This window comes from Mesorhizobium sp. P2_D6 (genome assembly GCF_056404315.1).
Genome location: NZ_JBFUEG010000009.1, coordinates 165,072 through 222,140 on the forward strand (window position 1 = coordinate 165,072; position 57,069 = coordinate 222,140).

At 63.7% G+C, this 57,069-nt stretch carries 49 protein-coding genes and 1 pseudogene (2 of these 50 running past the window's edge); 21 read left to right on the plus strand and 29 right to left on the minus strand.

Annotated features, from left to right (window positions below; all coding sequences use genetic code 11):
• Nucleotides 1-2,290 carry the 3' portion of an ATP-binding protein gene (locus AC1D1L_RS20600; RefSeq protein WP_477343288.1) on the plus strand. Its footprint begins 794 nt before the window's first position, so the window shows 2,290 of its 3,084 coding nt (coding positions 795-3,084); its start codon lies off the left edge, out of view; the stop codon is at nt 2,288-2,290.
• A 180-nt stretch (nt 2,291-2,470) separates the two neighbouring features.
• On the opposite strand, the pseudogene AC1D1L_RS20605 reads toward AC1D1L_RS20600, so the two are convergent.
• Nucleotides 2,471-2,780: pseudogene (locus AC1D1L_RS20605) on the minus strand (DUF2934 domain-containing protein).
• Between the two features lie 442 nt (nt 2,781-3,222).
• Here AC1D1L_RS20605 and AC1D1L_RS20610 point away from each other — a divergent pair.
• Nucleotides 3,223-3,753 (plus strand): FecR domain-containing protein, encoded by a 531-nt coding sequence (locus AC1D1L_RS20610; protein ID WP_477343380.1) that lies wholly within the window; start codon nt 3,223-3,225, stop codon nt 3,751-3,753.
• Nucleotides 3,754-3,786: 33 nt separating this feature from the next.
• Nucleotides 3,787-5,655, plus strand: coding sequence for a CHASE2 domain-containing protein (locus tag AC1D1L_RS20615; RefSeq protein WP_477343290.1), 1,869 nt, complete (start codon nt 3,787-3,789; stop codon nt 5,653-5,655).
• Nucleotides 5,656-5,802: 147 nt separating this feature from the next.
• Here the strand turns inward: AC1D1L_RS20615 and AC1D1L_RS20620 are convergent, their stop codons facing one another.
• From AC1D1L_RS20620 to AC1D1L_RS20650, 7 genes are all read right to left on the minus strand, one after another.
• Nucleotides 5,803-6,120: a DUF2934 domain-containing protein gene (locus tag AC1D1L_RS20620; protein WP_477343291.1), complete on the minus strand. Its 318-nt coding sequence runs from the start codon at nt 6,118-6,120 to the stop codon at nt 5,803-5,805.
• A gap of 333 nt (nt 6,121-6,453) precedes the next feature.
• Nucleotides 6,454-6,945 (minus strand): DoxX family protein, encoded by a 492-nt coding sequence (locus tag AC1D1L_RS20625; RefSeq protein WP_477343292.1) that lies wholly within the window; start codon nt 6,943-6,945, stop codon nt 6,454-6,456.
• Nucleotides 6,946-7,291: 346 nt separating this feature from the next.
• Nucleotides 7,292-7,771, minus strand: coding sequence for a tetratricopeptide repeat protein (locus AC1D1L_RS20630; RefSeq protein ID WP_477343293.1), 480 nt, complete (start codon nt 7,769-7,771; stop codon nt 7,292-7,294).
• Between the two features lie 31 nt (nt 7,772-7,802).
• Nucleotides 7,803-8,774 carry an MBL fold metallo-hydrolase gene (locus AC1D1L_RS20635; protein WP_477343294.1) on the minus strand — a complete coding sequence of 324 codons (972 nt, stop codon included), beginning with the start codon at nt 8,772-8,774 and terminating at the stop codon, nt 7,803-7,805.
• Nucleotides 8,775-8,891: 117 nt separating this feature from the next.
• Nucleotides 8,892-9,131, minus strand: coding sequence for a DUF680 domain-containing protein (locus AC1D1L_RS20640; RefSeq protein WP_477343295.1), 240 nt, complete (start codon nt 9,129-9,131; stop codon nt 8,892-8,894).
• A gap of 191 nt (nt 9,132-9,322) precedes the next feature.
• Nucleotides 9,323-13,132 (minus strand): methionine synthase, encoded by a 3,810-nt coding sequence (gene metH / locus AC1D1L_RS20645; protein WP_477343296.1) that lies wholly within the window; start codon nt 13,130-13,132, stop codon nt 9,323-9,325.
• 103 nt (nt 13,133-13,235) lie between these two features.
• Nucleotides 13,236-14,339 carry a KamA family radical SAM protein gene (locus AC1D1L_RS20650; protein ID WP_477343297.1) on the minus strand — a complete coding sequence of 368 codons (1,104 nt, stop codon included), beginning with the start codon at nt 14,337-14,339 and terminating at the stop codon, nt 13,236-13,238.
• A gap of 271 nt (nt 14,340-14,610) precedes the next feature.
• Here AC1D1L_RS20650 and AC1D1L_RS20655 point away from each other — a divergent pair, with 271 nt between their 5' ends.
• From AC1D1L_RS20655 to AC1D1L_RS20670, 4 genes are all read left to right on the plus strand, one after another.
• Nucleotides 14,611-16,257: an acyl-CoA synthetase gene (locus tag AC1D1L_RS20655; RefSeq protein WP_477343298.1), complete on the plus strand. Its 1,647-nt coding sequence runs from the start codon at nt 14,611-14,613 to the stop codon at nt 16,255-16,257.
• A 245-nt stretch (nt 16,258-16,502) separates the two neighbouring features.
• Nucleotides 16,503-17,396, plus strand: coding sequence for a hypothetical protein (locus tag AC1D1L_RS20660; protein ID WP_477343299.1), 894 nt, complete (start codon nt 16,503-16,505; stop codon nt 17,394-17,396).
• Nucleotides 17,397-17,698: 302 nt separating this feature from the next.
• Nucleotides 17,699-20,302, plus strand: coding sequence for a bifunctional diguanylate cyclase/phosphodiesterase (locus tag AC1D1L_RS20665; protein ID WP_477343300.1), 2,604 nt, complete (start codon nt 17,699-17,701; stop codon nt 20,300-20,302).
• A gap of 222 nt (nt 20,303-20,524) precedes the next feature.
• On the plus strand, nt 20,525-21,352 hold the full coding sequence (locus tag AC1D1L_RS20670; RefSeq protein WP_477343301.1) for a class II aldolase/adducin family protein: 828 nt from the start codon (nt 20,525-20,527) through the stop codon (nt 21,350-21,352).
• Between the two features lie 38 nt (nt 21,353-21,390).
• Here AC1D1L_RS20670 and AC1D1L_RS20675 read toward each other — a convergent pair whose 3' ends face one another.
• Nucleotides 21,391-22,035: a TetR/AcrR family transcriptional regulator gene (locus tag AC1D1L_RS20675; protein ID WP_477343303.1), complete on the minus strand. Its 645-nt coding sequence runs from the start codon at nt 22,033-22,035 to the stop codon at nt 21,391-21,393.
• Nucleotides 22,036-22,172: 137 nt separating this feature from the next.
• Between AC1D1L_RS20675 and AC1D1L_RS20680 the strand changes: the two genes are divergently transcribed.
• Nucleotides 22,173-23,306 (plus strand): alpha-hydroxy acid oxidase, encoded by a 1,134-nt coding sequence (locus AC1D1L_RS20680; protein WP_477343381.1) that lies wholly within the window; start codon nt 22,173-22,175, stop codon nt 23,304-23,306.
• A 22-nt stretch (nt 23,307-23,328) separates the two neighbouring features.
• Here AC1D1L_RS20680 and AC1D1L_RS20685 read toward each other — a convergent pair whose 3' ends face one another.
• Nucleotides 23,329-23,532 (minus strand): hypothetical protein, encoded by a 204-nt coding sequence (locus AC1D1L_RS20685; protein WP_477343304.1) that lies wholly within the window; start codon nt 23,530-23,532, stop codon nt 23,329-23,331.
• 113 nt (nt 23,533-23,645) lie between these two features.
• On the opposite strand from AC1D1L_RS20685, the gene AC1D1L_RS20690 reads away from it, so the two are divergent.
• Nucleotides 23,646-25,184 carry a winged helix-turn-helix domain-containing tetratricopeptide repeat protein gene (locus tag AC1D1L_RS20690; RefSeq protein WP_477343305.1) on the plus strand — a complete coding sequence of 513 codons (1,539 nt, stop codon included), beginning with the start codon at nt 23,646-23,648 and terminating at the stop codon, nt 25,182-25,184.
• Between the two features lie 117 nt (nt 25,185-25,301).
• Here the strand turns inward: AC1D1L_RS20690 and AC1D1L_RS20695 are convergent, their stop codons facing one another.
• On the minus strand, nt 25,302-25,667 hold the full coding sequence (locus AC1D1L_RS20695; protein ID WP_477343386.1) for a hypothetical protein: 366 nt from the start codon (nt 25,665-25,667) through the stop codon (nt 25,302-25,304).
• Here AC1D1L_RS20695 and AC1D1L_RS20700 point away from each other — a divergent pair.
• Nucleotides 25,637-27,160: a winged helix-turn-helix domain-containing tetratricopeptide repeat protein gene (locus AC1D1L_RS20700; protein ID WP_477343306.1), complete on the plus strand. Its 1,524-nt coding sequence runs from the start codon at nt 25,637-25,639 to the stop codon at nt 27,158-27,160. The genes AC1D1L_RS20695 and AC1D1L_RS20700 overlap by 31 nt on opposite strands.
• A gap of 54 nt (nt 27,161-27,214) precedes the next feature.
• Here AC1D1L_RS20700 and AC1D1L_RS20705 read toward each other — a convergent pair whose 3' ends face one another.
• From AC1D1L_RS20705 to AC1D1L_RS20720, 4 genes are all read right to left on the minus strand, one after another.
• Nucleotides 27,215-28,837: an ABC-F family ATP-binding cassette domain-containing protein gene (locus AC1D1L_RS20705; protein WP_477343307.1), complete on the minus strand. Its 1,623-nt coding sequence runs from the start codon at nt 28,835-28,837 to the stop codon at nt 27,215-27,217.
• A 339-nt stretch (nt 28,838-29,176) separates the two neighbouring features.
• Nucleotides 29,177-29,920, minus strand: a complete 744-nt coding sequence (locus tag AC1D1L_RS20710) for a 2OG-Fe(II) oxygenase (RefSeq protein ID WP_477343308.1) — start codon at nt 29,918-29,920, stop codon at nt 29,177-29,179.
• Between the two features lie 236 nt (nt 29,921-30,156).
• Nucleotides 30,157-30,690: a carboxymuconolactone decarboxylase family protein gene (locus AC1D1L_RS20715; RefSeq protein WP_477343309.1), complete on the minus strand. Its 534-nt coding sequence runs from the start codon at nt 30,688-30,690 to the stop codon at nt 30,157-30,159.
• Between the two features lie 13 nt (nt 30,691-30,703).
• A complete protein-coding gene (locus tag AC1D1L_RS20720; protein ID WP_352558103.1) occupies nt 30,704-31,129 on the minus strand; it encodes an OsmC family protein in 426 nt (141 codons plus the stop codon).
• Nucleotides 31,130-31,274: 145 nt separating this feature from the next.
• Between AC1D1L_RS20720 and AC1D1L_RS20725 the strand changes: the two genes are divergently transcribed.
• Nucleotides 31,275-31,937 (plus strand): phytochelatin synthase family protein, encoded by a 663-nt coding sequence (locus AC1D1L_RS20725; protein ID WP_477343310.1) that lies wholly within the window; start codon nt 31,275-31,277, stop codon nt 31,935-31,937.
• Between the two features lie 44 nt (nt 31,938-31,981).
• Here AC1D1L_RS20725 and AC1D1L_RS20730 read toward each other — a convergent pair whose 3' ends face one another.
• Nucleotides 31,982-33,484, minus strand: a complete 1,503-nt coding sequence (locus AC1D1L_RS20730; RefSeq protein WP_477343311.1) for an AMP-binding protein — start codon at nt 33,482-33,484, stop codon at nt 31,982-31,984.
• Nucleotides 33,485-33,511: 27 nt separating this feature from the next.
• Entirely contained in the window at nt 33,512-34,327 is an 816-nt protein-coding gene (locus AC1D1L_RS20735; protein WP_477343312.1) for a p-hydroxycinnamoyl CoA hydratase/lyase, read from the minus strand.
• A gap of 154 nt (nt 34,328-34,481) precedes the next feature.
• Between AC1D1L_RS20735 and AC1D1L_RS20740 the strand changes: the two genes are divergently transcribed.
• The 8 genes from AC1D1L_RS20740 (at nt 34,482) to AC1D1L_RS20775 (ending at nt 40,876) form a co-directional block, all read left to right on the plus strand.
• Nucleotides 34,482-34,955 (plus strand): MarR family winged helix-turn-helix transcriptional regulator, encoded by a 474-nt coding sequence (locus AC1D1L_RS20740; protein WP_352592170.1) that lies wholly within the window; start codon nt 34,482-34,484, stop codon nt 34,953-34,955.
• A 208-nt stretch (nt 34,956-35,163) separates the two neighbouring features.
• Nucleotides 35,164-35,895: a 3-keto-5-aminohexanoate cleavage protein gene (locus AC1D1L_RS20745; protein ID WP_477343313.1), complete on the plus strand. Its 732-nt coding sequence runs from the start codon at nt 35,164-35,166 to the stop codon at nt 35,893-35,895.
• Nucleotides 35,896-36,069: 174 nt separating this feature from the next.
• On the plus strand, nt 36,070-36,579 hold the full coding sequence (locus tag AC1D1L_RS20750; protein ID WP_477343314.1) for an Lrp/AsnC family transcriptional regulator: 510 nt from the start codon (nt 36,070-36,072) through the stop codon (nt 36,577-36,579).
• The gene (locus AC1D1L_RS20755; RefSeq protein ID WP_477343315.1) at nt 36,576-37,739 is read left to right on the plus strand and encodes a saccharopine dehydrogenase family protein; all 1,164 of its coding nucleotides are present in this window, start codon (nt 36,576-36,578) and stop codon (nt 37,737-37,739) included. The genes AC1D1L_RS20750 and AC1D1L_RS20755 overlap by 4 nt, the downstream gene beginning before the upstream one ends.
• Nucleotides 37,740-37,849: 110 nt before the next feature.
• On the plus strand, nt 37,850-38,638 hold the full coding sequence (locus AC1D1L_RS20760) for an ABC transporter substrate-binding protein (protein ID WP_477343316.1): 789 nt from the start codon (nt 37,850-37,852) through the stop codon (nt 38,636-38,638).
• A gap of 104 nt (nt 38,639-38,742) precedes the next feature.
• On the plus strand, nt 38,743-39,420 hold the full coding sequence (locus tag AC1D1L_RS20765; protein WP_477343317.1) for an amino acid ABC transporter permease: 678 nt from the start codon (nt 38,743-38,745) through the stop codon (nt 39,418-39,420).
• Complete coding sequence (locus AC1D1L_RS20770) at nt 39,417-40,091, plus strand: amino acid ABC transporter permease (RefSeq protein ID WP_477283209.1); 675 nt, start codon at nt 39,417-39,419, stop codon at nt 40,089-40,091. Before AC1D1L_RS20765 ends, AC1D1L_RS20770 begins: the two co-directional genes overlap by 4 nt.
• 56 nt (nt 40,092-40,147) lie before the next feature.
• On the plus strand, nt 40,148-40,876 hold the full coding sequence (locus tag AC1D1L_RS20775; protein WP_477343382.1) for an amino acid ABC transporter ATP-binding protein: 729 nt from the start codon (nt 40,148-40,150) through the stop codon (nt 40,874-40,876).
• Here AC1D1L_RS20775 and AC1D1L_RS20780 read toward each other — a convergent pair.
• Nucleotides 40,873-41,610 carry an alpha/beta fold hydrolase gene (locus AC1D1L_RS20780; protein WP_477343319.1) on the minus strand — a complete coding sequence of 246 codons (738 nt, stop codon included), beginning with the start codon at nt 41,608-41,610 and terminating at the stop codon, nt 40,873-40,875. The genes AC1D1L_RS20775 and AC1D1L_RS20780 overlap by 4 nt on opposite strands.
• 99 nt (nt 41,611-41,709) lie before the next feature.
• A complete protein-coding gene (locus AC1D1L_RS20785; RefSeq protein WP_477343321.1) occupies nt 41,710-43,254 on the minus strand; it encodes a bifunctional AfsR/SARP family transcriptional regulator/alpha/beta hydrolase in 1,545 nt (514 codons plus the stop codon).
• A gap of 293 nt (nt 43,255-43,547) precedes the next feature.
• Between AC1D1L_RS20785 and AC1D1L_RS20790 the strand changes: the two genes are divergently transcribed.
• Nucleotides 43,548-44,090: a class I SAM-dependent methyltransferase gene (locus AC1D1L_RS20790; RefSeq protein WP_477343322.1), complete on the plus strand. Its 543-nt coding sequence runs from the start codon at nt 43,548-43,550 to the stop codon at nt 44,088-44,090.
• 43 nt (nt 44,091-44,133) lie between these two features.
• Here AC1D1L_RS20790 and AC1D1L_RS20795 read toward each other — a convergent pair whose 3' ends face one another.
• The 7 genes from AC1D1L_RS20795 to AC1D1L_RS20825 all read right to left on the minus strand — a co-directional run bounded on the left by AC1D1L_RS20795 (nt 44,134) and on the right by AC1D1L_RS20825 (nt 52,033).
• Nucleotides 44,134-45,180, minus strand: a complete 1,047-nt coding sequence (locus tag AC1D1L_RS20795; protein WP_477343323.1) for a glutathione synthetase — start codon at nt 45,178-45,180, stop codon at nt 44,134-44,136.
• Nucleotides 45,181-45,191: 11 nt separating this feature from the next.
• Entirely contained in the window at nt 45,192-47,054 is a 1,863-nt protein-coding gene (locus AC1D1L_RS20800) for a flavohemoglobin expression-modulating QEGLA motif protein (protein WP_477343324.1), read from the minus strand.
• Entirely contained in the window at nt 47,051-47,866 is an 816-nt protein-coding gene (locus tag AC1D1L_RS20805) for an N-formylglutamate amidohydrolase (protein ID WP_477343325.1), read from the minus strand. The genes AC1D1L_RS20800 and AC1D1L_RS20805 overlap by 4 nt, the downstream gene beginning before the upstream one ends.
• Before the next feature lie 54 nt (nt 47,867-47,920).
• Nucleotides 47,921-48,322, minus strand: coding sequence for a GFA family protein (locus AC1D1L_RS20810; protein WP_477343326.1), 402 nt, complete (start codon nt 48,320-48,322; stop codon nt 47,921-47,923).
• Between the two features lie 21 nt (nt 48,323-48,343).
• Nucleotides 48,344-49,402: a Gfo/Idh/MocA family protein gene (locus AC1D1L_RS20815; RefSeq protein WP_477343327.1), complete on the minus strand. Its 1,059-nt coding sequence runs from the start codon at nt 49,400-49,402 to the stop codon at nt 48,344-48,346.
• Nucleotides 49,403-49,516: 114 nt separating this feature from the next.
• Nucleotides 49,517-50,302 carry a ThuA domain-containing protein gene (locus AC1D1L_RS20820; RefSeq protein WP_477343328.1) on the minus strand — a complete coding sequence of 262 codons (786 nt, stop codon included), beginning with the start codon at nt 50,300-50,302 and terminating at the stop codon, nt 49,517-49,519.
• A gap of 204 nt (nt 50,303-50,506) precedes the next feature.
• The gene (locus AC1D1L_RS20825) at nt 50,507-52,033 is read right to left on the minus strand and encodes a DUF2778 domain-containing protein (RefSeq protein WP_477343329.1); all 1,527 of its coding nucleotides are present in this window, start codon (nt 52,031-52,033) and stop codon (nt 50,507-50,509) included.
• A gap of 539 nt (nt 52,034-52,572) precedes the next feature.
• Between AC1D1L_RS20825 and AC1D1L_RS20830 the strand changes: the two genes are divergently transcribed.
• Nucleotides 52,573-53,112 (plus strand): cytochrome c, encoded by a 540-nt coding sequence (locus AC1D1L_RS20830; RefSeq protein ID WP_477343331.1) that lies wholly within the window; start codon nt 52,573-52,575, stop codon nt 53,110-53,112.
• Nucleotides 53,113-53,121: 9 nt separating this feature from the next.
• On the opposite strand, the gene AC1D1L_RS20835 is transcribed toward AC1D1L_RS20830, so the two are convergent.
• The 3 genes from AC1D1L_RS20835 to opp4C form a co-directional block, all read right to left on the minus strand.
• Nucleotides 53,122-54,018, minus strand: a complete 897-nt coding sequence (locus AC1D1L_RS20835) for a dihydrodipicolinate synthase family protein (RefSeq protein WP_477343332.1) — start codon at nt 54,016-54,018, stop codon at nt 53,122-53,124.
• Between the two features lie 131 nt (nt 54,019-54,149).
• Entirely contained in the window at nt 54,150-56,219 is a 2,070-nt protein-coding gene (locus tag AC1D1L_RS20840) for an ABC transporter ATP-binding protein (protein WP_477343334.1), read from the minus strand.
• A protein-coding gene (opp4C, locus tag AC1D1L_RS20845) for an oligopeptide ABC transporter permease (RefSeq protein ID WP_477343335.1) crosses the window boundary here: on the minus strand, nt 56,216-57,069 show its 3' portion. The gene runs 55 nt beyond the window's last position; 854 of the gene's 909 nt are visible here — the last part of the coding sequence; its start codon lies off the right edge, out of view — the gene reads right to left on this strand; it ends in the stop codon at nt 56,216-56,218. The genes AC1D1L_RS20840 and opp4C overlap by 4 nt, the downstream gene beginning before the upstream one ends.

Sequence of the window (57,069 nt, forward strand, 5' to 3'; positions counted from 1 at the left end):
CCTGCGCAGCTTTCCGCAACTGACCATGCAATGTTCTCCGACCTTTGAGAACAGCACCCTTTATCCATTCCTCGCGGAGTTGCAGAGGATTGCAACGATCGAGGACGGTGACTCGACGGAAGACAAGCTGCGAAAGCTCCGCAACGGATTGTCGATCGGCTCGGTGTCCAGCGATATCGCGCTGGCGATCTTCTCAGGCCTGCTCGGGATGCCGACGACAACGCCGGACCGGCTCGAAGGGATAAGCGCCGAACGACAGCGCAACATTGCCGAGCAAGCGTTCATCGATTTGGTCAGTTATTTGGCGCGCACTACCCCGATCCTGATCTTGTTCGAAGATGAGCAATGGGCCGATGCGACCTCGCGCGACCTTCTCGACAAAATCGTCGCCAGCCTGGCTTCGACACCTGCCCTACTGCTTGTGTCGAGCCGGAACAACGCAAGCGTTCCATGGATCGACGGTCCTGACGGGCACCACATCAGACTTGAGGCGCTCAGCCGAGACGACGCTGAAGCGATTGTCCATGACATTAGTCCGAATGCGCTCGCAGCTGACGTGGCAGTGGTGCTTGATCGCGGTGAAGGCGTCCCTCTCTATATTGAAGAGCTTACTCGCAGCGTCGTCGAAACAGGGTTGCGCCTGGACGTATCGCAGCCCAAGCGTCTGTCACTCACGAACAACATTCCAAACTCTCTGCAGTTCTCGCTGCTTGCCCGTCTCGACAGGCTGGGGCCCGCCAAGGAAGTCGCGCAGGTGGCGGCGGCGATCGGCCGCGAATTCGATTTCGACATACTGCGCGAGATTTGCGATTGGCCTGAAGCGGAGTTGCGGACTGCGGTTGGTGAGCTGATGCGCACGGGGCTGATCGTAGCCGAGCGAGGGACAGCCGGAGCGGGCTTTTCGTTCACCCACGTGCTGCTCCAGCAGGCGGCGAGAGGCACGATGCTGCACGAACGTGCGCAACAGATTCACAAATTGATTGCCGAATGCATCGAGTTGCGCGACCCCAACGCGGCTTTTGCCTATCCCGAAGTGCTCGCTGAGCATTTCGCCGATGCCGGTCTGTTCGATCGCGCAGCTGACTACTGGCTGCAGGCAGGGCTGAAGGCAGCTAAGACCTGGGCGAAAGCTGATGCAGTGCGTATCTTCAGGAAGGGGCTTGAAGCCGCTAAACTCTTGCCCGATTCCGACGATCGTAGCCGCAGGCTGCTTCGCTTCGAACTGGAACTGGGCGATGTGCTCTACACTGCGCTCGGTTATGTGACGGGCGAAGGCAGTGCAGCGTATCAGCGAGCCATAGTGCTGAGCGGGAAGCTTGGCGAACTGGAAGCGACGATCAGGGCGCTCGACGGGCTTTTCGGCACCCATTTCAACTCGGGCCAGTTTGGCAAGGCCCTCGCCGCCAGTGATGAGTTGATTCGGGTCGGCGAGGAGGATGGCTACCTGAACGCGCTCGTCATAGGCCTGCAGTTCAAGGGCATGAGCCTGTTCTGTCAGGGTGAGCTGGCGGCGGCCCGGCAATATCTTGAGCGCGCTCTCAGCCACAAGGACAGCGCAGACAAGGTCGGCAGCGACTTTCCGAGTATGGCCATGATCTACCTTTCGTGGACGTTGCATATTCTGGGATATCGCCGTCAAGCGCTGAAACTCTACCTTGAGGCGGAGGCGACCGTCCGGCAGCAGTCCGCCTATCGCCTGGCCGCCTGCCTGGGAAACGGGTGCGTGTTGTTCGCCTTCCGGGAGGAGAGCCGGGAGATCGCTCGACTGGCGGATGAACTTCTGCCATTAGCGCAGGAAAACGGCTTCAATCTCTGGACAAGGGTGGCGCGCTTTTTTGGCGGCCTGGCTGCGTCGAGCCTCGATGACAGTCTGGTGGGAAGCCATATGATGGCATTGACCGAGAGTGACCTTGAAGATCAGGAGGTCGACAAATCGTGTTATTTAGGCTTACTGGCCAAGGCATTCATTAACTCTGGACAATTCGATATAGCGGCAGAGACCGTCGAGAAAGGTCTGCGCGAGGCCGAAAAGATTGGCGAGCATTACTTTACAGCTGCCTTGCTTCGCATTCGTGGCGAGATCGAACTTGCAAATGGAGTAGGCGACAGAGCGGCCGAGGCTTCTTTTCGCGAGGCTATCGCCTTTGCGCGGCAGCAGAGCGCCAGGAGCTGGGAGTTGCAGGCGACCAATAGTCTGGCAAAGCTATTGCGGTCACAGGGTAGGTTCGAAGAGGCCCGTGCGGAATTGCGGGAGGTCAACGATTGGTTCATCGCAGCAGACGTTGAGTGACTCAAAGCGCATCACGTCTCTGCCGGCAATCTCGACGAGCACGGCTTCGACCAACGTCCGCTTTCGGGTAGCGATGGCATTGACGTGAATAGCCGGCATGGGGGGCATCGCTGTCATTCGCAGCTGCGAAGAACGGCCAATGTTGCGACTGCCAAATTAGGTAAATACCAACAAGGCTCTCTAAATGCCCCCTATTTCCCGGCCTCGGCTCCCTTTGATGCTCCGCGCAGCCAGCTCAACCGCCACCCCGGTCGGTGCCAAGCCTATCAAGCAACTCCTGCGCCTCGTCGCCGGATATGCCGGTGCGCACGGCCAGTTCCTCGACTGTCAGGACGTCGGTGCTGGCGATCTCACGGGTTTGCGGCAGGGCGTCGTCGGCCGTCAGCGGCAATGCGGCTTCCCTGTCTATCTCGGCCTCGGCCCGATGCCAGTGATGCTCGGGATCACCACCGCCTTCGCGCTGCCAGATCTGGTAAGCGCGGTCCCTGATTTTGTCGTTGCGTCATCGGTCATCGTCGTTCATCGGTTGGGTGTGAGGGAGGAACGCCGGGTTGGTGGGATTGATCCAAAAATTTCGCGTGATCGGGGATGGGGCGTGAGCGAGAAAGGTTGGCGCTCTACGGCGCCCCCCTCTGCCCTGCCGGGCATCTCTCCCCCTTGTGGGGAGATTGGCAGCTTCGGCGCCTCGCCAGTTCCACGATAGCGGCTGAGCAGACTCCAGAACCTGGCTCAAGGCCACCCTCACCTTGCCTGCCCGGCGACCCGCCATGCCGAACATGCTTAACGCCGGAGCAGCTTGTCGTGTTACGATTGCCGGTCGGCATCCCTCAAGCCAACGTGGCTGCAAGTGCCGGCTCGTGAACCAAACATGCGGGCAGGCTGACGGCAGAAGATTTTCCTGCCGCAGCGTTTCGCAAAGCGAGGAGACGTTGATGCGCGCAAGGGGCCGATTTTTCCGTAGCCTGGTGGCTGTCCTGTTTGCCGGTGTCTTCTGGGTGGATGCCGCCCATGCGCAGGATGCAGGGTGTACGTTCGAGCCGGTGGCCGGTTCGTCCCGACAGATTCTGAGATGTCGGGAAGGCCTTGCCGTCATCGTGGAAGGTGGCGCTCGTTTTACGCTGGAGGATCGCGATCGAAACGGCAGTCCCGACGCGGTCAGGTTGCGGCGCAAGGCGCTGCTGCTCGATGCTCCGGCCGGCGCGGTCCAGGGCGGCTTCGCGGTGATCACCCCGCAGGCGATCGCCGCCGTGCGAGGCACAAAATGGGCAGTCGACGTTGGCAATGGCAAGACGTCTGTTTTTGTCCTGAGAGGTCGCGTCGCCGTGCAAAGACCGGCATCCACCGCCGTCGTGGTCCTCGCACCGGGCGATGGCGTGGACGTCGAGGCCGGGACAGGTGAACTCATCGTCAAGCGCTGGCCCGCCAAGCGCGTTTCCGCCTTGCTGGCCCGTTTCGGCCAGTGAGCTTGCCCGGTGAGCTTGCCCAGTGAACTTGCAATGAGCGGACGAGGGCTTCCGACGCTGATCGCGCTCGTTCTGGCGGGTCTTTGGGGCGCCGGCCTGGGCTTTGCGCACTGGCACGGCAATTTCTGGTTTCTCGATCGCGTCGAGGCAACGATGACCGATCTTCGAACGCTTGTTCGAGGAACGACAAAGCCGCCGGAGCTGATCACCATTGTCGCAATAGACGATGAAACGGTGCGGCGCGAGCGCAGCTATCCCCTCAGCCGCGCAACGCTTGCCCGAATCATCGATACGATCGAGCCGCTCGGGCCGAAAGCCATTGCGCTGGACCTGCTGCTGGTCGACCCCGGAGCAAAGGACGCTGACGAGGCGCTCGCGCGTTCGCTGAGCAGGAGTAGAAGCGTAATCGCCGCGGCGGCGATCTACCCCGGAGGCAAACAATGGACGATGGCCGCGGGCGAAGGACCCCTTGCCCGCGTGCCGAATGCCGAGCGGTTCCTGTGGCCCCTGAAACCGTTTTCGGACGCCGCCGCTGTCGGCGTCGTGAACGTGGTCACCGACAGGACGGGAACGCCCCGGTTCGTGCCGTTGCTGTTTCGGGCCGGAGATCAGTTACAAGCGTCCTTCTCCTTGCGTGTCGCCGCCATGGCGGCGGGAGAGGACCCTGGAATTGCGCCCGATGATCTATCGCTGGACGGACGGTCGATCCGTACGGACATTGGTCACATCCTCCCTCTGACATTCTATGGCCCGCGCGGCACGATCCGCACGATCAGCGCCGCGACCGTGCTGGAGGGCCAATTCGATCCCGGCGCTATCCGGGGTCGAATTGTCCTGATAGGAGCGACCGCAACCGGCACCGGCGATGTCTTCCCGACACCGTTCGATCCCATACTGCCGGGCGTCGAGGTCATGTCGACGGCGATTGCCCATCTGATGACCGGCGACGGAATCGTGCGCGACCAGAACGTTCGCCTTGCAGACGCGGGCTTTGCAGTGGCGCTGCCCATGCTTCTTGTCGGCCTGTTGGCGTGGCGCCGAAACGCCATCGGCCTCGCGGCGGTCGCCGGCGTGGTCCTGATCTGGTTGGTGGTCAACATGACCGCTTTCCTGCACCATATCTGGCTGAGCGCCGCGCTGCCGATGACCGCTGCCATTCCGCCGGCAATCCTGTTTGGGGCAGCGCAGCTTTGGCTGGGCAGGAGCCGGGCCCAATATTTCGCCACGCAGAGCCAATTGCTTCAACGCGTTGAAGCCCCGGGACTGGGGGCATGGCTCGCCAAGCATGGCGACTTCCTCTCGGAACCCGTCCGGACAGAAGCCGCCATCCTGTTCATCGACCTGTCCGGCTTCACCGGACTGAGTGAAACATTGGGACCGAGCGCCACACGCGAACTCCTGAACAATTTTCACGCGTTGGTGGACGAAGAAGTGACAAGCTGCGGTGGCGTTGTCACGAGTTTCATGGGTGACGGCGCAATGATCCTGTTCGGCCTGCCGGAACCGGCGACAGACGACGCCTTCAATGCTGCCCGCTGTTGTGTCGGGCTCTCCAGCCGCACCAACGATTGGCTTGCCTCGTTGCCTGCGTCGACCGCATCCCGGATCGGCTTCAAGATTGGAGCGCATCACGGACCGATCGTGGCCTCTCGACTCGGCGGCGAAGGGCGTCAGCACATCGCGGCCATCGGCGACACCGTCAACGTTGCAAGTCGCTTGATGGAGATCGCTGCCGACCAGAATGCCGAAGTGGCGGTGAGTTACGAAATGCTTGAGGTCGCCGGTCGCGACTGCGCGTTGTTCAAATCCGGTGCTTTAAGAGGACCTGTGGAGACCCAGATCCGTGGGCGATCCAGCTCGCTCGCAATCTGGCTTTGGCAGAGTGCGCGGGCGCCGCAGTAGATCCGGCCCCGTGATCAATGGCGCGCCATCCATCCCTTCGCGCGGCGCGCACGCCAAAATGGTGCACCAAAGCAAGCCGTCCTCGATGTTCGACACCGCTGACGGAAGTAAGCCTGCAGCAGCTTTCGGCCTGCACGTAGCCCGCAATCAGGACTTCCGTCGCCCCTTCAGCCCCCGCGCAGCCTGTTCAATCGCTGCGCGGTCAGTGCCAAGCCTGTCTATCAACTCCTGCGCCTCGTCGCCCGATATGCCGGTGCGCACGGCCAGCTCCTCGACGGTCAGCACGTCGGTGCTGGCGATCTCCCGGGTTTGCGGCAGGGCGTCGTCTGCCGTCAGCGGCAAGGCGGCTTCACGGTCGATTTCGGCCTCGGCCCGGTGCCAGTGATGCTCGGGATCGCCACCGCCTTCGCGCTCCCAGATCTGGTAGGCGCGCTTCTGGATCTTCTCGTGCCGTTCGTCACCCATCGTCGTTCCTCCTTGGTGTCAGGGAAGAACGCCGCGATGATGAGATTGATCCAAAGAATTTGCGTGATCGGGGTGGGAGTGATCTGCAAGGTTGGCGCTCTACGGCGCCCCCCTCTGGCCTGCCGGCCATCTCCCCCACTTGTGGGGAGATTAGCGGCTTTGGCGCCCCGCCAGTTCTGCGAGGTTGAAGGTTGGCGACGGCCGAGGTGACGGCCAATCTCCCTCCTTGTGGGCGAGATGTCCGGCAGGACAGAGGGGGGCGCCGTGGAGCGCGACGGTGCAGGATGACTTCCCCCTCGCCTTGCCCTCAAACCGGCAGCGTCACCCTCATCGTCACGTCGTTCTCCGCCGCCAGAAGTCCACCATCTCCTTGTCGCGCTGGCGCTGCTGCAGATGGAGGGTCACCAGCCGGTCCAGCGAGAAGGCGCCGGCGCCTGCAATGGCCAGCACGAACATGCCGCCTGATATGGCCAGATCCTTTTCGAAATGCAGCAGCTCGTTCTGGCTGGCAAGATTGTTGTGGAACAGCGTGGCGGTTGCCAGACAAAAGAGGCCAAGGCCGACGGCGCCGAGGCGGGTGAGCAGGCCTGTTGCAACGGAGAGCCCTGCCCCGAGCTGCAGCGCGAGCGTGGCGACGAACAGTGGCAGGCCGATGCCTTGGGCGGCCATCGCCTTGGCGGCGCCGTCGAAATGGATGGCCAGTGTCACACCCTCATGCAGGAAGATGAAGGACATAAGCGGGCGGCCGGCAAGCAGGGTGACGTCCTTGAGGTGATATTTTGCGGCGAGCGTGTGCAGCTTCGCGGTGTGGTCGGTCAGTAGCATGGTCTGGCTCCGGAATTTAGCAATGGGCAGGCGCGGCGCACCGGTTGGGCGCGCGTGGGTGGCGCTGGTGGTTTGATGTCTGGGGGTCGGAGCCAGCCTGAGGGAAGCATGCCGGCTCCGGCTTTCTGGGCGCCGGCCACGGGCGCCCAACTGGGGTGGGTTGAGTTGAGGTCGGCGCCAAGGCCCCCTCATCCGGCCGCTTCGCGGCCACCTTCTCCCCGTTGGGGAGAAGAGGAAAGCGTCGGCGCAGGCCGCCTCCTCTCCCCTCGGGGAGAGGTCGGATTGCCCGAATTGCCCTTGCAATTCGGTTTGGCAATCCGGGTGAGGGGGAATTTGCGCTGCGGCCCTACTGCGTCACCTTGGTGTCAATCGCCTTTTGCAAATCGTCGAGTTCCTCGCAGCCGGCGGGGCACAGCTTCTGCAGCGAGGCCAGTTGTTCGTTGGCCTTGGCCATGTCGCCGGTCTCGACATAGAGCTCGCCCAGATATTCGCGGGCGGCCTTGTGGTCGGGCTTCAGCTCCAGCGCCTTGTTGTAGTAGGTCAGCGCGGTAGTGAAGTCGCCGGTCTTGCGCAGCGTGAAGCCGAGTAGATTGTAGACGTCGGCCTGCTGGTTGTCCTGTGCGAGGTCACGCAGGTCGGCCAGTGCGCCCTTGTAATCCTTGACGGCGATCTTGGCCTGGACGGCGGTTAGGTCGGGCGCGTCAGTGCCTTCGATGTCGTCGACGGCAAAAGCCGGCATGACGGTCGCTGCGGGAACCACGGTCAGCACCGCGATGGCGCCGAGCAGGCCGAAGAGGGCGTTTCTGCCCAGACAGTATTGTTTCATTGTCTTTCTCGCTTTGGTTGGGAGCTCGCGCTCAGATCTGGACTGGAGTGAAACCGTAGGCATTGCCGTCCTTGACGAAGACGCCGGTGCCCGGGAACGGGAAGTGCGAACCGGAAATGCGGATGTTGTCGGCGATCACCCGGTCGATGATCTTGTGGCGGGTCGTGATCGCCGTCGGCCCGTCCTGGTCGTAGCCGCCCTGCCACTCCGGATGCGGCGCCAGAAGGGCCGGCACATACATGGTGTCGGCCGAGATCATCAGCTGTTCCTTGCCGGAGTTGGCGAGGTAGACCGAATGGCCCGGCGTATGGCCGGGCGCTGCGATGATCTGGATGCCGGGCACGACTTCGGCGCCGTCCTCGACCAGCTTCCAGTTCTTCCATTTCGGAAAGTTTTCGGCGATGCGCTTGCCCGCCGGCTTGCGGCCTTCGGGCAGCTTGGCCAGCCGGCTGGGGTCGGTCCACCAGTTGTATTCGGTGGCGTTGACGATCAGCTCGGCATTGGGGAACACCGGCGCATTGGTGCCCTTTTCCATCAGGCCCCAGACATGGTCGGGGTGGAAATGCGAAATCATGATGGTGTCGATCGCCTTGTAGTCGATGCCGGCGGCAGCCATGTTGGCCGGCAAATGCGTGGCATTGGTCTGCCACTGGCCGACGCCGGAGCCGGCATCCATCATGATGAGCTTGCCGTTCATCTTGAGCACGACGACGGTGAGCGGGATCGGCATGAAGTCGGTGGTCAGGCCAGCCTTGGCGAGTGCTGCCTTGGTGTCGTCGACCGAGACATCCTTGATGAAGGCCGGATCGTGGGGCTTGCGCCAGATGCCGTCATAGATGGCGGTGACCTCGATGTCGCCGACCTTGTATTTGTAGAAGCCGACCGCCGGCTCGACCGGTGTTTCGGCGAAGGCGGGGCGAGTGAATTCCAGCTTTCCGGCAAGGCCGAAGGCGGCTGCCGCGAGCGTGGTTCCAAGCAATGTGCGACGTGTCATGCTGAACATGGTGATTTCCTCTTGTGAGTGGTGTCCGAAGTCGCGGAAGAGAGATGACGGAGAGCGCTGGCTCCCCGTCCTGATCGGTTGAGGCGGCGGCGCGGATCCGGCGCCGGCGCCCATGACTCAGCGGCCCCAGATGCTGTCGCGGTTGTGCCGGTCAATGATGTCCTGCACCGAGCCCTGGCTCGGCCCGGTCGTCACCTTGGTGTCGACGCTGTCCTGGTGTGCTGTGTAGGGAATTGACGCCGTGGCATTGGTGTCCACGGAAGGCTGGCCGGCCTTGTTGGTGAAGTGGTCGCTGCCGGCAAAGGCAGCGCTCGAGGCAAGCAGCATCGCAGCCACGCTGAAAGCGAGCTTGGTCATGTCCAAAATTCCTTGTTTCGTCTCTTTGGGTCGCGGGCTGGAATGGCCCCGCTGATAACAAGACCCGGAAGGGCCGTGCTTTATTCCCCGGTGCGGTGAGATTTTTTTGGAAGGGGAGAAATCAGGGCAGACGCTGGGCCGGATCAGGCGCGCTTGCGGCGCCTAGGCAGTTTCGCCGAACCGTCAGGGCGCTATTCCGCCGCCTCGGCATAGTGCTGCGGCACATAATTGAGGATCGGCCCGAGCCAGCGCTCGACCTCGGCCAGGGGCATGTCCTTGCGGCGGGCATAGTCCTCGACCTGGTCGCGCTCGACCTTGGCGACGCCGAAATAATAGCTTTCGGGGTGGGCGAAATAGAGGCCGGATACTGACGATCCCGGCCACATCGCATAGCTCTCAGTCAGGCTGACGCCGGCATTACGCTCGCCGTCGAGCAACCGGAATAGCGTTGCCTTTTCGGTATGGTCGGGCTGCGCGGGATAGCCGGGCGCCGGGCGGATGCCGCGATAGGGTTCGCCGATCAGATCGTCGGGCGCGAGCGCCTCGTCGGCCGCATAGCCCCAGAATTCCTTGCGCACCTTCTCGTGCATGCGCTCGGCAAACGCTTCGGCGAAACGGTCGGCCAGCGCCTTGACCATGATCGAGGAGTAATCGTCATTGGCGCGCTCGAAGCGCTCTGCGATCGCCACTTCCTCGATGCCTGCGGTGACGATGAAGCCACCGATGTAATCAGGCTTGCCGATCTCGGGCGGCGCGACGAAATCCGACAGCGCGACATTGGCCTTGCCGTCGCGCTTGGTCAGCTGCTGGCGCAGCGTGAAGAAGGTCGCCAGCTCCTGCGAGCGTGCCTCGTCCGTGAAAAGCCTTATGTCGTCGTCGACAGTGTTGGCCGGCCAGAAGCCGATGACGCCGCGCGGCGCGAACCACTTTTCGGCGATGATTTTCTCCAGCATCGCCTGCGCATCCTCGAACAGCTGGCGCGCGGCGGGGCCTTGCGCCTCGTCTTCGAGGATCTTGGGATAGCGCCCCTTCATCTCCCAGGTCTGGAAGAACGGCGTCCAGTCGATGTAGCGCGCAAGCTCCTTCAGGTCCCAGTTGTCGAACACCTTTATGCCCGTGAAGGACGGCTTCGGCGGCTGGTAGGCGGACCAGTCGACCTTGTGCGCATTGGCCCTCGCCTTGGCGAGCGGCAGCCGCTGCTTGTCGGCTTCCGAGCGGGCATGCGCGTCGGCGACCTTCTTGTACTCGGCCCGCACCGCGTCGACATAGCCGGCCTTGCCGTCGTTCGACAGCAGCGCCGATACCACGCCGACCGCGCGGCTGGCGTCGGCGACATAGACCGTCTGCCCCTTGGCGTAGCGCGGGTGGATCTTCACTGCGGTATGTACGCGGCTGGTCGTGGCGCCGCCGATCAGCAGCGGGATATCAAACCCCTCGCGCTCCATCTCGGCGGCCATGTGCGCCATCTCGTCCAGCGACGGCGTGATCAGGCCGGACAGGCCGATGATGTCGACGTTCTGCTCGCGCGCCGTCTGCAGGATCTTGGCCGCCGGCACCATGACGCCGAGATCGATGATCTCGTAATTGTTGCAGGCAAGTACGACACCGACGATGTTCTTGCCGATGTCATGGACATCGCCCTTCACCGTCGCCATCAGAATTTTGCCCGCCGTCTGGCGCTCGCCATTGTCGATGCCATTGGCGGCGTTGGCCAGTTTTTCCGCCTCCATGTGCGGCAGCAATCCGGCCACCGCCTGTTTCATCACCCGCGCTGATTTCACCACTTGCGGCAGGAACATTTTTCCCGCGCCAAACAGGTCGCCGACGACATTCATGCCGGCCATCAGCGGGCCTTCGATGACATGCAGCGGACGCTCGGCGGCAAGCCTCGCTTCCTCGGTGTCGGCGTCGATGAATTCGGTGATGCCGTTGACCAGCGCGTGCGAAATGCGCCCTTCGACCGGCAGCTCGCGCCAGGCGAGATCGCGCTCCTTGCCCTCCTTGCCGGCGGCGCCCTTGAAACGCTCGGCGATCTCCAGCATGCGCTCGGTGGCGGTGCCGCCGGCCCTGGGTGCGCGGTTGAGCACGACATCCTCGCAGGCCTCGCGCAGCTCCGGCTCGATCGTGTCGTAGACAGCGAGCTGGCCGGCATTGACGATGCCCATATCCATGCCGCGCTGGATGGCGTGGTAGAGGAAGACGGCGTGCATGGCCTCGCGCACCGGCTCGTTGCCGCGGAATGAGAAGGACAGGTTCGACACGCCGCCGGAGATATGGACATGCGGCAAGGTGTCGGTGATCTCGCCGGTGGCCTCGATGAAGTCGACGCCGTAATTGTCGTGCTCCTCGATGCCGGTGGCGACCGCGAAGACATTGGGGTCGAAGACGATGTCTTCGGGCGGGAAGCCGGCCTGCTCGGTGAGAAGTTTGTAGGCGCGGGTGCAGATTTCGACCTTGCGCGCCTTGGTGTCGGCCTGGCCGGCCTCGTCGAAGGCCATGACGACCACCGCCGCGCCATAGGCGCGCACCAGCCTGGCATGATGCAGGAACGCTTCTTCGCCTTCCTTCATCGAGATCGAATTGACCAGCGGCTTGCCCTGCACGCATTTCAGGCCGGCCTCGATGATTTCCCATTTCGAACTGTCGACCATGACAGGCACACGCGCGATGTCGGGCTCGGCGGCGATCAGGTTGAGATACTCGACCATCGCCTTCTTCGAATCGATCAGGCCTTCGTCCATGTTGATGTCGATGATCTGCGCGCCATTGGCGACCTGGTCGCGCGCCACGTCGAGCGCGGGAACATAGTCGCCCGCCGTGATCAGCTTTCTGAACCTGGCCGAGCCGGTGACGTTGGTGCGCTCGCCGACATTGACGAAGGGAATCTCGTCGGTCAGCGTGAACGGCTCCAGCCCGGACAGCCGCATCTTGCGCGCGATCTCGGGAATGGGGCGCGGCGGGTATTTCTTCACCGCCTCGGCGATGGCGCGGATGTGCTCCGGCGTCGAGCCGCAGCAGCCGCCGACGACATTGACCAGCCCTTCCCGCGCGAAATCCTCGATCTGCGCGGCCATGAATTCCGGGCTCTCGTCATAACGGCCGAATTCGTTGGGCAGGCCGGCATTCGGATAGGCGCAGACGAAGGTGTCGGCGACGCCGGATATTTCGGCCAGATGCGCGCGCATCGCGTTGGCGCCGAGCGCGCAGTTGAGGCCGATGGTGAAGGGACTCGCATGGCGCACCGAGTGCCAGAAGGCGGTCGGCGTCTGGCCCGACAGGGTTCGGCCGGAGAGATCGGTGATGGTGCCGGAAATCATCACCGGCAGGCGCACGCCCTTCTCGAGAAAAATCTCGTTGCAGGCGAAGATCGCCGCCTTGGCGTTCAGCGTGTCGAAGATGGTCTCGATCAGGATGATGTCGGCGCCGCCGTCGATGAGGCCGCGCAGCTGCTCGCCATAGGCCAGGCGCAGATCGTCGAAGGTCACGGCGCGATAACCGGGATTGTTGACGTCGGGCGACATCGAGGCGGTGCGGTTGGTCGGCCCGAGCGCGCCGGCGACGAAGCGGCGCTTGCCGTCTTCCTGCTCGGCCCGAATGGCGGCGCGCCGCACCAGCCGCGCGCCGTCGCGGTTCAGCGCGTAGACGGCATCCTCCATGCCGTAATCGGCCTGGGCGATGGACGTCGACGAAAACGTGTTGGTCTCGAGAATGTCGGCGCCGGCGATGGCGTACTGATAGTGGATCTCTTCGATCGCTGCGGGCTGGGTCAGGATCAAGAGGTCGTTGTTGCCCTGCTGATGGCAGGCGCAGCCGGCGAAAGCCTCGCCGCGAAAATGCTCCTCGTCGAAGCCGAGGCCCTGGATCTGCGTGCCCATGGCGCCGTCGAGGATGAGAATGCGTTCGCGCGCCGCCGCGGTGAGCGCCGCAAGCACTTCCGAACCGTCGGGCATTGCCGCGACGGGGCCGAACAAATCGTCCAGCGATGCAGAATTCTGCGACATTTTTTATCCTTGAGGCGACAACCATCACATAAGGATATCTTTATGTCAATATACGGGTTGTCACAGCCTGACGGCGTCGACAGCAAACTAGGGCTACGCCTTCCTATTCCCCCACCACGTCCCGATACACTCTCACCTCGCCATCCTGGCCGCGAATGCGCCAGTCCTGCCCGTCCCGCCCCTCAATATGGCATAGCCCGAGCGGCACCTTGCCGCCGCCTTCCGGGAGGTCCAGCACATAGACGGGATTGCAGATGCCCGACAGGCGGGCGCGCAGCGCGCCGGCCAGCACCTGTCCCTCGGCAATAGTGGTGCGCCGATGCGCCATGCCGCGCGCGAGGTCGCCGTGATGCAGGTAATAGGGCTTCACCCCCAGGCGATACATCAGTTCGCGACAGAGTTCTTCCAGCACCTCGACCGTGTCGTTGACGCCCTTGAGCAGGACGCTCTGGTTGAGCAGCACGAAGCCCGCCTGGCGCATGGTGCGACAGGCCTGTTCGGTGGCTGGCGTGATCTCCCGCGCGTGGTTGAAATGGGTGACGATGGTGACCATCAGCCGGCCCTGCAAGGCGCCAACCAGCCCCGGCGTGATCCGCGCCGGCAGCACAACGGGCACGCGGGTGTGCACGCGCAGCAGCCGCACATGCGCGATCGTCTCGATGCGGGCGCGGATTTCGGCCAGCGCCTTGTCCGGCAGCGACAGCGGATCGCCGCCGGTCAGGATCACCTCGCGGATTTCGGTGTGAGCTTCGATATAGGCAAAAGCATCTTCGAGCGCTTCGCGCGTGTAGCCACGACCGATCGACGTCAGAGACTCCTTGCGGAAGCAGAAGCGGCAATAGACCGCGCATTGGTAGGTCGGGAACAGCAGCACGCGGTCGGCGTGGCGGTGTGTCAGTCGCGGCACGGGGCTGAAGGCATGGTCGGCGATCGGATCGTCGAGCTCGCCCTCCGTGTCCACCAGCTCATCCGGCGACGGAATGACCTGCGCGCGGATGGGGTCAGCGGGATCGTTCCAGTCGATCAGGTCGAGATAGGTTTTGGGGGCACGCACCTTGTGCCGCACGGCCGCCTCCTGCGCCGCCGCCCGCTCAGCAGGCGACAGCGGCAGCGAAGCGAGATCGCGGACATGGCGGACGCCGGCGCGGACGTCGTCCTGCCAGGCGGTGTCGGCATCGGCGGTTTTGAGGTTGGCGTCTGTGGTCATCGGAGGTCTCGGAGCAGCAATTTGGGCGGAGCTATCGGCCGGTTGAGGGAGTTGGTCAACCATCTGTTGCCGCCGACGTTGATCCGCAGAGTTCCCGCCGACCTCAGAGGCTGACGCTGCCCCTCATTGCCCTGCCGGGCATTTCTCCCCGTAAAACGGGGAGAAAGTGGCTAATCCCGACTTTCGCCGCAATCGACCGGCGTAGCGATTTCGGGCAATCTGACGGATAAGGCGCTCCATGGGGAGATGGGCGCTGCCAGGGAGGACTGCCATGAGCAAAAGACCGCGCTATGAGGATGCCGTTCAGCGCTTTCGCATCGAGGACGAGATCGCCCGGTTGCATGGCAACCCTGCAACCGGCATCAATGCCTATGTCGAATGCTGCGGCCGCTACACCGGTGAAAACCGGCTGGCGCTGCGTGCGATCTCGGCCGGCGGCGAACTGCGAGAATTCAGCTTCGACGATCTCGCCGACATGTCGGGTCGCGCCGCCAGTGTGCTCAAGGCTGCCGGCGTCGGTCCTGGCGATGTCGTCGCCGGCATGCTGCCGCGCATCCCCGAACTGGTGGCGCTCATCCTCGGCACATGGCGCATTGGCGCGGTCTACCAGCCGCTGTTCACCGCCTTCGGCCCGAAGGCCATCGAACACCGTCTCGGCTATAGCGGTGCGAAGATCGTGGTGACCAATCCGGCCAATCGCGGCAAGCTCGACGAGGTCGAGACACCAGCGCAAATCGCGACCATTCTTGGCCCCGGCGAGGCGCTGCCGGAAGGCGACATCGATTTCCGCGCCGCCGTTGCGGCCGCCTCGCCCGACTGCCAGCCGGTGATGCGCAAGGGCGACGGCCTGTTCATGATGATGTCGACCTCCGGCACGACAGGCCTGCCCAAGGGCGTGCCGGTGCCGTTGCGGGCGCTGCTGGCCTTCGGCGCCTATATGCGCGATGCGATCGGCTCGCTGCCCGACGACATCTTCTGGAACATCGCCGATCCCGGCTGGGCCTCCGGCCTCTACTACGCCATCACCGGGCCTTTGCAGCTCGGCATCGCCACGACCTTCTATGAAGGCGCCTTCAACGCCAAAAGCACCTACGACATCATCGAGCGGCTCGGCGTCACCAGCCTCGCCGGCTCGCCGACCGCCTATCGCCTGCTTGTGGCGGAAGGGCCTGAGGCTGCCGCTCGTGTAAAAGGCAGGCTGCGCGTGGTGAGCAGCGCCGGCGAGCCGCTCAATCCGGAAGTGATCCGTTGGTTCGACGCCAATCTCGCCGCCCCCATCCATGACCATTACGGCCAGACCGAAAACGGCATGATGGTGAACAACCATCATGGGCTCTCGCATCTCGTGCGCGCGGGCTCGGCCGGTTTTGCCATGCCCGGCTACCGCATGGTGGTGCTCGACGAGGCCGGCAACGAGCTCGGCCCCAACCAGCCCGGTATCCTTGCCGTCGACATTGGCAGATCGCCGCTGCGCTGGTTCAAGGGTTATCATCAGGCCGAGACGCTGGCGATATCAGGCGGCTACTACCGCACCGGTGACACGGTGGAGTATGAGCCGGACGGTTCGGTGTCCTTCATCGGCCGGGCCGACGATGTCATCACCTCGGCCGGCTACCGCATCGGCCCGTTCGATGTCGAAAGCGCGCTGATCGAGCATCCGGCGGTCAACGAAGCGGCCGTCGTCGGCGTGCCCGATCCGCAGCGCACCGAGATCGTCAAGGCCTTCGTGGTGCTGGCACCGGCCTACAAGGGCAACCCGAAGCTCGCCGAAGAGCTTGCCCAACACGTCAAGAAGCGGCTCTCGGCGCATTCCTATCCGCGCGAGGTCGAGTTCGTCACCGAGCTGCCGAAGACGCCGAGCGGCAAGATCCAGCGGTTTTTGCTGAGGAAGGCGGAGGTGGAGAAGCGCAAAGTGTGATTGGGCGCCAATCTCCCCCCTTGAGGGGGAGATGTCGCCGAAGGCGACAGAGGGGGTCGCCGCGCGTGAAGCGCTAACGTCGTCTCGCGCTGCAAAAGGAGTCAGCGCTTCACGCGCGGCGACCCCCTCTGGCCTGCCGGCCATCTCCCCCTCAAGGGGGGGAGATCTGCAGCTCCGACGCGGTCTTTTTTCGGCCCAATGTTGTCATGTATCCTTGGAATCGAACGTAGAGCGGGTTTTAAATCATGCGGTTGATGTGGACGTTTCTGTTCGCGCTCGTCAGCAGCGTGGCTTTCGCGGCCTCGCCGGAGGATGACTATATCGCCGCGCGCGACAAGGCGATTGCGGCCATCGCGGCGCTGAACAACGCGAACACGGCAATCGAAACCATCGACGCCCAGAACGAGAAGGCGCTGGCCGACCTGCAACAGCGTCTTTCCGGCATTATCGGCCCCTTGGCTGTCAAGGATTTTCCGGCAACCGGCACGATCAATATCGAAAGCCTCAGCGACTCCGACATCGGCTACGGCATGCTCGATGGGCTGCGATACACCAAAGGCGACGACGGCCCCACCTTGGTGGCAACGACGCGAGGGCTGCTCGAGCGCTGGCTCCAGGCCAAAGCCGCCGAGACCGACGAGAGTTTCAAACTGCCTGCAAGCATCGATGAGGCGCTGAAGCTCGATGCTTTCTATACCCAGGCGATCAACAGCGACGCCGCCTTTGAAGGGACGCTCGACTTTCCGCTGAAGACACCTCAAGGCGCCGACATTGCCTTCGCACGGCTCGGCGGCTGGACGCAGGACGTCGGACCGATCTACGAGCAGGAAGTCATCGTTACGCTCGTCAAAGGCAAGAGCGTCATGATCGCAGCGGCGCCGGCGGCCCCTGCCGTCCCGAAGATCGCCGCCTGCGACGCCGTCTGGGCGGCTGCGGATGCCGCCGCGCAGAAATTCCAGGAGGCCTACCAGGCTTCGGACCTCAAGGACGAAAAAGCGTTCGATGCCTCCAACGCCGCCTGGGACAAGGGCGACAGCGACTATCGCGCCTGCATGGGCCAGCATCTGCCGGCAGACCCGGCCTTCCCGGCGCTGCTCGCCCAGGCGCAGGCGCTGGCCGATCAGATGGCGGGAAAATAGGCTCCCTGACCGGCCCTGCGCTGCAAGATCGGTCGGCTTTTTTCGATTTAGGATGCGAAGATTCCGTGCCGCCACCCGATGCCGCTTGCGCAATTCATTGTTCAGCGAACCGCTCTGGATCTTGTCTTGTCGCAGGGCACTCAGCTTTCGCACCCATGCTGACAACCAAGATCTCAACGTTTATTCTCAGGGTCGCCTTGAAGTTCAAATTTAAACTTTAGCTACTATGGTCGACGGACGGACTACTGTACTGGAAAGGTATCCAAATCGAATTGGCAGGAGCGAGGTTCAATCCCGGCCGGGTGAAACGGGCCATTTTTTCTTCCGCCAACTTGCCGGCGGCGATCGCCTTTGTTGTGCTTCTCGTCTGTGGCCTGGTTGCCGACCAGAGGAACAGAGAGGTCTCCGATCAGTTGGCGCGCGCTGACGTCCTGGCCAAGGTCAACATCATACGCGCCAAGCTCGAAGGCAACATTACCGGCAATCTCCAGCTGGTTCAGGGCCTCGTTTCGGCGATCGTTACCGAGCCCTATATGGGCCAGCAGAGATTTGCTGCGCTCGCCCGCAATTTGTTTGAGCAGAAATCGCAACTGCGCGATATTGCCGGCGCGCCCGATCTCGTCATCACGCTGATATACCCGCTGGAAGGCAATGAGAAAGCCATCGGGCTGGACTACCGCAAGACCGAGGCGCAACGGATGGCTGCGCTTCGGGCCCGCGACCATCGCGCGCTGGTGCTCGCCGGGCCGGTCAAATTGGCGCAAGGCGGACGTGGCTTCATCGGCCGTATCCCTGTCTTCGTGCCGACGGCGGGTGGCGGTGACCGTTTTTGGGGAATTGTCTCGGCCGTGATCGATATCGATCGGCTCTACAGCGCGAGCGGACTGACCGACCCTGACCTGGATATCGAAGTGGCGCTCATCGGCAAGGATGCGCTGGGGGGTGGTGGCGAACTCTTCTTCGGCGGCGACAATGTCGTGGCCGGCAATCCGGTGACGGCGGAGGTGCAACTGCCTTCAGGCTCCTGGCAGATTTCGGCCATACCGAGGGGCGGCTGGCCGACCGCTCCGAAAAATGAGTGGCTGCTGTGGACGCTCATGGGGCTCGCCGGCGCGCTGGTGGTGCTGCCGATCCTCGTGGCCGGACGTCTTTTCGGTGAACGACAGAAAAATGACGCCGAATTGAGGCGCCTGTCCAGGCGTCTGGAACTGGCATTGGAGGCCTCGGGGATAGGCGTGTGGGAGCACGACCTCGCCAGCAACGAGCTCGTATGGGACGACCGCATCAACGAAATCTATGGCAAGCCCGCCGACGGAAAGACCCGCGGCTATGACGACTGGGCGCTGGCGATCCATCCTGAAGACTTCGAGCGGGCGAAAGCGGACTTCGATTCGGCTGCCGCGACACACGGCCCCTACTCTTCGCAGTATCGGATACTGCGACCGGACGGCAGCATTCGCCATGTCCGCACGCGCGCCAGTTTCTTCCAGGACATCAACGGCGGATCAAAAATGATCGGCGCTGAGTGGGACGTGACCTGGGATGTGCTGCTCAACGAGAATCTCGTGCGCGAACGTGGCCTTTCAGAATCGAAGAATGCCGAACTGAGTATGGCCAAGGCCCGCATCGAGCATGTCGCGCTGCACGATTCGCTGACCGGCCTGCCCAACCGTCGGTATCTGGACGAGATGCTTGCCGAAAACCACGAGGCCGAGGGCCGCGCTGCATTGCTGCATCTCGACCTTGACCGCTTCAAACAGATCAACGACACGCTCGGCCACGCAGCGGGCGATGCATTGCTGGTGCATGCTTCGAAAGTCATCAAGGCCAGCGTCGGTGGTGCCGATTTCGTTGCGCGCATCGGCGGCGACGAGTTTGTCGTGCTGAGCCATGGACGCGACGACAAGGATCTCGCCGCGCTTGCCGACCACATCATCGACGCCATGCGCCAGCCGGTCGACTATCTGGGTCACCAGTGCCGGTTCGGCGTAAGCATCGGCATTGCAGCCAACAGCGGCGTCGATGCCAAACAGCTGCTCGTCAACACCGATCTCGCGCTGTACAGGGCGAAAGGCCGTGGCCGCAACCGCTACGAGTTTTTCAACGAAGAGCTGCAGAGCGAGATCGTTCGGACCAAGCAGACCGCCGACGAGATTCTGGGCGGACTCGAGCGGAACGAATTCGTCGTCTACTACCAGCCGCAGTTCGACGCCAGGACGCTGGAGATCGTCGGCGTCGAGGCGCTGTCGCGTTGGGACCATCCGCAACGCGGCATGCTGACCCCCGACGCCTACATCAAGGTGGCTGAAGAACTCAATGTCGTGGCGCTTATCGACCGCACTGTCCTGACGCAGGCGCTTGATGATTTCGAGCGCTGGTCGCGTAGCCACCTCAACATCCCGCGCGTGTCGGTCAACGTCTCCGCCAGGCGCCTGGAGGACAAGGACCTGATCAAGGGTTTGCGCAAGCTTGCCATCAAGAAAGGGACCGTGTCGTTCGAACTGGTGGAGTCCATTTTCCTCGACGAAAACGACGAACTGGTCACCTGGAACATCGAGCACATAAAGGGGCTCGGTATCGACATCGAGATCGACGATTTCGGCACCGGACATGCCTCGATCGTCTCGCTCCTGAAGTTGCGGCCGCGTCGGCTCAAGATCGATCGCCAGCTGGTCACACCCATCACCAGCTCAACCGCGCAGCGGCAGCTGGTGTCGTCCATCATCGACATCGGCAAGTCGCTCGGTATCGAAGTGATCGCCGAGGGCGTCGAGACGATGGAGCACGCCCAGATCCTGAAGGAGCTTGGCTGCGATATCCTGCAAGGCTTCCTGTTCGGCTACCCGATGGACGCAAAAGCCTTCAAGGCGTTCGCCCAGTCCCGCAAATGGCTGGCGGCGAGCTGACAAACCCTGCTTGACGCAATTGCGGACGAGACCCCGTCTTCCTGAAATGACTGAGCTGCGCAGCCCCGCCCCCTCGGCCCGATGCCGTCATCCCCGTGGAATTGTTTCGCACCTGTTCGGAAGAATTCGGAACAATTCGTACGGGTTTTGAGACGCTGGCTCGAAGCGCCCCCACTCTGTGGCCAGCCGTCATGCCGACGGTGCAGAAACAGGGAGAGCGCCATGGACGCCGTTACGTCGATTCGAGACACCGAAAAGGATCTGGCCATCAGCAAGCAGGCAGCCTACGAGCCGCTTTTCAAGCGGCGCGGGCCGCCGCGCTTTGAGAATTTCGGGCAGGAGCGGCAATATCGAAAGGAACGGCTTGCCGCGGGTTTCCGCATCTTCGCGGCGCTGGGGTTCAGTGAAGGCGTCGCCGGACATATTACGGCCCGCGATCCGGAATTCACCGACACGTTCTGGGTCAATCCGTTCGGCATGCATTTCGCGCATGTCACCGTCGCGGATCTTATCCGCGTCGACGGCGCCGGCGATGTGGTCGAGGGCACGATGCCGGTCAATGTCGCCGCGTTCGCCATCCATCATCAGATCCATGCCGCGCGGCCGGATGTGGTGGCGGCCGCGCACGCCCATTCGATCTATGGCAAGGCGTGGTCGGCGGTCGGCCGGTTGCTCGACCCGATCACGCAGGACGCCTGCGCCTTCTATGAGGATCACGTCTTCTTCGACGACACGCGGGTGCTGGTCACGGAGGCCAGCGAGGCAGCGCGGATCGCCGAGAGCCTCGGCGGCCACAAGGCGGCGATCCTGCGCAATCACGGTCTGCTCACGGTTGGCCAGACCGTCGACGAGGCGGTCTGGTGGTTCATCTCGATGGAACGCTGCTGCCAGGCGCAGTTCCTCGCCGAGAGCGTGGGCACGCCGCTCCAGGTAGACCCGGAAAACGCCCGCGCCACCCGCGCCGTGAACGGGACGGCGCAGGCCGGCTGGTTTCAATGCCAACCGCTGCATGACCGCATCCTCAGGCAACAGCCTGATCTACTTGGATAGGTTCGCGTGCCCGCACCTGGCCAACGAAGGCATGATCGTCAGCCCGCAACGTCGGGTCCATTCACGATCAGCCTTTTGGCTGCGGCGGCCGCAGCGGTGCAATAGTTTCGGTCGCCGTGGATCAGGATCATGACCATCGCACCCTCGACAAGCAGGAGCAATTCGCGTGCCCGCTCACCCGGCGATGCCACCTTCGCTTCGGCGAGAAGGGTTGCCAGATGCTGTTCCATCAAAGCTTTGTGCTGGCGCGCCATCGAGCGTGCGGGATGCCCCGAGAGATCGGCAAGCTCGATTGCCAGCCGGGTGAACCCCGACCCCGCCCAGCGTGGCTTGGCCGACCATGTTGCCAGTCCACCGAAGAGCTTGTCGACCAGTTTCTCCGGACCACCTGACAGGTCGATGCCGTAGGTCTGGAACTCGGCGAAAGCCCGTTCATGCTGTGAGGCAAGCACCGCGGTCAGCAACGCGTCCTTGCTGTCGAAGTGATAGTAGAGCGTCTTCTTGGTGACGCCGGCGGCGCTTGCGATCTCATCCATGCCGACGCGAAAGAATCCCCGGCGGCGAAAGAGCTTGTACGCCGCCTGCAATATCACTGGCCTGGTGTGGTCGGACGATCTGGGCACGGGGCTGAGGCCGATGAATGTATACTCGCTAGTGAGTTTACATCCGCGCGGTCGCGACATTCAATGGACCAGCAATTCCTAATATTCATTGGGAGGCGACGATGGACAGGGTGACCACCGCAATACATGATCTTGGACAAACCGATGAGGCCGCTGGGTTTCGCGACCGGGCCAAGGCGCAACCGGCCCCGTTGCCGCTGAAGACCATGACCTGCATCGAGGACCTGCGGCAGGCGGCTCGCCGCCGCGTTCCCCGAGCCTTTTTTGACTATGTCGAGGCCGGCGCCTATTCCGGACAGACGCTGCGCGCCAACAGTGCCGATCTGGAGCGCATAACGTTCCGCCAGCGCGTGCTGGTCGACGTATCACAACGCGACACGGCAACGAAGATCCTCGGCGAGAAGGCCGCGCTGCCGATCGCGCTGGCGCCGATCGGCATTGGCGGGATGCAGTGGGCCGATGGGGAGATTCTCGCTTGCCGCGCCGCACATGCCGCCGGTGTCCCCTACACGCTCGGCACGATGGCGATCTGCTCGATCGAGGACGTTGCCGAAGCGGTCGAGAAGCCGTTCTGGTTCCAACTCTATGTGATGAAGGACCGTGGGTTCGTGCGCTCGCTCATCGAGCGGGCGCTCGCTGCTCGCTGCAGCGCGCTGGTGCTGACCGTCGATCTGCAGGTGCTGGGACAGCGCCACGCCGACGTCAGGAATGGGCTGTCGGTTCCGCCGGCGTTGAAAGTGCGAAATCTTCTCGACATGGCGAGCAAGCCCGCCTGGGCCTGGCGGATGCTCAATGCCAAGCGCTGGACGTTCGGCAATCTCGCCGGCCATGTGAAAGGCGAGCAAGGCGTCAAGGAACTCGCGGACTGGGTGTCGCATCAGTTCGACCCCACGCTCAACTGGAATGACGTCGAGTGGATCAGGAGCATCTGGCCAGGCAAGCTGATCATCAAGGGTATTCTCGACGCGGACGATGCGCGCACCGCCAGCAAGGTCGGCGCAACCGCGATCGTAGTGTCCAATCATGGCGGCCGGCAGCTGGATGGTGCGCCATCAACGATCTCCAAGCTGCCGAAAATCGTTGAAGCGGTGGGCTCGCAAACCGAAGTGCTGTTCGACGGCGGCGTTCGGTCCGGCCAGGATGTGATGCGCGCGCTCGCCCTTGGCGCCAGAGGCTGCCTGGTCGGGCGAGCCTATATCTATGGCCTTGGTGCCGGTGGAGAGGCCGGTGTGGCGACTGCCATTGAGATCCTTCGCAAGGAACTGTCCGTCACAATGGCACTGACAGGCACAAGAAGCATCGACGAAGTCGACGAGCGGGTGCTGAACTAGCCCAGCCCGGTTGGATGGCGGCCTACGCCTCGTGCGTCTGCTTGCCAGCCATGCCGTGGGGCGCCTCTGTTGCCTGGGCACAGCGCGTCCGGCAGGCGATGTAATCGGACATGTAGCGGTCGAGAGCGGCGCGGAATTCTTCTTCGCGTGGGCGCGGTCTGCTCACCGGGGCCGGCTGGCTGGTCTGAGTCTCAAACCCGGTACGGTCGAAAGCAATTGCGGACATTTTCAGCTCTCCTGTCTCAAAACGTGGTGACAGGATGAGCCGGGCGCCCGGCTCGGTCGCGGGCACATGCCCGAATACTTCCGAAAAGCTCCGAAAAGATGCTAGTTTGCATCATGGTGGGGAAGCGTTTTGCCTTCGGCCAGTTCGAGCTCAACCCGGAGGCGGGAACGCTGCTCCGGCAGGGCCTGCCTGTTCCCGTCGGCTATCGCGGCGTGCTGCTGCTGGCAGCGCTGGTGGAGCGGCCGGGCGAGGTGCTCTCCAAGGCCGAGCTGATGGACGCGGCGTGGCCGCAAGCGGCGGTCGAGGAAAGCAACCTCTCGGTCCAGATCGCGTCACTGCGGAAGCTGCTTGGATCGGGGGCCGACGATGCCGAGTGGATCGCGACCATCCCCCGGATCGGCTACCGCTTCGGCGGCGCGGTGGATTGCCTCGACGCGGCCGCCGCCGCACCCGATACTGCCGAGGCCGGCCCGTCCATCGCCGTGCTGCCCTTCGCCAATCTCAGTGACGACGCTGAGCAGCAATATTTCGGCGACGGCCTCGCCGAGGATATCATCACCCGCCTGGCGCGGCTGCGCTGGCTGTTCGTCTCGGCCCGCAACTCATCGTTCACCTATGGCGGCAAGGCGGTCGACGTGAAGCAGATCGGGCGTGAGCTCGGCGTGCGCTATGTGCTCGACGGAAGCGTTCGCCGCTCAGGGCAGCGCCTGCGCATCAACGCCAGGCTGAGCGATGCCGACGCCGGGCGCCAGATCTGGGCCGAGCGTTATGATGCCGAGATCGCCGACTTCTTCGCGCTGCAGGATGAGATCGCCCAAAGCGTGATTGGCGCTATCGAGCCCAGGCTGTACGTCGCCGAGCAGGAGCGTTTCCAGAGCCGGTCGCCCGGCAACCTCGACGCCTGGGGGTTTGTGATGAAGGCGATGCCCTATGTCTGGACCTGGGCGTCGCTGCCGGATTTCGAGATCGCCGAGCGGCTGCTCAAAAAAGCCATCGACATCGACCCAGACTATCCGCGCGCCAACTGCCTGATTGCCTGGGGTCTCGCCGCAAAGTCGATGCTTGGACTGGCCGATTCGGAAGCCGCCCTGCCCGCTGCCCACGACATGGCGCAACGGGCTATCCGCAGCGACCCGGAAGATCCGTGGACGCACTTCGCCACCGGCTTCGTGCATATGGCCTCGCGCCGCTTCGACCCGGCCGTGAAGGCCTTGTCCGAGGCGATCACCCTCAATCCGAGCCTCGCCTATGCGCATATGATTCTTGGGTCGACCTATGCGTATGCCGGCATGCCCGAAGACGGCCTGCACCATGTCGCACTGGCCGATCGGCTGAGCCCGCGCGATTTCACGCAGGCCGGCAGCCTCTCCGTCGCCGGGCTCTGCCATTTCATGGCCGGGCGTTACGACGAGGCCGCCGAATTCGAGCGGCGGGCGGTGGATCTCCGGCAGAATTTCGGGACGGCTTGGCGCACATACGCCGCTTCGGCCGGCATGGCGGGCGACCGCGCCACCGCCGCCCATGCTCTGTCGCAGACGCGACGCCTGCATCCAACCGTGTCCGTGGACTGGGTCGAGAGATACCATCCCATCGTCCACGAAAAGGATCGGGCGCGCTATATCGAGGGGCTGCGCGTCGCCGGACTCGACTGATGGAGGCGGCGGCGCGGTCCGCACCAGTGGTGGCAGCGCATCTATTGCGACCGCAGCCTTAAATCCCAACCACGGCGCTTCCTGCCGGTCCGCATGGATCGACAGAAAGATAAAGATTCAGCAGAATTTCAGAAATCTTCCGGTACGCGCCCGTTCCTTGGCTTCATTGTTCTCCTGAACAAACTGGAGGAGGTCGAACATGTCCGTGAATGAGAGCACGCGCCAAGCCGCCCGGCAGGAACTGCTGGAATATGCATCCACCGTCATGGCTGCCTCCCCGTGCGCGCCCATGCCTGGAACAATGTTCGAAATGCTCGAGATCATCGCCATGGAGAGGCGGATGGCTTCCAGCCAAGGTGAAAGCGGATCAAATTCTCCTGATCCCTTGACGTCCGCGCCGATTGGGACCCCAATCAGGCAGCGTTTGGTCGAGCTGGTCAGATCGGCATTCAATGTCGCGAGAAAACCCAGGGAACGTACCACTGGCACTTGGCAGTTGCGAGCTTGATCTTGCCCGCGGGCTACTGTTGTGCGACGGGAAACCTGTCGCTCTGCGCTCCAAGGCGTTTGACCTGTTGACCTATCTCAGCAGGAATGTCGGGCGTGTCGCGACCAAGTCTGAACTGATGTCGGCGGTGTGGCCAGACGTTTTTGTGACCGAGGACTCACTGACGCAAGCGGTCAGGGAGTTGCGAAAGGCGCTGCAGGACGAAAGCCAAACCATCATCCGTACGGTCGCCAAACGCGGCTACGTGCTGTCTCTTCTCGAGGCGCCAAAGCAAGAGCGCTCCGGACACCCGAGCGTTGCGGTACTGCGTTTCAGCAACGAAGGTACGCCGGAAGACACCCCTTTGATCGACGGTTTCGCCGAGGACATTGTCAATGCGTTGGCTCGCTTCGGAAGGGTCGACGTGCTGGCACGCAATTCCGGATTTGCCTTTGCCTCGGATTCCGCTTCCGATTGGCGTGCGATTGGCGACAGCCTAGGCGCAACCTATCTGGTCCGCGGCAGGGCGACGACTCGTGCCGACGGCATGCGGGTCACCGTCAGTCTCATGACCGCTTCGACGGGTGGAGTTCTCTGGAGCGATACTTTTTCTGCGTCCGGCGGCCAGATCTTCGACATGCAGGAAGAAATCGCCTGCCGTGTGGTGAACCGGCTGGTCGCTCGGCTCGACGACGCAGGTATCAAGCAAGCAACCCCGAAGCCTCCCGACAGCCTGGCCGCATACGAGCTTCTCCTGCGTGGACTGGCCCGGCTGCGCGGTTATGGTGATGAAGACAACAAGGCTGCGCGCGATCTTTTCCAGGCTGCGGTCGAAAAGGACCCGACCTATGCCCTGGCGCATTCCTACATCGCGCTCGCCGATCTCATTATCGGTGGCTATGCCGAGGCGTCCCCGGCATTGCTTGGTTCACTGATCGAGCGCGCGGAGTGTGCGGTGACCCTGGCGCCGGAAGAGCCGCGCTGCCATCGCGTGCTCGCCCAGGCTTTAATCTCTGCCCGTCAGTTCGACGCGGCCGAACATCACCTTCAGCGCGCGCTCGACCTCAATCCCTATGACGCCGATACGATTGCGCAAATGGGGTTCTTGCTGTCGATGAGAGGCAGGCCTCTTGAAGCACTCGCGGCGCTTGACAGTGCGATACGGATCAACCCGATCCATCCTGATTGGTACCACTATGATCGCGCCATCGCGCTGTACTCGGCTGGAGACTACAAGGCCGCGCTTGTCAGCATGTCCAAGGTCCCATCGAAGTCGCCCTGGCGACTGACAAGGCTGGCGGGGTGCCACGCGCAACTCGGCGAACTGAAGGAAGCTCAGCGCATCATGGCAGAGGTCAAGCGGATGGCGCCTGACTTTTCGCCGATGCAGTTTGCGCAAACCGGGACTGCGTATGAACATGCAAGTGATGTTGAACATCTCGTTGCCGGCGTCGCCAAAGCACTTGCTGCGTATGAGGAGAAGCCCTAGGCGGTGCGGTCTTCGCTTTGGACGAGAGCCGAGGCGTCCGTCTGCCGGGCGGGGTTACCCCCGCAACCCCGGCGCTTCCTGCCCTGTCCGCTCGACATATTCGGTATAGCCGCCGCCATAGGTGTGGATGCCTTCTGGCGTCAGTTCCAGCACGCGGTTGGAGAGTGCGGCCAGGAAATGGCGGTCGTGCGAGACGAACAGCATGGTGCCTTCATACTGCGACAGCGCCGTGATCAGCATCTCTTTGGTGGCGATGTCGAGATGGTTGGTCGGCTCGTCCAGCACCAGAAGATTGGGCGGATCAAACAGCATCAGCGCCATCACCAGCCGTGCCTTCTCTCCGCCCGACAGCACGCGGCATTTCTTCTCGATCTCGTCGCCGGAAAAGCCGAAGCAGCCGGCGAGTGCCCGCAGCGGCGCCTGTCCGGCCTGCGGAAACGCGTCCTCCAGCGTCTGGAACACGGTGCGCTCGCCTTCCAGCACCTCCATGGCGTGCTGGGCGAAATAGCCCATTTTCACACTCGGCCCCCGCGCCACCGTGCCGGCATCGGGGTCGGAGGCGCCGGCGACCAGCTTCAGCAGTGTCGACTTGCCGGCGCCGTTGACGCCCATGATGCACCAGCGTTCGCGGCGGCGGACCTGAAAGTCGAGCCCCTCATAGATGGAGCGGCTGCCATAGCCTTTGTGGACGTTCTTCAGCGTTACGACGTCTTCGCCGCAGCGCGGCGCCGGCTGGAAGTCGAAATTGACGATCTGGCGGCGTTTGGGCGGCTCGACGCGGTCGATCTTGTCGAGCTTCTTCACCCGGCTCTGCACCTGGGCGGCATGGGACGCGCGCGCCTTGAAGCGTTCGATGAAGGCGATCTCCTTGGCCAGCATCGCCTGCTGGCGCTCGAACTGCGCCTGCTGCTGCTTGTCGGCGATCGCCCGCTGCTGCTGGTAGAATTCGTAATTGCCGGAATAGGCGGTGAGCGAACCGGCGTCGATCTCGACCACCTTGTTGACGATGCGGTTCATGAACTCGCGATCGTGCGAGGTCATCAGCAGCGCGCCCTCATAGCCCTTCAAAAACTGCTCCAGCCAGATCAGGCTTTCAAGATCGAGATGGTTCGACGGCTCGTCGAGCAGCATCACGTCGGGCCGCATCAGAAGGATGCGGGCGAGCGCCACGCGCATCTTCCAGCCGCCGGACAGTTTTCCGACATCGCCGTCCATCATCTCCTGCGAAAAGCCGAGGCCGTCGAGCACTTCCCGGGCGCGGCCATCGAGCGCATAGCCGTCGAGCTCCTCGAAGCGATGCTGCGCCTCGCCATATTGTTCGATGATCTCGTCCATCCGGTCGGCCTGGTCAGGGTCGGCCATGGCCGCCTCGAGTTCGGCCATTTCGGCCGCCACATCGCTGACCGGCCCGGCGCCGTTCATCACTTCGGCGACCGCGCTATGGCCGGCCATGTCGCCGACATCCTGGCTGAAATAGCCGATGGTGACGCCGCGATCGACCTGCACCTGGCCCTCGTCGGGCTGCTCCTGGCCGGTGATCATGCGGAACAAAGTCGTCTTGCCGGCGCCGTTCGGCCCGACGAGGCCGACCTTCTCGCCCTTCTGCAAGGCGGCGGAGGCCTCGATGAAGACGATCTGGCGGCCGTTCTGCTTGCCGATACTTTCGAGACGGATCATGGGGCGGTCCGGGAGGGTAAAGGGGATGTGCGGGATTGCCCGAGCGCTTACCCGAATGAAGGCGACGAGGGAAGAGCGCAAACGCCGCAGCGTCGACAGTGAAAATTGGCGATGGCGACGGTGACAGCCGATCTCCCCCCAAGTGGGGGAGATGGCCGGCAGGCCAGAGGGGGGCGCGAAGGAACGCGACGTTTGATTGCAACCGCATCGAGCGGCGGCTGACATTCGGACGCTTTTGACCACTTGGAGGCTAGAGAGGCTGGCGGGACAGCGCCCCCCTCTGCCCTGCCGGGCATCTCCCCCACTTGGGGGGAGATCGGCAGCCTCAGCGCCGCACTTTTACTTCGCGTCGTGGAAGATAATCCCCACAGTATGCCGCTGTCCGGAACGCAGGCGGCTGACACCGTGCCTCAGGTTGACCCGGTAGTGGCCCTTGGTGCCTTGCACCGGCCGGTTGTGCACGGCGAAGATCACCGCGTCGCCGCGCCTGAGCGGCACCACCTCGGCGCGGCTCTGCATGCGCGGGCGCTGTTCGGTGAGCACGAATTCGCCACCGGTGAAATCCTCGCCGGGTTGCGACAGCAGGATCGCCACCTGCAGCGGGAAAGCGAGGTCACCGTAGAGGTCCTGGTGCAGGCAGTTGAAGTCGCCGGGACCATATTGGAGGAGCAGCGGCGTCGGTCGCGTCTGGCCGTTTTCGTGGCAAAGCTGAAGGAAAGCGGCGTGGTCGGCGGGATAGCGCTGGCCAACACCCATGCGCTTGTTCCAGTCGTTGGCGACGCCGGCCAGCCTGGGGTAGAGCGCGGTGCGCAGGCCGCCGATGAGATCCGGCAACGGGTAGCGAAAATAGCGGTACTCGCCCTTGCCGAAGCCGTGACGCGCCATCACCACATGGCTGCGGAAATGCTCCTCATGCGGATAGAGCGCTGCGATGTCGGCGCATTCCTCGGGTGAGAGCAGAGCCGGCATGACGGCGCTGCCATAGCTGTTCAGCTCCGAGACAAGAGCGCCCCAGTCCTGCGCGGCGACACGCGCTTCGGCCGAACGGGTTGCGCGTTTGGCGGTTATCGAATGGATGGTCATGGATGCCTCCTTTGATACGATCAAAGTGGAGGTGCCAACCACCCGATTCCTGTGGAGGTGGCGAAGCTGCTGATCTCCCCCCTTGTGGGGGAGATGGCCGGCAGGCCAGAGGGGGGCGCGAAGGATCGCCACCCTCGCCTGTTCCAGGCCTGACGGGCACACTGTGATGGATTGATAGGCCGGCGGGACAGCGCCCCCCTCTGTCCTGCCGGACATCTCCCCCACGAGGGGGGAGATTAGTGGTTTCCCCGCTTGCGATACCTCTCCAACTCCGGATCAAGATCGACCCGCACCGCGTTGGTGAACACGCAGGTCGCCACCATGATGCCGGCGAAGGCGACAAGATTGACCAGCAGCGTGTCGGCGTAGCGGGCCTTGAGTGCCGCCCAGATGTCGTCCGGGACCGCATTGGCGTTGGCGGCGACCGCCTTGCCGAAAGCGATCAGCAGCGCTTCATCCTTGCTCGGCTCGATCGCTTCCGGATCAAGGCCGCCATCGATCAGCGCGCGGCGGAAGAAGGTGACCGGAATCTCGGCACGGCAGACTTGCGAGATCGCCAGCGACAAGAGCCAGATGGCGCGGTCGTCGAGCGCGGGCCGCAGCAGGTCCCGCAAGGTGAACCATTCGGCATAGATGCGATGCGCCACCGGCGAATGCAGCAGGATGCGCTTCATGTTGGTCATCCGGCCGCGCAGGCTGAGCTCCCTGTCATGCTCGGCGCGGATTTCGAGCGAAGCCGTGTCGTAATCAACAGGGGAAATGCGTGCCATGGGATGGTCCTGGTTACCCGGCGAGCGTGGTGTGAAGCTCGGGCGGCGTGCGCAGTGTGTTGCTCACCGTGCAGATCGTTTCGGCGTCCTCGACAATCCGCCTTTTCGTCGCTTCGTCGAGATCGCCCTGGACGTCGAGCACGATCATGAACCGGCCGACGCGGGAGACATCGCCTTCTGCCTTCTCGCCCCTCACATCGGCGCGGACCTCGCCGAGGTTGGCAGCGACGCCAAGGCGCGTGGCGGCGATGCGGGCGCTCAGCACCATGCAGGCGGCGACGGAGGCATAGAGCAGGTCGAGCGGATTGAAGCCCTGGGCATTGACCCCGGTCACCACATCGACGCTGCCGCCGGTCGGTGTTGTCACGACCGGCAAGCCGCCCGGCGGCATCACGGCCAGCGCGCCGGTTTCTCGGGTCCTGACCTTGAGTTCTGCCATTCAACTATCCTTTCGGGGCCGGCAAAATGCAAGGCGCAGCCGCCCCGGCGGCGAGCTCTGCCACGCAATGCCGGTATATGGTAGTCTCGAGGCCGACATCGCAACATCGACCGACGAACAAAATCGTCTGCTTCGAGGTTCAGCAATGAAGCGCAGTTTCATTTCGGCTGTGATTGCCGGCGTTGGCCTGCTCTGCGGTGCCGCATTTTTGATTGTCGGTCCGTCCCCAGTCTCGCCAGACGCCATCCAGTCGTCGGTTATTCGTACCCCGGCGCTGATCGACAGCGCCTGGAAGCTGCCAGTGGCCGCCACTTTCAACGCCAGCCTTGACTGGCAAACGAACAGCTCACGGTGCGGTCCGGCCAGTGTCGCAAACACGTTCCGCTCCATCGGCGAGGAGGAGACAAGCGAGGCCGAAGTCCTCGAGGGCACCGGAAAGTGCTGGACCGGCTTTTACATCGTCGGTCTGACGCTGGACGAGCTTGCCGACGTCGCTCAGGCGAAAACCGGGCGCAAAGTCTCCGTGCTTCGGAATCTGAGCGCCGACGAGTTCCGCGAGCACATGAAGCACGCCAACGACCCCGGTCGCCGCTACATCATCAACTTTACCCGAGAGACGATATTCGGCGCCGGCAGTGGTCATTTTTCACCGATCGGCGGCTATCTGGCGGCCGAGGACTTGGTTTTCGTTCTCGACGTCAACGAGCGCTACAAGCCTTGGCTGATCGAGCGTGAACGCCTGTTCTCGGCCATGGACACAATCGACAGCGATGGCGACAAGAAGCGCGGGTTGCTTCTGATCGAGTAGCAGGGCCCCCTAAGCGGTTTCGCAGCCACGATGCACTCGCTACCTCAACCCGGCGCCGGCCAGCCGCGCAAAACGTGTTTCTGGATCTTGCCGGAGGCGGTGCGCGGCAACGCGTCGGCGAGCAGGAATTCCTTCGGCACCTTGTAGCGGGCGATACGGTGCGCGCAGTGGGCGGCCAGCGCCGAAAGGTCGGGCGCGCGACCGGGCTTTGCGACAACGAAAGCCCGTCCGACCTCGCCCCAGCGCTCATCGGCGATGCCGATGACGGCCGCTTCGGCAATGTCGGGATGATCGAGCAACGCCATCTCGACCTCGGCCGGATAGACGTTCTCGCCGCCGGAAATGAACATGTCCTTGCGGCGGTCGACCAGGGTGACGAAACCCTCAGCATCCCGGCGTGCAATGTCGCCGGTGCGGAACCATCCATCGGATGTGAAGGCCTGCGCCGTCTCGGCCGGCCGGTTCCAGTAGCCGGGCGTGATGTTGGGGCCGCCGAGCCAGATCTCACCGGCCTCGCCCGGGGCGGCGTCGTTGCCGTCATCATCGACGATGCGCAGGCAAACCGAAGGTCCCGGCAGGCCGGCGGAACCTGCCTTGCGGGCGATCTGGCCGGCCTCGAGCGGCATGCCGAGCACTGTGCCGGCCTCGGTCATGCCGAAGCCGTCGACCATGCGCACGCCCTGCTCCAGCCACCAAAGGATATCGGCGGCGGGATTGGGGGCACCGCCGGTAAAAATGGCGGTCAGCGTGGTCCAGTTTGCCGGCGAGAACACCGCGTCTCCCCGCAGCATTTTGGCCATTTGCGGGACGCAGAAATAGTGGGTGACGCCGAGGTCCGGATCGGCCAGGCGGCGGTTGGTGAGACCGGCCTCGAAGCCGGGCGAGATCAGCACGGTGCCGCCTTGCAGCAAGGGCGGACGCAGGTTGGTGATGAGGCCGATGACATGGAACATCGGCGCGTCGCAGAGGAAGACGCTTGAACTTCCGACCCGCCCGAGCACGCTGAAATTGACCGCGGTGGCGAAGGCGTTGGCCTCGGTCATGATGACCCCCTTCGGCCGGCCCGATGTGCCCGAGGTGTAGAGGATGATCGATGGCCGGTCGGCCGCAGGCAAGGGCCGGCGCGGCGCCGGCGCGTGCGCTTCCACCGCCGCCGCAAAATCAGCGACCTCTATCGCCATGCATCTCTTGGGCAGCACCGTATCGAACGCGGCATCGTGCAGCAGCAGTGCGGGATCGCAGTCGGCGAGGATTGCTTGTTGCTCGGCCTCAGCGAGGCGCCAGTTGACCGGCACGAAGATGGCGCCGAGCCGCATGGAGGCCTGCTGCAGGATCAGGAGGTCGGCGCTGTTGCGGGCGACGGTGGCGATGCGCTGCCCCGGCTCGACGCCGTAGCCGCTCTCAAGCACGGCGACGGCACGCTGGATGGAATCGTCGAGCCTGCTGTATGTCCAGCGCCGCCCGGAAGCGAGGTCGACGCAAGCGAGGCGCTCGGGCTGCGTTGCCGCATGCAAGGCCACGGGATCGGGCGTCGTCCAGGCCGGCATCTCGCATCTCCTCCCCGGTCGAATGTCTCACTTTGCCTTGTCGTAAGCGCCGAGGCCGGGCTTGTAGCTTTTTTCGTCGATGAACTGGCGGATGCCTTCCTTGCGGCCGTCATTGTCGTAGGAATTGGCGGCCTCCTGCGCGCGCACCAGATAGTCCTCGGCATTGTCGTAGGTCATCTCGGCGACGCGGCGGATGGCGTCCTTGGTCGCCTTAAGCGCGACCGGATTTTTCTTCAGCAAAATATTCGCCACCTCGGTGACGCGCGCCTTCAGCTTTTCCAATGGCAGGCTTTCATTGACCAGCTTCCAGGCCGCCGCCTTCCTGCCGTCGATCAGTTCGCCGGTCAGCGCATGATACATGGCGTCGCGCATCGACAGCAGGTCGACCACTACCTTGGTGGCGCCGCCGCCAGGCAGGATGCCCCAGTTGATCTCCGAGAGCGCGAACTGCGCTTCGTCGGCGGCGAAGGCGAGGTCGCAGGCAAACAGCGGGCCATAGCCGCCGCCAAAGCACCAGCCATTGACCATGGCGATGGTCGGCTTGCGGTACCAGCGCAACCGCCGCCACCAGCCATAGGCTTCGCCTTGAGCCTTGCGGACGGCGCCTAGTCCCTTGGCCTCGGTCTCGCGAAAATACTCCTTGAGGTCCATGCCCGCCGACCAGGCGCTGCCCTCGCCCGACAGTACCAGCACCCCGACATCGTCGCGGTATTCCAGCCCATCCAGCACTTCCATCATGCGCCGGTTGAGCGCCGGGTTCATGCAGTTGCGTTTTTCGGGTCGGTTGAAGCGCACCCAGGCGATGCCGTTCTCGACGTCGAAGGCCACGGTCTCTTCGGTCATGGCAATTCTCCTCCTGCTTGCGTGCATGGCAAGCGAAGAGCCGCGCTCCGAACCTGCCTTGCATTAATCGCTATGCTACATAGCTTTCATAATTGCTATGTCGCATAGTATTTTCTGCTTGACAAGGGCCTTGATCGCGGTGATCGCTTGCAGCATGGACGAGGCCACAATCCGCAGCAAACCCCGCAAGGCCAGGATAGCGCCGGAAGACACGCTCGACGCGCAGATTGGCTACAATCTGCGGCGCGCTTCGGCTCTGGCGCTCAATGATTTCGCTGTCGAGATGGCCGACGCGGCGCTGCGGCCGGTCACTTACGGCATGCTGGCGCTGATCGACGAAAGGCCCGGCATTCGTGCCGCCGAACTCTGCCGCCTGCTCGGCATGAAGAGCGCGAACATGGCGCCGCTGCTTGCCGAACTCGAGGAACGCGGCCTGGTCGAACGCGACGACCATGCGCGGGACAAGCGCGTACAGGTGCTCGCCTTGACCAAGGCAGCCAAAGCGGCCATGCCGGCATGGCGCCGGCAGGTGCGCCGGCACGAGGACCGGTTCCTGCAGCAGCTGACGAAAAAGGAACGGGCAACGCTGCTGCGCCTGCTGCGCCTGATCTGGACCGAGGAAGAGTAAGTTCTTCGGCAAGCGTTCGTCACTAGCCATTTGCCATGCCGCCACCGATCTCGCTGAAGACTCTTTCGAACAAGGCGATAGCGGCGCATCCTGCCAGTCTGATTCAGGGCGGGTCGCATCCGCCTGTCAGCAGTCTTCACCGTGCCCGTTCCCTCTCCGCCCTGCCCTTTGCTAGGCTCGCGCCATCCGCAACAGAGAGCGCGAAATCATGATCGTCCAGGCCTGCATCAATGGCGCCCGCGCCGCCGATTTCCACCCTGCCCTCCCACTCGACGCCGAAGCCATGGCGCGCGACGGTGCTGCCTCGATTGCCGCCGGCGCGGCCGAGCTGCATGTCCATGCGCGCGGAGCCGACAAGCGAGAGAGCCTTTCGCCGGCAGCGATGGATCCGACGATCGCGGCGCTGCGCCGCGCCTGCCCCGGTACGCTGATCGGCGTCTCCACCGGCGCCTGGATCGAGAACGACGATGTCAGCACGCTGGTCGCCATCGCCGGCTGGCGCGAATTGCCGGACTATGCCTCGGTCAATCTCAGCGAGGCGGCGGCGCCCATTGTCATGGAGAGCCTGCGTCAGCGTGGCATCGGCATCGAAGCCGGTCTGGCTTCAGTCGCCGACGCCGAGCGGCTGGTCGGCCTCGACCATGGCGGACGCGTCCTGCGCGTGCTGGTCGAGATTTCCGAGCAGACGTTGGACGAGGCGTTTGCCGTTGCCTATGGCATCGAAAAGGTGCTCGAACGCGCCGGCATCTGCCGCGCCATCCTGTTGCATGGCGAGAACGCGACCGTGTGGCCGTTCGTCGAGAAGGCGGCGGCGCGGAAATTGTCGACCCGCGTCGGGCTGGAGGACGGCAAGGAATTGCCGGACGGCAGCGTGGCGTCAGGCAATGCTGCACTCGTGGCGGCCGCGGTGGCGATCTTCCGAGCCGGCCGATCGGCGTAGCGGCTAGGAGTGTGCGCCGCGATCTACCCTCGTGAGGTGATCGCCACGTTCGCGAAGCGGCGCAAACAGCGAGTGATAACTCCCCCTCTTGCTGTTACTAGAAATTTCTCATAGGTTGTTTTCATATCTGGAAGAAATTGCCCCTCATTTTTCTCCTTTATGAAAGCCTAGCCCTTGCGTGAGCATCTCGATCAAACCGATCGACGGCTGGTCAAGCTGTTGTCGCAGGATGCCCAGCCCGGCATCAACCGGCTCGCCGAGACGATGGCGATCTCGGTGCCGACGGTGCGTTCAAGGCTGCGCAATCTGCTGGACCGCAATTTGCTGAAGATCGTCGGGCTGCTCAATCTGACCGAGCGCCCGGAGTTGATCTCGGCCATTGTCGGCATCAACGCGCAAGGCCGAGGCCGCGCCCGCGAACTGGCGCAGCGAATCTCGGAACTGCCTTTCGTCAACTCGGCCTCGGTGGTCACCGGGCGCTTCGACATCATTGTCGACGTCACTGTCGCCGGCGATGTCGCCGACCTCTACCGCATCACCAGCGAGTTGATCCCCGGTGCCGGCATTCCCGGCGAAGTGGTGCGCAGCGAGACCTTCGTCGTCATGGCCTCGTGCAACAAATGGGTCAGCCTTCCCGAAGGCTGCTGGTCGGAAGAAACACCGGCCCGCAAGGAGCCGGTATGAAGATCGCAGTTCTCGGCGGTCTCGGCCTGCAGGGCCGCGCGGCCATCGCCGATCTCGTCGCCAGCGCCGGTGTCGAGGAAATCGTCTGTGTCGATACAGCAGCTGATGGCCCTGCCCGGCTTGCCGGCCTGACCGACCTTTCTCGCGTGCGTTTCGTCGTGCCCGAAGGCGCGATCGGTCCGGCACTCGCCACTGTGCTGGCCGATGTCGACGGCGTCATCGATCTCCTGCCGCAGCCGTTGATGCGCGAGGCGGTGCAGGCGGCGATCGCGACGCGCACGCCGCTGGTCACCACCAATTACGGCAAGGCGATTGCCGATCTGGCGCCGGAGGCAGAAAAGGCCGGCGTTTCGATCATGTCCGAATGCGGGCTCGACCCCGGCATCGACCTCGTGCTTTACGCGCGCGCCGCAAAGCAATTCTCTACGATCTCCTCGATCGATTCCTATTGCGGCGGCATCCCCGAACCGAAGGCGATGGCGAAGCCCCTCTGCTACAAGGTGAGCTGGAATTTCGACATGGTTCTGGTCAGCCAGAACCGCGACAGCGTGATGATCGAGGACGGCAAGCGCGTCGAAGTCTCGGCCGGCCGACAGCACGACAACCGCTTCATCCACGAGATCGACGTGGCCGGCCTCGGCCGGCTGGAGGCCTTTCCAAATGGCGACGCGCTGCACTATGTCGAGATGCTGGAGGCCGCCAAAGGGCTGCAACGCTCGGGCCGCTATACGCTGCGCTGGCCCGGCTGGTCGGCGTTCTGGGCGCCGCTGAAGGAACTCGGCTTCCTCTCCGAAGACAAGGTGCCTGGCACAAGCGCCAGCCCACGCGAATTTCTCGGCAGGCTGCTCGGCCCGCAACTGCAGTACGGCGCCGACGAGAAGGACCTTTGCGTGATGCGCAATGTCTTTTCCGGTCTCGAAGGCGATCGCGCCAAAACGGTGACATCGGACCTGATCATCGAACGCGACCTCGCCTCCGGCCTGTTCGGCATGAGCCTCGGCGTCGGCTATCCCGCCAGCATCGTGGTGCAGATGCTGGCGCGGCGCGAGATCACCACACCCGGGCTTTTGAACCCGCTGCAGCATGTTCCGGACGAACCGTTCTTCGACGAACTGGCCAGGCGCGGCATCAGGGTTGCCGAGACGGTGGCCTGGGACTGAGGATTTTCGAACGGTGGCGCCGCCGGCAACGGTGCTGCCGCTCAAAAAGCACCCGAAGGGTGAAAATAACAAACGACGCAGTGGAACAATACAACAAGGAGGAATGCCAAATGAAGATTGCCAAGCTTTTCATCGCCGGACTTGCGCTTGCGGGTCTCACCGCCGCTGCCAGTGCCGGAACGCTCGACGAGATCACCAAGCGCGGCGAATTGCGCGTCGCGGTGCAGACGCAAGGACCGCCCTTCTCGCTGGTCGGCGCCAATGGCGAACGCACCGGCAGTTCGGTCGAACTCGCCGAGCTGATGGCCAAGGAAATGGGCGTGAAGGTCACCTTCCTCGACTATGACTGGGACGGGCTGATCCCGGCGCTGCTGTCGGGCAAAGCCGACCTGCTGGTCGCCGACATGACGCCGACACTGGCGCGCGGCATGAAGGTCGCCTTCACCACGCCTTACATGTACACGGGCAGCACCGTCTTCACCAAGGCCGACAGCAAGTTCAAGACCACCGAGGACTGCAAGGCCAAGGGCACCAAGATCGCCGTGCTGTTGGGCGCCACCGGCGAAAAGGAAGCCAAGAACGCCTTCCCGGATGCCGACATCAAGAGCTACAAGGGCGGCGGTCCGCTGCTGCTCGACGCCGTCAACAACGGCCAGGCCGATTGCGGCGTCAACGACGTCTCGGCGGTCACGGGTCAGTCGACCGCTTATCCCGCCGGCACCTTCACCATCATGCCGGACCTCTTGTCGAAGGAGCCGCTTGCCTTCGCCACCCGCTATGACGAGCCGGACCTGCTGGTCTGGATGAACCTGTTCCTCAACCAGGTCAGCATCGACGGCCGCCTGCAGAAGAACCTCGACTACTGGGTCAATTCCGACGCCTGGAAGAAGGATCACTGAGGAATAGGAATTAGGCAGTAGGGAGTAGGCAGTAGGGAGCAGTAATTATCCGTTCCTGACACCCTACTCACTACTGCCCACTGCCTATTCCCCATTCACCGCCCATGCTCGAAAACTTCAGCTTCCGCACCATCGTCGAATATCTGCCGCTGTTCGGGCAGGGTTTGATCGCGACTGTGTGGCTGTCGGCGCTGTCCTTTGCCGGGGCGCTGGCGGTCGGCATCGTGCTCGCCGCCATGAACCTGCAGCGTGGCCAGCTGTTTCGCCTGCCAGCCAAGGCCTATATCGATGCCGTGCGCGCCACGCCGTTGCTGGCGCAGCTCTATTTCCTCTATTTCGGCCTGCCGCGGCTCGGCTTCGTGCTGCCCGAGCTTGTCGTCGGCATCATCGCTCTGTCGCTGAACAGCGGCGCCTATGTCGCCGAAATCATTCGCGCCGGCATCCTGTCGATCCCGCGCGGCCAGGTGGAAGCCGGCGTCGCCTCGGGGATGACCTATGTCCAGCGCATGCGCCTGGTCATCCTGCCGCAAGCCTTCAAGGTGACGATCCCGCCGCTGCTCGGCCAGGCGATCGTGCTGGTCAAGGATTCGGCCCTGTTGTCGTTGATCTCGGTTTCCGAACTGACACGCGCCGGCCAGTTGCTGGCGTCCGACCGCTTCATGCCGGCGGAAGGTTTTCTCACCATCGCCGCCTTTTATCTGCTGCTCTACTATTGCCTCAAAGGATTGGCGGGGCTGTCCAGTCGCTGGCTCGGCCTGCAGCCGGCAAGGAGCAGCACATGATCTGGCAGCAGCTGCAAAGCCTCGCCGGCAGCTATCCCCTCGCCTTGCGCGGCCTCGGCATGACGGTAATGCTGTCGCTGATCAGCCTGGTGCTGGGCACGGCGCTCGGCTTCGGCCTCGGCATCTTGCGCACCGGCGGCAACCGGCTGATCTCGAGTGTGATCGGCGCCTGGGTCGACCTGATCCGCGGCACGCCGTTCCTGGTGCAGATCTTTCTGATCTTCTTCATCCTGCCGGAATTCGGCATCGAGCTCGACGCCTTCACCGCCGGCATCATCGCACTGACCAATCTGGCCGCCTGCTTTATCTGCGAAATCGTCGCCGCCGGCATCCGTTCGGTGCCGACCGGCCAGGTCGAGGCAGCGCTGGCGTCAGGCCTGTCGCGCTGGCAGCGCATGCGCCAGGTGGTGCTGCCGCAAGCGATGCGCATCGTGCTGCCGCCGCTGGTCGGGCAGTATGTGCTCTTGATCAAGGATTCTTCGGTCGTCTCGGCCATCGGGCTGACCGACCTCACCCGGGTCGGCTGGCTGGTGGTGCAGCGTGTGCCCAACGGCCTGCTGGTCTTCTTCCTCGTCGGCGTCGGCTATTTCATCGTCTGCTATCCGCTGATCATGCTCGCCCGCCGGCTGGAGCGGCGCATGGGCCAAGCGCATGGCGAGGTGCAGCTGTGACATCGAACCCCAAAGGGCGCACGAATATGAGCACGCCAAGCCAGACCAAATCCGGCATGATCGACTTTCGCGGCGTCAACAAATGGTTCGGCGCGCTCAATGTGCTGAAAGACATCACACTCAGCGTCGAGCCGCGCGAGGTCGTCGTCGTCTGCGGCCCCAGCGGCTCGGGCAAGAGCACGTTGATCCGCTGCATCAACGGCTTGGAGACGATCAAGGACGGCGACCTCATCGTCGACAGCCAGCGCCTCGGGGACCCCGCCACCAACATGACGCTGCTGCGCACCGAGATCGGCTTCGTCTTCCAGTCGTTCAATCTCTACCCGCACAAGACCGCACTGGAAAACGTGACGCTGGCGCCGATCCATGTCCGCAAGATCCCGCGCGCCGAGGCCGAGCAGGCCGGTCGCGACTTGCTGGCCAAGGTCGGCCTCGCCGACAAGGTCAACGCGTATCCCTCACAGCTCTCCGGCGGCCAGCAGCAGCGCGTAGCAATCGCACGCTGCCTCGGCATGCGGCCCAAGATCATGCTGTTCGACGAGCCGACCTCGGCGCTCGACCCCGAGATGATTTCCGAAGTGCTCGACGTGATGGTCGCGGTGGCTGAAGAAGGCATGACCATGATGGTGGTGACGCACGAAATGGGCTTTGCCCGCAAGGTGGCGCAGCGCGTGGTGTTCATGGACGCCGGCGCCATCGTCGAAAGCGGCACGCCGGAGGAGTTTTTCTCTGCCCCGAAGACGGACCGCAGCCGGGCTTTTCTGAGCAAGATTCTCAGGCACTAGGGTAGAGCCAAAAACTCTTCCATGCGCGCGCATATCGGGTCGACCGCCAAGAACGCCTGGAAATGATTGCATCCGACGAGTTCGAGAGAGTCGGCGCCGGCAAGGGCTGCAAAATCACGGACCTTCGGACACAACGGATCGGCCTCTCCGCTGATCGCAAGGATCGGTCGATCAAAGCCGACAAACGGTGCCGACCGATCGGACCGGTCCAGTGCAACGCATGCCCGCAGGGCGTCAAGATCATTGCTTCTGAGTTGCCTGACGTTCCCGTCTGTCAACGGCCAGTTCTGGGTGCGCAGATACGAGATCCAGGGTTCTACGTCGACGCTCACGGCCGCCCTGAGCAGACTCAGATCCTGACCGAAGGGATGCGCCCCGTTGACGACAAGCGAGCGCACCCGGTTCGGGTAGTGGGTGGCAAACGCCAGGGCAATCGTGCCGCCCAAGGAATGCCCACAGATGTCGGCGTTGACTGCGCCGATATCATTCAGAACCGCCGCGACATCTGTCGCGCATCGCCCGGCATCATACGCTTCGGGCACATGCGGCTTGTCGCTTCTGCCGTGACCTCGAGCGTCGATCAGTATCAGTTGCCGCCCCGCCAACCGCTCGACGTAGCCTACTTCACGCCAAATCGTGTGATCAGCTGTAAAGCCGTGCAGCAGCACGAGCGGCTTTCCCGTCCCGACCACCTCATAGGCAATGCGGGTTCCGTCTTCCGATACAACGAACATGATCGTTCCTTCTGCAGGGCGCAAAACTTCACAACAGACATCGAGAGTTGTGAGCGTCGCCCTACACAGGGGGTGTCCCCTGATCGTCCCCGGCTGCGATCAGCTGCCTCGTGCAAACGCGCTGATGCTGTCGAGCAGCGGCTGCTGATCGCCGACCCAGAACCAGTGGTCGTCACCGGCGACCTCGATGAAACGCGCGTCCGGGATTTTGGCTGCGAGGAACCGCCCGGCCTCGACGCGCACGGCACGGTCGCCGGAGCGGTGCAGAACCATCGTCCTGGCCGAAACTTTTGCCAGGAGATGGCGGACGTCAGTATCACGCAGCGCTTCGAGCAAACCTGCTACCGCGCCGGGACTGGAGGCTGCCCTGAGCAATCCGGCCCACCAGCTCTGCGCCTGGCGGTCTGCGGCCAGGCTCGGGGCGAATGTCTGGATTTCCGCCGGACCACCCCAGCCGGCGAGCAGGCGTTGCTTCCACAGGTCGTATTGGGCGACGGTCAGGGCAAAAGGATAGTCGGGCGCGCGGCTGCCTTTCGCCAGGGAACCCCAGAGAACTAGGCCGATCAGGCGATCAGAATGGTTCACGGCAAAACGGATACAACCCGGCCCACCTTCCGATGCACCGATGAGCAAGGCCCTGCGGCTGCCGGCCGCGTTCATGACCGCCAGAATATCCTGCGCCGTCGCTTCGACGGTTGGGCGGGCGCCAACGCGGTCGGAAAGTCCCATGCCGCGCCGGTCGAAAAGGATCAGGCGGCCAAGACGCGAAACCGCGGTGATCCAGGAGCGGCAGCTTCTGTCTTCCCAAACCCGCTCGACATGCGAAATGAACCCCGGAACAAGCACGATATCCATCGGGCCGCTGCCGACGATCTGGTAGGCAATATGGACGCCGTCCACGTCGACATAGCGCGTTCTGGGCACGTCCGAGCCAGTATCGCGCGTTGGTTCACGCAGCAGGGCAAGCGTGGCGGAGTCTGGCGCTATGCCGAGTTCGTCCCGCAGCAACCGAACACAGGTCTCGGCCTGGCGCTCGGCCGCCGCCCTGTCCCCGGCCGCCAGGTGGGCGCGGATCAGGTGACGGTGTGCGCTTTCGCTCAAGGGGTCCAGGGCCGCAATGCGCGTCGCATGCACGACCGCGCTGCGAGGCTCGCCGCCGGCGATTTTCGCTTCGACAAGCCGCTCCAGCGCCTGCACCAGCCGGCTGCGCAGGGCCTCGCGCCTGAAGAAGACCCATTCCTCGAATTCCAGACAGTCCGGCAGTGAGAAGCCGGCGAGATAGTCGCCCTTGTGGATATCAGCGGCCTCGTCGAGAGGCCCGATATCACAGGCATGCTCGAAAACCCTGGAGTCGACCTCGGCGGACAGCGCCGGATGCAGGCTGAGGGATGTTCCGCTGGCGGCGATAACATCGCTGCCGAACGCGATGCGGATTTTATACAGCGTGCGCCGAAGGCGCGCCCGTGCGGCGTCCTCGTCGGTTTCGGGCCACAAAAGTGTAGCGGCAACCTCGCGCGCTACGGGGCCATCGGCCTCGGCGAGGTAGATGAGGAGCGCGGCTGCCTTGCGCAAGGCAAGCTCCACCCGCCGCCCGTTCAGACGGAACTCCGGATAACCCAGAAGTCGGAACTGCAATCGCTCCATCGATCCGTATGCGCCGAGCGGGGACGTTGAGGGGACGCAGGCCTTCTACCTATCCCACGACGTTGGGCCATTTGGCCCGTCTGAAGACACCCTTGGAGCGATAAATGTCACTGGTCAATACTCTCACCTTTCAGCGCATGCCCGAGGCTGGCGGCCCCATCGGCGCCTCGAACACCGAGCAAGGAGGCTGAGACATGTGCCAATCCTGCCTCTCCTGGTACGCACGCTGCATTGCTCCCTACTTCGTCCACGCGGGCTGTTCGGCCAACGCATTCGCGCACATGCGAAAGCGAATGATCCCGCAGGCAGAGGGCATTGTTGTGGAGGTCGGCTTCGGGTCCGGCCTGAACCTTCCCTACTACGACCCGGCCAGGGTGCAGCGGCTGGTGGGCGTCGATCCCGACGGCACGATGCTCGGGTTGGCTGGACCGAAGAGCCGTTCCATGCCTTTCGATGTCGAATGCCTCCGCGCCAGAGGCGAAACCCTGCCGTTGGCCGATGACTTTGCCGACACCGTCGTCGTCACCTACGCTTTCTGCACCATTCCGGACCCTGAGGCGGCGCTAAGTGAAATCCGGCGCATCTTGAAGTCCACGGGCCGGCTGATCTTCATCGAGCACGGCCAAGCAGAGGGGCCGCGTTGCCGCAGGTGGCAGGAGCGCCTGAACCGGACGTGGGGAGGAATCGCCGGCGGCTGCCAGCTCAATCGCAATCCATTGCGCCTGATCAGCGGGGCGGGCTTTCGGCTCGTCCATGATGAGCGCGGACGATTTCCGCTGTCCCTCTGGCATCTGGGAAGTCACCACGCCGGGGTCGCGGTCCCACCGCCAAATTGACGGATTTTCGCGCAGAAGATCAGTTCGCGACTGCCAGCGCTCCTCAAAGCGTTGCCAACCGCGAATTTGTCATGGTCTTTCCATAGGCTTGCCGCAGCGTCCGCTTCTCCTCCAGCGCAGCGATGACGCTTGCGGCAAAATCCGTCGCGTACATGTCGGCCAGCCGGGTCAGCCCGCCTGGCGTCAAGACGTTGATCTCCAGAAGTTTGTCGCCGACGATGTCGAGACCGACCAGGAACATGCCGTCGCCGATCAGTTTGGGGCGCACCATTTCGGCAATGCCCAGCATGGTGGCCGTTACCTTGACCTTGCGGGCCGTGCCAGCGGCATGGATGTTGGAGCGGACGTCGCCCTTGGCCGGAACGCGGCGAAAGGCTGCGTATTTGCCGTCGCGCACCAGCGGCAGGCCGTTCATCAGGAACAGACGCACGTCACCGGCCTTGGCTTCCGGAAGGTAGACCTGCGCGACAAGATAGCCGTCACCGCTGGCCGCCTCGAAAATCTGGTTGAGGTTGGAATCGGTGGGCTTGGCAATATGGAACACGTTCTTGCCACCCGAACCTTGCAGCGGTTTGACGATACAGCCCTTCGGCTGTTTGTCGATGAAGGCGCGGATCTCGGCAATGCTGCGCGATATCAGGCTCGCCGGCCTGACCGCCTCGGGGAAAGACTGCAAATAGAGCTTGCTCTGTGCCTGCGCCAGACCGCCCGGATCGTTGACGACGATGGTGCCCCGTTCGGCTGCGAGCCGACCGAACATGATGCCGGCATTGGCCGCCCATGGCCGACCGGCGCCATCCAGCGACGGGTCGTTGCGCAGAAACAATATGTCGATGTCGCTCATGGCGACAGTCTTCTTCTGCTTCGCGGCATCCTGCAGGGCAGCATGAAGCTTGCCTGATGTCTTGTAGGCAGCATCGGGCAGAGCCGTCACGCTGACGGCCAGATCATCACTAGGGCGCAGGATGAAATCGCCCGGCTCGACATAGACGACGGAATGACCGCGCTGGACGGCGGCCAGCGCCAACGCCGTCGTCGTGTATCCCGGCGTCTCGGTTTCAATGGAATTGACGAAGAACGCGATGCGCATTGTGGAGCCCCTCAGCTTTCAACCATATCGATCGGATCGATTCCCGCCATCGCTTTCCTGAGGCGCGGCCGCGCCGCGTCGGAAGAGAGGAACGCAGGTTCGAGGCGCGGCGCTCGTAGCAGACCGCGTGCGTTGAGTTCCTGGATCGCCCCGAAATGCGCGGCGGCGATCTTGCCGATCCAGAACGGCGTTAGGCTGCCGCCGTTCCTCAAGTGATCGAGGATCTGCAGCAGGCCGCGCAGATAGATGGCGTCCTTTGCAAGACCGCCGCCTCTGTAGACGCGCAGAACGACGTTGAAGGCCTCGCGATTCTCGAGATCCCTGCGAAGACTGCGGAAGGCTTCCTCGAAGGTTGCGCCGTCGAGCATCGCCTGACAGGCGATCACTCTCGCTGCAATCAGCCGCAAACGCGCTGCGGTCATGCCGCCGACTAGATACTCCGCCAGCACGGCCAGTCCCTCCTGCATGCCTTCATAGCCGGCGAGCCCGCTGCAGAAGATGGCGAGCCCCTGCGCGGCACCATTGAAATAGGTCAGCAGATGAACACCGATCTCGTGGCTGAGCAGCGCCGTCAGACGCTCCGGCGGAAGGTTGGTATCGCGCGACACCAGCAACCGGTTTCGCGAGACCAGCAGGCCGGCCGGCAGGTCGCCTCGGATCTCCACCGAAGCCTCGAAATCGGGATAGGCGACCCGGCATCCGGCGATCATGTCGCGCGCGGCGGCGGCAACGGCGGCGGCATCGAGGCCCTTCTGCCGGGCGGCCGAGGCAACGCGCGGGAGCCTTTCGAGAATGGAGCGTGCCCTCGCCGCCAGGCTCGGCTCGACGCTGCCATAGAGGGCTCGTCCAAGTTCGACGAATCGCGGCGTCTCGCGTGCCGCGAGCATCGACAGCTGGAGATCGAGCTCCTGCTGCTTTTCGGAGAGCAGCCTGGTCAGGAGCGTATCTTCCAGATGATCGAGCGAGATCGAATAGAGCCTCCGCTTCTGGTCGGCGACCTCAAGCTCGAGCGGCCGGTAAAGCAGTGCGGGCACACGCTCGAAAGCGCCTGCCTGGAATTCCCGCCAGGCGGGTTCGGCATTGATCGGTGTGACGGCAAGCAGAAAATCGAAGGTCGACGCGACATTGTCGATCGCACGGTCGGCGCGCACGACAGCGTCGATATAGGCGCGGCGGCCGAGGGAACGATGGGTCGCCGGCTGTTCCAGGCTCGATGCCTTCAGGAAGGCGCTGACGGCCTGAAGCGCGGAATCGACCATGTTGGCGACGACGAGATCGTGGAGTTCGGGGTAGACGCGCTTGGTGCCCGGCACCCTGTAGATCGGGGCGAAGCGCACCGTCAGGCACGCCACATCACCGGGATCGTTCCAGAGCCGTGCTTCGGCACGTGTGGTGGGACTGAGCTCGTCGACGCGGGGCGTGCGGTATTTGGCTTCACGCGCGGATGCAGCATCAGCGAAGCGCTTGCGCGCCGCCTTCTCCGGCGCCGTGCTGCCGCAGGCCAGCGCAATCTCGAAAGGCGGCAGGAATGGAACATCCTCCGTCAGGAACCGGTCTTCGGCCAACTCGCCGATGTCCAGCAAGAGGAATGCGCCGCAGTGATCGTGTAGCCGGCGCGCCACCAGCCGCGCGACCTCGCCGGCGAGCTCGATGTCGGCGGCGATCAGATAGGAGGCGTTGGCGGAGACGGCATGGAATGCGGCATCCTGACGCGACCCGACATGGACACACAGAAAGGGCAGCGGCCGATCGATGTGCAAACGATTGCCGTTGCCGAACTCGCGGCGGATCGGCTTGCCGTCGCGGAAAAGCCCGCCAAGGTCCGCTTCGATTTGCAGCAGTGGAGATGTGTGCTCGACAAGCTTGGGCTTCATCGCATGGCCCGCAGCGCCTTTGCCAGGACAGGCACAGTTGACGCCAGTATGGCGCGCAGCTGATCGATTGCTGCCCAGTCGGGTTCGCCGCTCCATTCGTCCATAAAAATCTTCTTGAACTCCACCGCGATGGCACAGCCGGTCTCTGGAAAATTGGTGTGGACGAAACGCGTCTGTTCGCCCTTGCCCTGGAAGGACACGTTCTCGCGCACATCGATTGGCTCGCCGTTGAGCTGGTGGCCGCGAAGCGTTTCGATGAACGCATCGACGACCGGCGCCCAGCGCTCGCGGTCCATCGAAGACGTCCCGATGTTGATGTCGGGAGCTGCGTCGCGAGATGTCGGCACAGAATGCGGCCCATCGCGGCGGTGATTGTAGCTGTGGACGTCGACGAGAACGAAACGGCCATAGCGCTTCTCGATATCGGCGAGGACGCGCTTCAGCTCACTGTAGAAGGCATCGTGAAAGGACAGAGACTCCTCCACGATGGCCTCGGCCGGCAACTCCCGCCAGACTTTGAGCCCCCAGGACTGGTCCGGCGACAAGTAGACGGCAGCGTCGCGCGCGCGGTTCAGATCGACCTGGAAGCGCGACCGATGAACGATGATCCGGGTCGGGAAATCGGCGATGAAGCGCTCGGTGAACGGATCTTCCTCTCGAAGCCGGTCTGGATCAGAAAGACACATAAGCCCTCGGCAAGCACTGCCAACGTCGGTGCCGCTGTGGATGGCTGTACCGACGACAGGACCGTCTCCGAGCTTGATCGTCCAGCCCGACCCGCCCCGACCGGTGTTGGAAATCGTCTTGTCCATGCTCCGAAATGCGCGGAGCGTGCGGACGGTTCCGCTTCATGTCGAAAGCGGCCTTCAGTCGAACGTCGCCAGCGGCTCGGCTTTGATCTCCACCCAGTCGCAGCGCCGGCTGTCGTGGTAGAAGGACTGGAAGGGCGGCGGGAAGGACGGGTCGGCGAAGGCGCCGACGGGAATGGCGATCACCCCGGGTTGAGTATCGATCCGGTAGTGGACGCTGGCGCCGCACTCTGGGCAGAAATTGTAGATGACGCGGCCGCCCTGATCGCCCGTGCGGGTGAACTGCTTCGCCCGTCCCTCGATCGATACATCGCCTTCCGCAAACCGGACATTGTAGCTGAAGGCGCTGCCGGTGCGGCGCTTGCAGTCCAGGCAATGGCAGACCGAGATGCGCACCGGCTCGCCCGTACAGGTTGCTGACAGCTGGCCGCAGAGACATTGCGCGCGCCGCGTGATCATGGTTTCGTCGTCTCCTTCACATTACTGCGTGTCGGCGCTGGCCCTCAACTCCGTGCGCTTCTCGTCCGACACGACGGCCAGATCCAGCACCTTTTGCAGTTCGGCGGCATGATGGAATGACGGTTCGGTCTGCACGCCGCTTGCGACCGCATCGACGAAACGCTGGTAGTTGGTCGGCACCGTGCCGGCGTCGATCACCTGCCATTTGGCGGTCTCGATATCCTCGCCAATGCACGCCTTCAGCTCCGAGCCCTCCAGATTGTGCACGACCTCGATGCCGCCCTTGTCGCCGTAGATGCGCAGGCGCAGTTCGTTCATATGGCCGGTCGCCCAGCGGCTGGCATGGACGACGCCAAAGGCGCCGTTGGAAAAATCCAGCGTCATGGCGAAACTGTCATTGGCGTCGAGGTCGTATTCGCCGATGCGGTTGCCCGGCGCCTTGTCGAAGGCGCGCAGCCGGCAGAAGACGTGGTCGATGTCGAGTGCGGCGCCATAGCTGGCGAAATCGAGGATATGGATGCCGACATCGCCTAGCACGCCGTTGGAGCCGTGGCTGCGCGACAGCCGCCACAGCCATTTCGGATCGGTGCGCCAGTCGCCCCAGAATTTCGACACCAGCCAGCTCTGCAGATAGGAGGCCTCGACGTGGCGGACGGTGCCGATGTCGCCGGCCAGCACCATCTGCCGCGCCTTCTGCAAGGGAGCGACGTTGCGATAGGTGAGGTTGACCATATTGACGATGCCAGCGGCTTGCGCCGCGTCAGCCATCTCGCTCGCCTTGGCGAAATTTTCGGCGAGCGGCTTTTCGCACAGCACCGGCTTGCCGGCCGCAATCAGCGCCATGGTCGTCGGATGGTGGATACGGTCCGGCGTGACGTTGGCCACCGCATCGAAGCCGCCCCAGTCGAGCGCTGCCTCCAGCGAGGTGAAGCGCTTCGGGATCTTGAAGCCGTCGGCGAATTCGCCGACGCGCTTTTCATCGACATCGACAGCGCCGACGATCTCGACGCCATCAATGGCGCCAAAGCGGCGGGCATGCTCCTGCGCCATCCAGCCGGTACCCAATATCAAAAGCCGCATTTTTGCACTCCGAGCGAAATTGGTTCGATTCAATGAAATGAGCCGAATGTGGTCCAAGCGTTGTTCATACGCAACTCCAGACGGAAAGCCGCTGCGCCTTTTCCTTGGGTTGTTTTAGCGGAAACCCGCCTCGCCCGAGGCGTGCAGCTTGCCGCCGCGCTCGACGATGGTCTCCAGCGCCTTGTCGACCGGCACGTTCGGCGCATCCAGAATCGCCGATTTCGTGCCTTGCGGGTTGTGCGCCCACTTCACCGCGTTGCGCAGCACCTTGTGCACAGTGGTGTCGTGATAGGTGGGATAGGTCTCATGGCCCGGGCGGAAGTAGAAGACGTTGCCGGCGCCGCGCCGGTAGGTCAGCCCGGAGCGGAACACCTCGCCGCCCTGGAACCAGGAGATGAACACCGTCTCCAGCGGCTCCGGCACGGCGAACTGCTCGCCATACATTTCTTCATTCTCGAGCTCGAAAAACTCGCCAACGCCTTCGGCGATCGGATGGCTGGGGCTGGTCACCCAGAGCCGCTCGCGCTCGCCGGCCTCGCGCCATTTCAGCGTGCAGGGCGTGCCCATCAGCCGCTTGAAGATTTTCGAGAAATGGCCGGAATGCAGAACGATCAGCCCCATGCCTTCGAAGACCCGGCGGGCGACGCGCTCGACCACTTCGTCGGCAACGGCGCCATGGTCCTTGTGGCCCCACCAGACCAGCACGTCGGTCTCGGCCAGACGATCGGCCGACAGGCCATGCTCGGGCTGTTCCAGCGTGGCGGTCGAGGCGGAGATCGCCTTGTCGGCATTCAGCGCCTTGGCGATGGTCGTGTGCATGCCCTCGGGATAGAGGGCGGCGACCACCTCATTGGTCCGCTCATGGATGTTCTCGCCCCAAACGACAGCGCGTATTGTCATGATGTCCTCGTGGTGAAGCCGACCCGCCGCGGTCAGTCATAGTCTGCTCGGAGCGGAATGGAAACGATTTTGGGCAGTAAGGCAGTAGGGGAATAGGGGAAGAAAAAGGAAAGGGCAGCGAGAGCCTGAGGCCCTACTGCCCTACTGCCCTACTGCCCTACTGCCCTACTGCCCTACTGCCCTACTGCCCTACTGCCCTACTGCCTACGCTCCCCGCCCATCCTGGGCGACCTGCGTCAGCGGCCTAGAGAGCCGCGGCACGACGACAAGGCGCTTGATCTTGCCCTTCTTGTAGGCGGAGAGGAAGCGCGCATAGTCCTTGAAGACGACGCAGCCGTTTGATTCCGCACGGCCGCCGCGCAGCATGTAGGTGTGGGCGAGCAGGCCGTCGCGGCCATATTTGTTGCTGCCGCTGACCGGAGTGAGCCGTATCGCCTCGACGCCATGGAAGCGTGATTCACGCAGCCTCAGATCATAAGTATCGGGCGGCGTCGGGCCGACATTTTTCTTGTGGACGAAACGCGGCTGGTCGACCATCGAGCCCAGTCCCGAATGGGCCTCGAGCCGGGAGCCGTCCGGCATGTAGACGGTCTTGGCCGAGATGTCGTAGACGGCGACGCCGCCCCCCATTCCGGGCGTGGCGAACAGATCCTTGAAGGCGCGGCCGACACCGCCAGCCGGGACATCCGGTTTGGCATAGGCCAGCATCTCGCCGGCTTGCGCCTTCACCCGCTTGCCCGGCTTGGTGCGGATGGTCTCGCTGCCTGGCACGCCCGGCAGTGCGGCGACGTCCTGGGAATTGCGCGGCGAGCGCGGCGACACAATGCCCGGCGACTGGGGTGCCGCGGTCTCGGCCGCCCTGTCGGTCTGTGGCTTGGCCGCCTGAGGCTTGGCCGCTTGCGCCTTAGGCTTGCTGGGCGCCTCGGCAGGCTGAGCGGTTTCGGCGCGCGGACGCCGACCCGGCAGTGCAATGTTGTCGGGCAGATCATCCTGCGGCGGCAGCGAGGCGACCTGAACCTCGGCCTGCTCAGGATTTTGCGCTTCGACGATTGCCGCGACGGCCGGCGGCGGCGCCAGCATGTCGGCGCCCTGATCCGGCAAGGTGTTGGCCAGCGCCAGCGCAAGGCGGGACGAGCGTTCGATCTCGGCCACTTCCGGCCCAAAGCGCTCCGAGGCGGGGCCATGCTGGTCGGGCATGCGGACTTCGGCGAAACGGGCAGCGGCCGGAAGGCTGGCAAGCATGAAGGGCGCATTCGAGGCCTTGGCGAAGGCGGCAGCCAGCTTTTGCGGCGACAGCTTTGCCTTGGCCACCACGCCGTCGAAACGCGCATCGCGCGGAGTGACAAGTGCGATGCTGGTGTTTTGCGCCGTACCGATGTTTTGCGCGACATCGGCATTCGAGGCATGCGCGGCCGGCTTCAGCCGCGCCATCTTGCCGTTATGCGCGAAGCTCGCGGCGGTGCGCCTGCAGCCGGTATCGCACTGGGTGAGCAGCGAGGCCTGTAATTTCTGTGCCGAAAGCCGCGGCGCCCACGAATTGGCAAGGCTGCGGCGGGAATCGGCAAGTGCTGCGTTTGGCAGAAGCAGGCTTTGCGGCAAGGTGTTGGACGCGGCGGTGAGCGAGGTGCCTAGCGAATAGAGGCCGGCCATGGTCGCTACCGACCACAGCGCAAGGGCCGCGCCGACGACCGGCACCACCACCCAGCGCTGGCCGGATCTCTTCGAAGTCAAATCCCGTTCAGGATTGTCGCCCCGGTCTTTCAAACGCAAAAACGCCATACAACCACTCTCAATCGGCATGCAGGCTTGCGACCCTCGCATCCGTGACATCCACAGTTCGCTGGTGCCCCCTGCACCTTTCGCGTCTGTTGCCGATTGAATCAAAAGATGGACAAAGTTGGTTAACCAATCCCTCCACCGGTCGCACATTGTGCGGCGGTCGATACGAAAAAAGAGCCTCCATGGTCTGCGCCACGGTAGAAATGCTCTCCCTCACCTGTGCTTTGCTGCCCGTTTTTGCGATCCAAGTCAAGGAAACGCTGCGTCAGGTCTCTGCAAGCCCGGGCTGATTGCCCGCCGATCGGCTGTTTCAAGCAGTTGACCTTCCGGTGGCTGGAAGGTCTATCCGCCTCAGAGACAGAGGCCTCCGACCACGGATATTTATCGATGAGTATCGGCACCACGACAGAAGAATCCAAGTCGAACCCCTGCTGCGGCTGGCTTATCACGGTTGGATGGGACGGCGAGGACATTGCGCCGTGAGATGGACTGTGAAAGCGGCGCTGCTGTGGCTCGTCTGCGCCCTCACGATGGCCGCCTCTGCCGGCGATGGACCGATCGTGACGGCACGGCAGGCGTCGATGAAGGAGATGGCGGCGGCGGCGAAAACCATCGCCGGCATGTTCGACGGCAGACAAGCCTACGACGCCGCGACGTTCAAGGCGGCGGCGCAAACCCTTCGCGCACGCACCGGCCCTGCCCTGATTGCCGAGTTTCCGAGCGCCTCGCTGGGGCCACCTTCGCAGGCCAGGCTGGAGATCGATCCGGCGCGTGCGGAATTCGAGGCGTTGGCAAATCACATCGGGACGCTGGCCGACGCGCTGGCCGCCAAGGCCGAGCACGCGCCCGACCGCATTACCGACGACATGCGCATGGGGGCCGGTCTGGCAATGGGCGGCGGCAGCCTGCTCGGCAAACGCGCGATCCCGGCGGAAGCCGATCCGGCCAAACTACCGGCGGAACATATCCTGCACCTCATCCTGCAGGATTGCTCGAACTGTCATTCGAAGTTCCGGCAGAGGACCGAGTGAGGCTGCCGATCACGCCAGCCAGGCCTTGATCGCCGGGCGGGCGAGAACGGCGCGCATCCGATCCTCGGCGTCCTTGACGGCTGGCGCCATCGGTGCGCGGGTTGGGCCGCAATCGACACCGATGACCCGGAAGGCCGCTTTCATACCCGGCAGCACGCCGGTTTCGAGCAGTGCTTCGACGAAATCCTGCGACACCATCTGCAATTCCTTCGCCCGGGCCAGGTCGCCGGCGCGGACCGCCTGGTCGACCGCCACGTAGAGCCGCCCGAGCAGATTGTAGGTCGTGCCGATGCCGCCTTCCGTGCCGAGCATTCCGGCGGCGGCATAGATCTCGTCGAAGCCGTAGAAGAACAGCTTTTGCGGCTGCCGCTTGCGCAGCAGCGAATATTTGAACAGGTCGGTGGAGGTGTATTTGATGCCGATGACATTGCCGAGATCGAGCAGCCTGACCAGCAGCGCCAGCGGTAAGGGACGGCCGGTGCGCAACGGGATTTCGTAGACCATCAGCGGCAGGTCGGTCGCCGCCGCCAGCGCCTCGTAGTAGCCGAAAACCTCCTCGTCGGAGAACGGATAGGAATGCGGCGGCAGTGCCGACAGCGCGTGATAACCAAGCTTTTTCGCGTGCCGCGCCAGGCGGATGGAATCACGCAGGTTCGGCATGCCGACATGGGCGATCAGATTGACGCCCGACCCCGTCGCACCGGCGAACACCACCTCCTGCTGAGCCAGCAATTCGTCCACCGTCAGCAGACCAGACTCGCCGCTGCTGCCGCCGACATAGAGACCGGCAAGGCCTTGGCGCAGCACGTAATCGTTGATGTTGCGCTGGCGCTGCGGGTCGAACTCGCCGGCGTCGCTGAGGCCGGTCATCAAGGCGGCATACATGCCCGCCAATTCTCTGGTCATTGCTAAGTCCTCGGTGCTGTCGGGATTGTCTCGGGGAAATCGGCGCCTGAGCCACTGATTCCGGTTCCGGCTCTATGGCGTTGTTTCGGCATGATCTTTTTCGACAGCCGGTTTTTGCTCAGGCGCATTGACTACGCCTCGCCGGCATGGTGGCAGGCGACGAGGTGCCGGCCCGACGCGGACGATCCGAAATCGCGCGATTGCGGATCCAGCTTGCCGCAGATGTCGGTCGCCTTCGGGCAGCGCGGATGGAAGTGGCAGCCGGACGGCGGCTTCGACGGATCGGGCACGCCGCCGCCAAGCACGATGCGTCGGCGCGTGCCGCCGGCCTTCGGATCCGGCACCGGGATCGCCGACAGCAGCGCGCGCGTATAGGGGTGCAGCGGGCTGCCGAACACCGAAGCCGTCGTGCCGATCTCGACAATGCGGCCGAGATACATCACCGCGACACGGTCGCTGAGATAGCGGATCATCGACAGATCGTGGCCGACGAACAGATAGGTCAGCCCAAGCCGTGCCTTCAGGTCGTCGAGCAGGTTGACGATCTGCGCCTGGATCGAGACATCGAGCGCCGAGATCGGCTCGTCGGCAATGATGAATTTCGGATTGGCGGCCAGCGCGCGAGCAATGCCGACGCGCTGGCGCTGGCCGCCGGAGAGCTCGAAGGGGTAGCGGTTGCGCAGCGCTTCCCTCAAGCCGACCAGCGCCAGCAACTCTGTGACCCTGATATCGCGCGTGGCGCGGGTTCCGATCTTCTGCGCACGCAGCCCCTCACCGATGATGCGGCCGACGGTCATGCGCGGATTGAGCGAGCCGAACGGGTTCTGGAACACCATCTGCATGTCGCGGCGGCGCTGCTTCAGCTCTTCGCCGGTCGCACCGGCATAATCCCTGCCCTCGAACACGATGCGGCCGGCGCTCGGCCGCTCGAGACCGAGCACGGCGCGGCCGGTGGTCGACTTGCCGCAGCCGCTTTCGCCGACCAGCGCAAGCGTTTCGCCGCGCAACACCTCGAAGCTGACGCCGTCGACGGCATGCACCGCACCGACCTGCCGCCGCAGCACGCCGCGCCGGATCGGAAAATGCACTTTGAGATCGGTGACGGTGAGCAGCGCCTCCTGCCCAGCCGCAGCAGGCGGCTTCACAGCTGATGCGGCGGCGGGCGATCGTGGCAGATGATCGACCTCGCGCCAACGCCAGCAGGCCGTGATGTGGCCGGCGTCGACCGCTTCCAGCGGCGGCTTTTGTTCGCGGCAGCGTGCCTCGGCATAGTCGCAGCGCGGCGCGAAGGCGCAGAAGGTCGGCGGCAAAGTCACATTGGGCGGCGCGCCCTTGATCGGCACCAGCCTGGTGTTGTCGGCCGTCAGCGACGGGATCGAGTTCAACAGGCCGATCGTGTAGGGGTGCGTCGTTGCCAAGAAGAGTTCATCGACCGGCGCGCATTCGACGATCGAGCCGGCATACATCACCGCGACGCGGTCAACGAAGCCGGCGACCAGGCTGAGATCGTGGCTGATCCAGATGATCGCCATGCCGAGCTGCTTTTGCAGGCGCACCACCAGTTCGACGATCTGCGCCTGGATGGTGACGTCGAGCGCCGTCGTCGGCTCGTCGGCGATCAGGATCGACGGCTTGCAGACCAGCGCCATGGCGATGCCGATGCGCTGCAGCTGGCCGCCGGAGAACTGATGCGGAAAGGCGCGCATGCGCTGCGGTCCGTTGGCGATGCCGACGAGATCCAGCATATCGAGCGCCTGGCGCTCGGCCTCGGCCTCGCTCAAGCCCTGGTGCTCGCGCAGCGCCTCGGTCAGCTGCAGGCCGATGGTCAGCACCGGGTTCAGCGACGACATCGGGTCCTGGAAGATCATGGCGATGTCGCGGCCGCGGATCTGGCGCAACTCACTGTCGGGCATGGCCAGCAGATCGCGGCCGCGAAAGAGTGCGCGGCCTGACGTCACGCGGCCCGGCGGCTTGCGGATCAGGCCCATCAATGTCTGCACCGTGACGGACTTGCCCGAGCCGCTCTCGCCGACAATGGCCAGCGACTCGCCTTCGGCAAGCTCGAAGGAGACATCGTTGACGGCATAGACGGCGCTGCCTTGCGGACCGAACTGAACGCTCAGCCCTTGCACGGAAAGCACCGACTGCTGTCCGATCCTCTCTGCCGTCCTTTTAACGGCGAGTGCGTCGGCGTCCGTCATTTGCCGCCCCCGCCCATAATGTGCTGCGGGTCGAGCGCATCGCGCAGGCCGTCGCCGACGAAGTTGATGCTGAGCACGGCCATCGCGATCATGGCGCCGGGCGAGATCCACATCCAGGGCTGGCTTTCCAGGATCGACAGCGTGCGCGCATCGCGCAACATGTTGCCCCAGCTTGCCGCAGGCGCCTGTGCGCCGAGACCGAGGAAAGACAGAGACGCCTCGAGCAGGATGACGGTCGCGACATCGAGCGTGATCGCTACCAGGATCGGGCTCAGCACATTGGGCAATATGTGTTCGAGGATGATGACCGATGGCGAGGTGCCGAGCGAGCGCGCGGCGAGGATGAATTCCTGGTTGCGCAGCGCCAGGATCTCGCCACGCGTTAGCCTCGCGATCGAGGGCCAGCTGAGCAGCCCGATCACCACCATGGTGTTGAAGATGCTGGGGCCGACGACGGCGACGAAGGCGATGATGATGACCAGGCGCGGAAACGTCAGCACCATGTCGATCAGGCCCATCAGCAAGAGGTCGACCTTGCCGGCGAAATAACCGGCGACGCAGCCGATGAAGATGCCGATCGCCGCCGAGATTGCCACGGCGACGAAGCCGACCGTCAGCGAAATGCGGCCGCCATAGAGGATGCGGGCAAAGATATCCCTGCCGGTGCCGTCGGTGCCCAACCAATGCATGCCACTAGGCGGCTGGTTGCGGCCCCTGAGGTCGATGTCGTTCGGGCCGTAATGCGCGATCAGCGGCGCCAGCACGCAAGCGACCACGATGATGGCGAGCATGATCAGGCCGAGCGTCGCCAGCCGGTGCTGCAGGAAGCGGCGCGCCGCCTCGCCCCACA

Excerpts from the sequence above, each read along its gene's own strand:
- AC1D1L_RS20610 (WP_477343380.1), top strand. The coding sequence starts at position 3,223 with ATGCGCGCAAGGGGCCGATTTTTCCGTAGCCTGGTGGCTGTCCTGTTT.
- AC1D1L_RS20615 (WP_477343290.1), top strand. The coding sequence starts at position 3,787 with ATGAGCGGACGAGGGCTTCCGACGCTGATCGCGCTCGTTCTGGCGGGT.
- AC1D1L_RS20620 (WP_477343291.1), bottom strand. The coding sequence starts at position 6,120 with ATGGGTGACGAACGGCACGAGAAGATCCAGAAGCGCGCCTACCAGATC.
- AC1D1L_RS20625 (WP_477343292.1), bottom strand. The coding sequence starts at position 6,945 with ATGCTACTGACCGACCACACCGCGAAGCTGCACACGCTCGCCGCAAAA.
- AC1D1L_RS20630 (WP_477343293.1), bottom strand. The coding sequence starts at position 7,771 with ATGAAACAATACTGTCTGGGCAGAAACGCCCTCTTCGGCCTGCTCGGC.
- AC1D1L_RS20635 (WP_477343294.1), bottom strand. The coding sequence starts at position 8,774 with ATGTTCAGCATGACACGTCGCACATTGCTTGGAACCACGCTCGCGGCA.
- AC1D1L_RS20640 (WP_477343295.1), bottom strand. The coding sequence starts at position 9,131 with ATGACCAAGCTCGCTTTCAGCGTGGCTGCGATGCTGCTTGCCTCGAGC.
- metH (WP_477343296.1), bottom strand. The coding sequence starts at position 13,132 with ATGTCGCAGAATTCTGCATCGCTGGACGATTTGTTCGGCCCCGTCGCG.
- AC1D1L_RS20650 (WP_477343297.1), bottom strand. The coding sequence starts at position 14,339 with ATGACCACAGACGCCAACCTCAAAACCGCCGATGCCGACACCGCCTGG.
- AC1D1L_RS20655 (WP_477343298.1), top strand. The coding sequence starts at position 14,611 with ATGAGCAAAAGACCGCGCTATGAGGATGCCGTTCAGCGCTTTCGCATC.
- AC1D1L_RS20660 (WP_477343299.1), top strand. The coding sequence starts at position 16,503 with ATGCGGTTGATGTGGACGTTTCTGTTCGCGCTCGTCAGCAGCGTGGCT.
- AC1D1L_RS20670 (WP_477343301.1), top strand. The coding sequence starts at position 20,525 with ATGGACGCCGTTACGTCGATTCGAGACACCGAAAAGGATCTGGCCATC.
- AC1D1L_RS20675 (WP_477343303.1), bottom strand. The coding sequence starts at position 22,035 with ATGTCGCGACCGCGCGGATGTAAACTCACTAGCGAGTATACATTCATC.
- AC1D1L_RS20685 (WP_477343304.1), bottom strand. The coding sequence starts at position 23,532 with ATGTCCGCAATTGCTTTCGACCGTACCGGGTTTGAGACTCAGACCAGC.
- AC1D1L_RS20690 (WP_477343305.1), top strand. The coding sequence starts at position 23,646 with ATGGTGGGGAAGCGTTTTGCCTTCGGCCAGTTCGAGCTCAACCCGGAG.
- AC1D1L_RS20700 (WP_477343306.1), top strand. The coding sequence starts at position 25,637 with ATGTCGCGAGAAAACCCAGGGAACGTACCACTGGCACTTGGCAGTTGC.
- AC1D1L_RS20705 (WP_477343307.1), bottom strand. The coding sequence starts at position 28,837 with ATGATCCGTCTCGAAAGTATCGGCAAGCAGAACGGCCGCCAGATCGTC.
- AC1D1L_RS20710 (WP_477343308.1), bottom strand. The coding sequence starts at position 29,920 with ATGACCATCCATTCGATAACCGCCAAACGCGCAACCCGTTCGGCCGAA.
- AC1D1L_RS20715 (WP_477343309.1), bottom strand. The coding sequence starts at position 30,690 with ATGGCACGCATTTCCCCTGTTGATTACGACACGGCTTCGCTCGAAATC.
- AC1D1L_RS20720 (WP_352558103.1), bottom strand. The coding sequence starts at position 31,129 with ATGGCAGAACTCAAGGTCAGGACCCGAGAAACCGGCGCGCTGGCCGTG.
- AC1D1L_RS20725 (WP_477343310.1), top strand. The coding sequence starts at position 31,275 with ATGAAGCGCAGTTTCATTTCGGCTGTGATTGCCGGCGTTGGCCTGCTC.
- AC1D1L_RS20730 (WP_477343311.1), bottom strand. The coding sequence starts at position 33,484 with ATGCCGGCCTGGACGACGCCCGATCCCGTGGCCTTGCATGCGGCAACG.
- AC1D1L_RS20735 (WP_477343312.1), bottom strand. The coding sequence starts at position 34,327 with ATGACCGAAGAGACCGTGGCCTTCGACGTCGAGAACGGCATCGCCTGG.
- AC1D1L_RS20740 (WP_352592170.1), top strand. The coding sequence starts at position 34,482 with ATGGACGAGGCCACAATCCGCAGCAAACCCCGCAAGGCCAGGATAGCG.
- AC1D1L_RS20745 (WP_477343313.1), top strand. The coding sequence starts at position 35,164 with ATGATCGTCCAGGCCTGCATCAATGGCGCCCGCGCCGCCGATTTCCAC.
- AC1D1L_RS20755 (WP_477343315.1), top strand. The coding sequence starts at position 36,576 with ATGAAGATCGCAGTTCTCGGCGGTCTCGGCCTGCAGGGCCGCGCGGCC.
- AC1D1L_RS20760 (WP_477343316.1), top strand. The coding sequence starts at position 37,850 with ATGAAGATTGCCAAGCTTTTCATCGCCGGACTTGCGCTTGCGGGTCTC.
- AC1D1L_RS20765 (WP_477343317.1), top strand. The coding sequence starts at position 38,743 with ATGCTCGAAAACTTCAGCTTCCGCACCATCGTCGAATATCTGCCGCTG.
- AC1D1L_RS20770 (WP_477283209.1), top strand. The coding sequence starts at position 39,417 with ATGATCTGGCAGCAGCTGCAAAGCCTCGCCGGCAGCTATCCCCTCGCC.
- AC1D1L_RS20775 (WP_477343382.1), top strand. The coding sequence starts at position 40,148 with ATGATCGACTTTCGCGGCGTCAACAAATGGTTCGGCGCGCTCAATGTG.
- AC1D1L_RS20780 (WP_477343319.1), bottom strand. The coding sequence starts at position 41,610 with ATGTTCGTTGTATCGGAAGACGGAACCCGCATTGCCTATGAGGTGGTC.
- AC1D1L_RS20785 (WP_477343321.1), bottom strand. The coding sequence starts at position 43,254 with ATGGAGCGATTGCAGTTCCGACTTCTGGGTTATCCGGAGTTCCGTCTG.
- AC1D1L_RS20790 (WP_477343322.1), top strand. The coding sequence starts at position 43,548 with ATGATCCCGCAGGCAGAGGGCATTGTTGTGGAGGTCGGCTTCGGGTCC.
- AC1D1L_RS20795 (WP_477343323.1), bottom strand. The coding sequence starts at position 45,180 with ATGCGCATCGCGTTCTTCGTCAATTCCATTGAAACCGAGACGCCGGGA.
- AC1D1L_RS20800 (WP_477343324.1), bottom strand. The coding sequence starts at position 47,054 with ATGAAGCCCAAGCTTGTCGAGCACACATCTCCACTGCTGCAAATCGAA.
- AC1D1L_RS20805 (WP_477343325.1), bottom strand. The coding sequence starts at position 47,866 with ATGGACAAGACGATTTCCAACACCGGTCGGGGCGGGTCGGGCTGGACG.
- AC1D1L_RS20810 (WP_477343326.1), bottom strand. The coding sequence starts at position 48,322 with ATGATCACGCGGCGCGCGCAATGTCTCTGCGGCCAGCTGTCAGCAACC.
- AC1D1L_RS20815 (WP_477343327.1), bottom strand. The coding sequence starts at position 49,402 with ATGCGGCTTTTGATATTGGGTACCGGCTGGATGGCGCAGGAGCATGCC.
- AC1D1L_RS20820 (WP_477343328.1), bottom strand. The coding sequence starts at position 50,302 with ATGACAATACGCGCTGTCGTTTGGGGCGAGAACATCCATGAGCGGACC.
- AC1D1L_RS20835 (WP_477343332.1), bottom strand. The coding sequence starts at position 54,018 with ATGACCAGAGAATTGGCGGGCATGTATGCCGCCTTGATGACCGGCCTC.
- AC1D1L_RS20840 (WP_477343334.1), bottom strand. The coding sequence starts at position 56,219 with ATGACGGACGCCGACGCACTCGCCGTTAAAAGGACGGCAGAGAGGATC.